Annotated in this window: 50 protein-coding genes and 1 pseudogene (1 of these 51 cut by a window edge); 20 read left to right on the forward strand and 31 right to left on the reverse strand. The window is 64.2% G+C overall.

Annotated elements, in window-relative coordinates:
* Positions 1 to 76: 76 nt before the first annotated feature.
* Positions 77 to 1330, reverse strand: a pseudogene (locus QYH69_RS27480) (aldehyde dehydrogenase family protein); the annotation flags it as partial.
* A 28-nt stretch (positions 1331 to 1358) separates the two neighbouring features.
* Positions 1359 to 2369, reverse strand: coding sequence for a deoxyribose-phosphate aldolase (gene deoC / locus QYH69_RS27485; protein ID WP_308834872.1), 1011 nt, complete (start codon positions 2367 to 2369; stop codon positions 1359 to 1361).
* Positions 2370 to 2809: 440 nt separating this feature from the next.
* On the opposite strand from deoC, the gene QYH69_RS27490 reads away from it, so the two are divergent.
* Positions 2810 to 3706 carry a fructose bisphosphate aldolase gene (locus tag QYH69_RS27490; protein WP_308834873.1) on the forward strand — a complete coding sequence of 299 codons (897 nt, stop codon included), beginning with the start codon at positions 2810 to 2812 and terminating at the stop codon, positions 3704 to 3706.
* A 42-nt stretch (positions 3707 to 3748) separates the two neighbouring features.
* Here the strand turns inward: QYH69_RS27490 and QYH69_RS27495 are convergent, their stop codons facing one another.
* The 3 genes from QYH69_RS27495 to QYH69_RS27505 form a co-directional block, all read right to left on the reverse strand.
* On the reverse strand, positions 3749 to 4453 hold the full coding sequence (locus QYH69_RS27495; RefSeq protein WP_308834874.1) for a response regulator: 705 nt from the start codon (positions 4451 to 4453) through the stop codon (positions 3749 to 3751).
* 245 nt (positions 4454 to 4698) lie between these two features.
* A complete protein-coding gene (locus QYH69_RS27500; protein ID WP_308834875.1) occupies positions 4699 to 5055 on the reverse strand; it encodes a hypothetical protein in 357 nt (118 codons plus the stop codon).
* 35 nt (positions 5056 to 5090) lie between these two features.
* The gene (locus QYH69_RS27505; RefSeq protein ID WP_308834876.1) at positions 5091 to 5459 is read right to left on the reverse strand and encodes a nuclear transport factor 2 family protein; all 369 of its coding nucleotides are present in this window, start codon (positions 5457 to 5459) and stop codon (positions 5091 to 5093) included.
* 278 nt (positions 5460 to 5737) lie between these two features.
* Between QYH69_RS27505 and QYH69_RS27510 the strand changes: the two genes are divergently transcribed.
* From QYH69_RS27510 to flhC, 3 genes are all read left to right on the forward strand, one after another.
* Positions 5738 to 6643: a helix-turn-helix transcriptional regulator gene (locus QYH69_RS27510; RefSeq protein ID WP_308834877.1), complete on the forward strand. Its 906-nt coding sequence runs from the start codon at positions 5738 to 5740 to the stop codon at positions 6641 to 6643.
* 617 nt (positions 6644 to 7260) lie between these two features.
* The gene (gene flhD, locus QYH69_RS27515) at positions 7261 to 7581 is read left to right on the forward strand and encodes a flagellar transcriptional regulator FlhD (protein WP_308834878.1); all 321 of its coding nucleotides are present in this window, start codon (positions 7261 to 7263) and stop codon (positions 7579 to 7581) included.
* A 13-nt stretch (positions 7582 to 7594) separates the two neighbouring features.
* Positions 7595 to 8275: a flagellar transcriptional regulator FlhC gene (gene flhC / locus QYH69_RS27520; protein ID WP_308834879.1), complete on the forward strand. Its 681-nt coding sequence runs from the start codon at positions 7595 to 7597 to the stop codon at positions 8273 to 8275.
* 54 nt (positions 8276 to 8329) lie between these two features.
* On the opposite strand, the gene QYH69_RS27525 is transcribed toward flhC, so the two are convergent.
* Both QYH69_RS27525 and QYH69_RS27530 read right to left on the reverse strand, forming a co-directional pair.
* Entirely contained in the window at positions 8330 to 9658 is a 1329-nt protein-coding gene (locus QYH69_RS27525; RefSeq protein ID WP_308834880.1) for an Nramp family divalent metal transporter, read from the reverse strand.
* Between the two features lie 70 nt (positions 9659 to 9728).
* Positions 9729 to 10943 carry an acyl-CoA dehydrogenase family protein gene (locus tag QYH69_RS27530; RefSeq protein WP_308834881.1) on the reverse strand — a complete coding sequence of 405 codons (1215 nt, stop codon included), beginning with the start codon at positions 10941 to 10943 and terminating at the stop codon, positions 9729 to 9731.
* Positions 10944 to 11188: 245 nt separating this feature from the next.
* Here QYH69_RS27530 and QYH69_RS27535 point away from each other — a divergent pair, with 245 nt between their 5' ends.
* On the forward strand, positions 11189 to 11704 hold the full coding sequence (locus QYH69_RS27535; protein WP_308834882.1) for a hypothetical protein: 516 nt from the start codon (positions 11189 to 11191) through the stop codon (positions 11702 to 11704).
* 104 nt (positions 11705 to 11808) lie between these two features.
* Here QYH69_RS27535 and QYH69_RS27540 read toward each other — a convergent pair whose 3' ends face one another.
* The 4 genes from QYH69_RS27540 to QYH69_RS27555 all read right to left on the reverse strand — a co-directional run bounded on the left by QYH69_RS27540 (position 11809) and on the right by QYH69_RS27555 (position 18818).
* Positions 11809 to 13338, reverse strand: a complete 1530-nt coding sequence (locus QYH69_RS27540; protein WP_308834883.1) for an efflux transporter outer membrane subunit — start codon at positions 13336 to 13338, stop codon at positions 11809 to 11811.
* 23 nt (positions 13339 to 13361) lie between these two features.
* A complete protein-coding gene (locus tag QYH69_RS27545; protein ID WP_308834884.1) occupies positions 13362 to 16547 on the reverse strand; it encodes an efflux RND transporter permease subunit in 3186 nt (1061 codons plus the stop codon).
* A gap of 55 nt (positions 16548 to 16602) precedes the next feature.
* On the reverse strand, positions 16603 to 17832 hold the full coding sequence (locus QYH69_RS27550; RefSeq protein ID WP_308834885.1) for an efflux RND transporter periplasmic adaptor subunit: 1230 nt from the start codon (positions 17830 to 17832) through the stop codon (positions 16603 to 16605).
* 125 nt (positions 17833 to 17957) lie between these two features.
* Positions 17958 to 18818 carry an alpha/beta hydrolase gene (locus QYH69_RS27555; RefSeq protein ID WP_308834886.1) on the reverse strand — a complete coding sequence of 287 codons (861 nt, stop codon included), beginning with the start codon at positions 18816 to 18818 and terminating at the stop codon, positions 17958 to 17960.
* 255 nt (positions 18819 to 19073) lie between these two features.
* Between QYH69_RS27555 and QYH69_RS27560 the strand changes: the two genes are divergently transcribed.
* Both QYH69_RS27560 and QYH69_RS27565 read left to right on the forward strand, forming a co-directional pair.
* On the forward strand, positions 19074 to 20078 hold the full coding sequence (locus QYH69_RS27560; protein ID WP_308834887.1) for a LysR family transcriptional regulator: 1005 nt from the start codon (positions 19074 to 19076) through the stop codon (positions 20076 to 20078).
* Between the two features lie 209 nt (positions 20079 to 20287).
* Positions 20288 to 20548, forward strand: coding sequence for a DUF4148 domain-containing protein (locus QYH69_RS27565; RefSeq protein ID WP_308834888.1), 261 nt, complete (start codon positions 20288 to 20290; stop codon positions 20546 to 20548).
* 251 nt (positions 20549 to 20799) lie between these two features.
* Here QYH69_RS27565 and QYH69_RS27570 read toward each other — a convergent pair whose 3' ends face one another.
* The 7 genes from QYH69_RS27570 to QYH69_RS27600 form a co-directional block, all read right to left on the reverse strand.
* Entirely contained in the window at positions 20800 to 21915 is a 1116-nt protein-coding gene (locus QYH69_RS27570; RefSeq protein WP_308834889.1) for a purine nucleoside permease, read from the reverse strand.
* 128 nt (positions 21916 to 22043) lie between these two features.
* On the reverse strand, positions 22044 to 22949 hold the full coding sequence (locus QYH69_RS27575; RefSeq protein ID WP_308834890.1) for a cation diffusion facilitator family transporter: 906 nt from the start codon (positions 22947 to 22949) through the stop codon (positions 22044 to 22046).
* 83 nt (positions 22950 to 23032) lie between these two features.
* A complete protein-coding gene (gene selD / locus QYH69_RS27580; protein ID WP_308834891.1) occupies positions 23033 to 24097 on the reverse strand; it encodes a selenide, water dikinase SelD in 1065 nt (354 codons plus the stop codon).
* An 85-nt stretch (positions 24098 to 24182) separates the two neighbouring features.
* A complete protein-coding gene (locus QYH69_RS27585; protein WP_308834892.1) occupies positions 24183 to 29033 on the reverse strand; it encodes an NAD-glutamate dehydrogenase in 4851 nt (1616 codons plus the stop codon).
* 167 nt (positions 29034 to 29200) lie between these two features.
* Positions 29201 to 30280 (reverse strand): hypothetical protein, encoded by a 1080-nt coding sequence (locus QYH69_RS27590; RefSeq protein WP_308834893.1) that lies wholly within the window; start codon positions 30278 to 30280, stop codon positions 29201 to 29203.
* A gap of 257 nt (positions 30281 to 30537) precedes the next feature.
* Positions 30538 to 31284 carry an alpha/beta hydrolase gene (locus QYH69_RS27595; protein WP_308834894.1) on the reverse strand — a complete coding sequence of 249 codons (747 nt, stop codon included), beginning with the start codon at positions 31282 to 31284 and terminating at the stop codon, positions 30538 to 30540.
* A complete protein-coding gene (locus tag QYH69_RS27600; protein ID WP_308834895.1) occupies positions 31281 to 32318 on the reverse strand; it encodes a M14 family zinc carboxypeptidase in 1038 nt (345 codons plus the stop codon). The genes QYH69_RS27595 and QYH69_RS27600 overlap by 4 nt, the downstream gene beginning before the upstream one ends.
* Before the next feature lie 302 nt (positions 32319 to 32620).
* Between QYH69_RS27600 and phnC the strand changes: the two genes are divergently transcribed.
* The 3 genes from phnC to phnE all read left to right on the forward strand — a co-directional run bounded on the left by phnC (position 32621) and on the right by phnE (position 35349).
* Positions 32621 to 33466, forward strand: a complete 846-nt coding sequence (gene phnC, locus QYH69_RS27605; RefSeq protein WP_308834896.1) for a phosphonate ABC transporter ATP-binding protein — start codon at positions 32621 to 32623, stop codon at positions 33464 to 33466.
* A gap of 72 nt (positions 33467 to 33538) precedes the next feature.
* A complete protein-coding gene (gene phnD, locus QYH69_RS27610; RefSeq protein ID WP_308834897.1) occupies positions 33539 to 34516 on the forward strand; it encodes a phosphonate ABC transporter substrate-binding protein in 978 nt (325 codons plus the stop codon).
* A complete protein-coding gene (phnE, locus tag QYH69_RS27615) occupies positions 34516 to 35349 on the forward strand; it encodes a phosphonate ABC transporter, permease protein PhnE (RefSeq protein WP_308834898.1) in 834 nt (277 codons plus the stop codon). Before phnD ends, phnE begins: the two co-directional genes overlap by 1 nt.
* 67 nt (positions 35350 to 35416) lie before the next feature.
* Here phnE and lipA read toward each other — a convergent pair whose 3' ends face one another.
* Genes lipA through QYH69_RS27640 form a run of 5 tightly spaced genes read right to left on the reverse strand, consistent with a single transcriptional unit; the run spans position 35417 to position 40693 of the window.
* Entirely contained in the window at positions 35417 to 36421 is a 1005-nt protein-coding gene (gene lipA, locus QYH69_RS27620; protein ID WP_374992511.1) for a lipoyl synthase, read from the reverse strand.
* Between the two features lie 2 nt (positions 36422 to 36423).
* On the reverse strand, positions 36424 to 37542 hold the full coding sequence (locus tag QYH69_RS27625; protein WP_308834900.1) for an acetoin dehydrogenase dihydrolipoyllysine-residue acetyltransferase subunit: 1119 nt from the start codon (positions 37540 to 37542) through the stop codon (positions 36424 to 36426).
* Between the two features lie 15 nt (positions 37543 to 37557).
* Positions 37558 to 38562, reverse strand: coding sequence for an alpha-ketoacid dehydrogenase subunit beta (locus tag QYH69_RS27630; protein WP_308834901.1), 1005 nt, complete (start codon positions 38560 to 38562; stop codon positions 37558 to 37560).
* Between the two features lie 57 nt (positions 38563 to 38619).
* The gene (locus QYH69_RS27635; RefSeq protein ID WP_308834902.1) at positions 38620 to 39603 is read right to left on the reverse strand and encodes a thiamine pyrophosphate-dependent dehydrogenase E1 component subunit alpha; all 984 of its coding nucleotides are present in this window, start codon (positions 39601 to 39603) and stop codon (positions 38620 to 38622) included.
* Between the two features lie 22 nt (positions 39604 to 39625).
* Positions 39626 to 40693, reverse strand: a complete 1068-nt coding sequence (locus QYH69_RS27640) for an NAD(+)/NADH kinase (protein ID WP_308834903.1) — start codon at positions 40691 to 40693, stop codon at positions 39626 to 39628.
* Between the two features lie 466 nt (positions 40694 to 41159).
* Between QYH69_RS27640 and QYH69_RS27645 the strand changes: the two genes are divergently transcribed.
* Entirely contained in the window at positions 41160 to 43172 is a 2013-nt protein-coding gene (locus QYH69_RS27645; RefSeq protein WP_308834904.1) for a sigma-54-dependent Fis family transcriptional regulator, read from the forward strand.
* A 29-nt stretch (positions 43173 to 43201) separates the two neighbouring features.
* Here the strand turns inward: QYH69_RS27645 and QYH69_RS27650 are convergent, their stop codons facing one another.
* Positions 43202 to 43414, reverse strand: coding sequence for a hypothetical protein (locus QYH69_RS27650; protein WP_308834905.1), 213 nt, complete (start codon positions 43412 to 43414; stop codon positions 43202 to 43204).
* A 141-nt stretch (positions 43415 to 43555) separates the two neighbouring features.
* Positions 43556 to 44548: a YafY family protein gene (locus QYH69_RS27655; protein WP_308834906.1), complete on the reverse strand. Its 993-nt coding sequence runs from the start codon at positions 44546 to 44548 to the stop codon at positions 43556 to 43558.
* An 87-nt stretch (positions 44549 to 44635) separates the two neighbouring features.
* Here QYH69_RS27655 and QYH69_RS27660 point away from each other — a divergent pair, with 87 nt between their 5' ends.
* From QYH69_RS27660 to QYH69_RS27670, 3 genes are all read left to right on the forward strand, one after another.
* Positions 44636 to 44974 (forward strand): putative quinol monooxygenase, encoded by a 339-nt coding sequence (locus tag QYH69_RS27660; RefSeq protein WP_308834907.1) that lies wholly within the window; start codon positions 44636 to 44638, stop codon positions 44972 to 44974.
* A 38-nt stretch (positions 44975 to 45012) separates the two neighbouring features.
* Positions 45013 to 46329: an amino acid permease gene (locus tag QYH69_RS27665; protein WP_308834908.1), complete on the forward strand. Its 1317-nt coding sequence runs from the start codon at positions 45013 to 45015 to the stop codon at positions 46327 to 46329.
* Positions 46330 to 46598: 269 nt separating this feature from the next.
* The gene (locus QYH69_RS27670; protein WP_308834909.1) at positions 46599 to 46997 is read left to right on the forward strand and encodes a DUF2917 domain-containing protein; all 399 of its coding nucleotides are present in this window, start codon (positions 46599 to 46601) and stop codon (positions 46995 to 46997) included.
* Positions 46998 to 47143: 146 nt separating this feature from the next.
* On the opposite strand, the gene QYH69_RS27675 is transcribed toward QYH69_RS27670, so the two are convergent.
* Together QYH69_RS27675 and pcaF are read right to left on the reverse strand one after the other, a co-directional pair.
* Positions 47144 to 47734 (reverse strand): hypothetical protein, encoded by a 591-nt coding sequence (locus QYH69_RS27675; protein ID WP_308834910.1) that lies wholly within the window; start codon positions 47732 to 47734, stop codon positions 47144 to 47146.
* A 260-nt stretch (positions 47735 to 47994) separates the two neighbouring features.
* A complete protein-coding gene (gene pcaF / locus QYH69_RS27680) occupies positions 47995 to 49197 on the reverse strand; it encodes a 3-oxoadipyl-CoA thiolase (protein WP_308834911.1) in 1203 nt (400 codons plus the stop codon).
* Between the two features lie 176 nt (positions 49198 to 49373).
* Between pcaF and QYH69_RS27685 the strand changes: the two genes are divergently transcribed.
* The gene (locus QYH69_RS27685) at positions 49374 to 50204 is read left to right on the forward strand and encodes an IclR family transcriptional regulator (RefSeq protein ID WP_308834912.1); all 831 of its coding nucleotides are present in this window, start codon (positions 49374 to 49376) and stop codon (positions 50202 to 50204) included.
* Between the two features lie 34 nt (positions 50205 to 50238).
* On the opposite strand, the gene QYH69_RS27690 is transcribed toward QYH69_RS27685, so the two are convergent.
* From QYH69_RS27690 to phnF, 4 genes are all read right to left on the reverse strand, one after another.
* Positions 50239 to 51429, reverse strand: coding sequence for a M20 aminoacylase family protein (locus tag QYH69_RS27690; protein WP_308834913.1), 1191 nt, complete (start codon positions 51427 to 51429; stop codon positions 50239 to 50241).
* A 100-nt stretch (positions 51430 to 51529) separates the two neighbouring features.
* Positions 51530 to 52075, reverse strand: coding sequence for a phosphonate metabolism protein/1,5-bisphosphokinase (PRPP-forming) PhnN (gene phnN, locus QYH69_RS27695; RefSeq protein ID WP_308834914.1), 546 nt, complete (start codon positions 52073 to 52075; stop codon positions 51530 to 51532).
* 3 nt (positions 52076 to 52078) lie between these two features.
* Complete coding sequence (locus QYH69_RS27700) at positions 52079 to 52882, reverse strand: DUF1045 domain-containing protein (RefSeq protein ID WP_308834915.1); 804 nt, start codon at positions 52880 to 52882, stop codon at positions 52079 to 52081.
* On the reverse strand, positions 52879 to 53631 hold the full coding sequence (gene phnF / locus QYH69_RS27705; protein WP_308834916.1) for a phosphonate metabolism transcriptional regulator PhnF: 753 nt from the start codon (positions 53629 to 53631) through the stop codon (positions 52879 to 52881). The genes QYH69_RS27700 and phnF overlap by 4 nt, the downstream gene beginning before the upstream one ends.
* Before the next feature lie 174 nt (positions 53632 to 53805).
* Here phnF and phnG point away from each other — a divergent pair, with 174 nt between their 5' ends.
* The 5 genes from phnG to phnK form a co-directional block, all read left to right on the forward strand.
* Positions 53806 to 54348: a phosphonate C-P lyase system protein PhnG gene (phnG, locus tag QYH69_RS27710; RefSeq protein WP_308834917.1), complete on the forward strand. Its 543-nt coding sequence runs from the start codon at positions 53806 to 53808 to the stop codon at positions 54346 to 54348.
* A gap of 104 nt (positions 54349 to 54452) precedes the next feature.
* Positions 54453 to 55064 carry a phosphonate C-P lyase system protein PhnH gene (gene phnH, locus QYH69_RS27715; RefSeq protein ID WP_308834918.1) on the forward strand — a complete coding sequence of 204 codons (612 nt, stop codon included), beginning with the start codon at positions 54453 to 54455 and terminating at the stop codon, positions 55062 to 55064.
* On the forward strand, positions 55064 to 56299 hold the full coding sequence (locus QYH69_RS27720; RefSeq protein ID WP_308834919.1) for a carbon-phosphorus lyase complex subunit PhnI: 1236 nt from the start codon (positions 55064 to 55066) through the stop codon (positions 56297 to 56299). The genes phnH and QYH69_RS27720 overlap by 1 nt, the downstream gene beginning before the upstream one ends.
* The gene (locus QYH69_RS27725) at positions 56296 to 57255 is read left to right on the forward strand and encodes an alpha-D-ribose 1-methylphosphonate 5-phosphate C-P-lyase PhnJ (protein WP_308834920.1); all 960 of its coding nucleotides are present in this window, start codon (positions 56296 to 56298) and stop codon (positions 57253 to 57255) included. Before QYH69_RS27720 ends, QYH69_RS27725 begins: the two co-directional genes overlap by 4 nt.
* A protein-coding gene (gene phnK, locus QYH69_RS27730) for a phosphonate C-P lyase system protein PhnK (RefSeq protein WP_308834921.1) crosses the window boundary here: on the forward strand, positions 57252 to 57505 show its 5' end (the start). 529 nt of this gene lie beyond the right edge of the window; the window shows 254 of its 783 coding nt (coding positions 1-254); its start codon is at positions 57252 to 57254; its stop codon lies beyond the right edge, outside the window. Before QYH69_RS27725 ends, phnK begins: the two co-directional genes overlap by 4 nt.

Raw genomic sequence — 57505 nt, forward strand, 5'->3', positions numbered from 1 at the left:
GACAAGCGGTCTTAGGAAGACAAAACATTCTACCAACTCCTTGGCTCACAGAACGACATGGCTACGATCCGACTTCCAGTGCAACCGCTTCGTCGGGCGTGCGAAAGCTCATCGTCACCAGCACGGGCCCGAAGATTTCTTCCTGCGCAAGCGTCGACGCGGGGGCGACGCCGGTCACGAGCGTCGGCGGATAGAAACAGCCGCGGCTCGGCACGCCGGTTTCGGGTGATTGCCAGATCTGGCAGCCTTCGCGGCGCCCTGCTTCGACGAGCGACTCGATCCGCTCGAGTTGCACCGGATCGACGATCGCGCCGATATCGATGCCCTTGTCGAGCGACGGCCCGACACGCAGCGTCGCCATGCGGCGCTTCAGCTTTTCGATGAAGCGCGCTTCGACGCCTTCCTGCACGAGCAGACGCGAGCCTGCACAACACACCTGGCCCTGATTGAACCAGATCGCGTCGACCACGCCTTCGACGGCGCCGTCGAGATCGGCATCGTCGAACACGATGAACGGCGACTTGCCGCCGAGTTCGAGCGTCAGCGATTTGCCGGATCCCGCGGTAGCCTCGCGAATCAGGCGGCCGACCTCGGTCGAACCGGTGAACGCGATCTTGTCGAGGTCCGGATGATCGACGAGCGCCGCACCGGTGCGGCCATCGCCCGTCACGACGTTGAGCACGCCGGCCGGCAAGCCGGCGCGCTGCGCGAGTTCGGCGAACAGCAAGGCGGTGAGCGGCGTGTATTCGGCCGGCTTCAGCACGACGCAATTGCCGGTTGCGAGCGCGGGTGCAATCTTCCACGCAAGCATCAGCAGCGGGAAATTCCACGGCACGATCTGACCGATCACGCCAAGCGGCGAATAGTCGGCGAATTCGCTGTCCTGCAGTTGCGCCCAGCCCGCGTGATGCAGAAAGTGCCGGGCGACAAGCGGGATATCGAGGTCGCGCGTTTCGCGAATCGGCTTGCCGTTGTCGAGCGCCTCGAGCACCGCGAACAGACGGCTATGCCGCTGCACCATGCGCGCGAGCGCATACAGATGCCGCGCGCGCCCCGCGCCGCCGAGCGCACGCCATGCGGGCTGCGCGGCACGCGCGGCGGCGACCGCCGCATCGACATCGGCTGCGTCGCCCTGCGCGATCTGCGCGAGTTCGTCGCCCGTTGCCGGCTCGTGCGTCGCGAAACGCTCGCCTGAAGACGGCGCGCGCCACGCGCCGCCGATGAAATGACCGAAGACGCCGTGATGCTGCGCGAGCCACGCGCGCGCGGGCTTGTCGTCCTCCGGTGCGGGACCGTAATCCATCGATGAAAAATACTCGGCTACGCTCATGAGAATCGGAGTGCTTGCGGATGCAATGTTATGCAACGGGATGGCGATTGAAGGACGAGTAACGGCCGCTCGCGTGGTGCTCGAGCTGACGCTCGATATCGGCCAGCAGACTCGACGCGCCGATACGGAACAGCTCGGGTTCGAGCCACGCGCGGCCCAGCTCTTCCTTCATCAGGATCTGGTAAAGCAACGCGGTTTTCGCATCGGATACGCCGCCGGCCGGCTTGAAGCCGATCAGCACGCCCGTGCGCGCGTGATATTCGCGAATCATGCGCACCATCACGAGCGACACGTCGAGCGTTGCGTTGACGCCTTCCTTGCCCGTCGACGTCTTGATGAAATCGGCGCCGGCCATCATGCACACCATCGATGCGCGGGCGACGTTCGACAGCGTGCGGATATCGCCGGTCGCGAGAATCGCCTTCAGATGCGCATGGCCGCACGCGGCGCGAAAGTCCCGCACCTCTTCATATAGTGCGCGCCAGTTGCCGGTCAGCACGTGCTCGCGCGTGACGACGATGTCGATTTCCCCGGCGCCATCGGCAACCGACGCTTCGATCTCCTTCAGTTTCAGCTCGTGCGGATTGAGACCGGCGGGGAAACCGGTCGACACGGCCGCGACCGGAATACCGCTGCCGCGCAGCGCATCGACCGCCGTCGCGACGAAACGGTGGTACACGCACACGGCACCGGTCGTGATGCCATGCGGCGCGATGCCGAGTTCGGCGAGGATATCGGCGCGCACCGGCTGGCGCGCTTTCGCGCACAGGCGCCGCACGCGGCCTTCGGTATCGTCGCCGTTCAGCGTCGTCAGATCGATACACGTGATCGCTTTCAGAAGCCAGGCGGCCTGCGCATCTTTCTTGACGGTGCGGCGCGTGCCGAGCGTGGCGGTGCGACGCTCGACGGCCGACTGATTGACCCGCATGTCGTCGAACCACGAAGGGTCGAACGGCGCGCCCGGATTGCGCGCGGGATGAACGATGGCGCCACGCGACAGCGCGACCACGGAGGAGGACAAGGTAGAAGCTTCTGGCATGAGACGTTCGCGGTTTTGTGCAATGCACAGCAACGGCTGATGGTTTGTTCGCAATGAATCGTATGTCAATGAGAGAATCTTAACAAGTGGCGTTACGTTGATTTCACGCCACTGTTTGTCGACGACGGGACGCGCATGCGCTGGCGTCCCGTCGCACAAGGCTTCCGCGCCGATGCACACGCTTCTCGGGGTTTTCACCTAATCCGGCTATAGCGTGGCGAAGCGGACGGAATGTGCGGCACATACGTTGCTAAATGCCAAGGCTCAACCGAAGTGTGGCTCGCGTGAGCGCGGCGGCGTACGGCCCGCCAAGCGCGGCGTCGCGTCGATTTCACGAGATCGCGCGCTATTGCCAGTACACTTTGATATCGACGGATTCAACGGACCCGTACCGGGTGCGCTTTGCAGCGATTTTTGTTTTAGCTCACGGAGAAATGCTCATGGCAAACGACAAAATGCTTGCGCAGATGACAGACAAGCCGGGATTCATCGCCGCTCTCGATCAGAGCGGCGGCTCGACGCCCGGCGCATTGCGGCAATACGGGATTCCGGACGACGCTTACAGCGGCGACGCCGAGATGTTCAAGCTCATGCACGAGATGCGCGCGCGCATCATTACCGACCCGTCGTTTAGCGGCGACAAGGTGATCGGCGCGATCCTGTTCGAAATGACGATGGACGGTCAGGTGCAAGGCAAACCCGCGCCGTCGTTCCTGTGGGAAGACCGCGGCGTCGTGCCGTTCCTCAAGGTCGACAAGGGCCTGCTCGACGAAGCCGACGGCGTGCGTCTGATGAAACCGATTCCCGGCCTCGACGCGCTGCTCGAGCGCGCGGTGAAACTCGGCATCTTCGGCACCAAAATGCGTTCGCTGGTCAACCAGAATTCCGCTGCGGGCATTGCCGCGATCGTCAGGCAGCAATTCGAATTCGGCGCGCAGATCAGCAAGCACGGGCTCGTGCCGATTCTCGAACCGGAAGTATCGATCAAGACGCCCGACAAGGCGGGCGCGGAAAAGGTACTGCTCGCCGAACTGCACAAGGGCCTCAATGCGCTGCCGGAAACGAGCCAGGTCATGCTGAAGCTCACGCTGCCGGAAGTGCCCGACTTCTATCGGCCGCTCGTCGATCATCCGCGCGTCGTGCGCGTCGTCGCACTATCGGGCGGTTATACGCTCGACGATGCGTGCGAGCGCCTCGCGTCGAACCATGGCGTGATCGCGAGCTTCTCGCGTGCGCTCATCAACGACCTGAAGAAATCGATGAGCGACAGCGAGTTCAATAAGACGCTCTCGAAGGCCATCGATCAGATTTACCAGGCGTCGGTCGTCAAGAACTGAGCCGCGCGCACCGGTCGCGGTGCGCAACGAGGCGGGGCCGGCTCATATGCCGGCCCCGAGGTCAGCCCCGACACCAGCCCCGCCCTTCTGGTACGGCGCTTCCCGCAAACCAAGCACGCCGCCCATCAGCACGAAATCCACCAGCGACTTCGCCTCCATCTTTTTCATCGCCTGATTGCGATGGAATTTCGTCGTGTTTTCGCTGAGGTTCATTTCCGCGGCGATCTGCCGATTGCGCAAGCCGTTGACGACGCGCGCCATCACCTGCCGTTCGCGTGGCGTCAGCAACGCATAGCGGCGCCGCAATTCCGCAATGGATCGGTCCGCTTCGCGGCGTTCCTCGTCGCCGGCAAGAGCGAGCGTCACTGCATCGAGCAGATCCTGGTCGCGAAACGGTTTGGCCAGGAAATCGGCGGCCCCGGCCTTCATCGCCTTGACCGACATCTCGATATCGCCGTGCGCAGTCATGAAGACAATCGGAATCCTCATATGTTGTGCGGCGATCTGTTCCTGCACGACGAGTCCGCTTTGCCCGCGCAATCGCACGTCGAGTATCAGACAGGTGGGCACATCCGGCCTCTCGTAAGCGAAGAATTCCTGCGCGGTCGAAAAGACTTCGACGCGCATGCCAACCGACGTCAACAATGCGCGTACCGCTTCGCGCACCGAATCGTCGTCGTCGATTACGTAGACCATTGCGCCTTCCGCAATCGTCGCGGCAGGCGTTGCGAGCTCACTTTTGATCATGCTTGCGCTTCATCACCCGAATGAGCGCAATTCAATAATCAATGCGCCCGCATTAATGCACTAACCACGCGCTTGAAAACGCGATAGAACGGTTAATCAAGTGCTTTAGCGGATCTTGTCACGTTTTTTAAATGAATGTCGCATCCGAATATCAGTCATTACTGTATGGAATGGGATGCGTTAATCGCTGCTCTGGATGTCTGAAGAATCGCGCACGGAGCGGACCCGGCTGCGCTGCTTCGGGTCTATGCAAGCGATGAGGAATCCGACGCAGTCGCGTAGTCCTGCGTCATGACCGCGGGAGCGGACGCGTCGGCAGATTGCTGCTCGTCGTGCGTGTCGCGTGGCGCGGCCGGACGCCCGGCGGCCGGTCGTCCGACGACGACGTGCCGGCAAAACCACCTGACCCATCCGACCATCGCAAGCAGCACGAGCCCTGCGCCGCCGAGTACCGGTTCGCGAAGCGCGACAATCGCGAGAAACGCGAACGCACGCGCGCCTGCAAATAGTGCAAAGCCCGCGATAGCGGCAGACAACGCATCGACAACGCCAAGCGCACGCGCGAATTTTGCGGCGGATGGCGCGGCAGCGGGCCCATGCATTTAACGTTCTCCTTGTCGCTAACGAGGGGTGGCAATCAGACCGCGGACGGCGCTTCGTCGAGAAAGCCGGTCACAGCCTGCAGTCTTCCGTTCGCATCGACCTGACCGAAATCGGAGCCTTTGATAATCGGAACACCTTCAGGCGTCGACAATTCCCACGAGAATCTGAGGCGGTCCGCGAAACTGTCGACCGCGGTCGTACGGCGAAACCTATGTTGCGGGAAGCGCTCATGCACGGCGCGCATCATCGCGTCGATGCCCTCGTGGCTTTGAGCGGACAGCAGCGGGTCGGCATACGTCGCGTCGTTTGCCCACGTCGCGACGATCAGCTCCATGCGGCGCGACGCATCGGTTTCATTCCAGGTGTCGAAATAGCGGTCGATCAAAGCGGTATGCGCACTCATTGCAAACTCCTTCAGAGAGGTTGATCGGTTGATCCAGAGCCCGGCTTGCGAAGTCGAACGTTCGCGGCAAGCTCTGACTGAAGGTTCTGCGATGCGCAGCCGCAAGTCGATTACGTGCGAGGTAAAGGGTTCGCAAGGCATCTTTCCGAACCCCACGCACTGCGTAAGACAGCAGCAGATCAAAACGGCCTACGAAAGACAAAACACGCGCGGGCCCGGATGTATTCCGCGGAAAGCACGCTGCGGCGACGGCTTCGCATTCCGTTACCTCGGAGGTAATGGATTTCGTGCGTGCATTGGCTATCATCGCCGCCATGGACACGCACATCGTTTCCCCGAGCGAGCGCGCGACACCGCCGCCAGGCAGGACAGTCGGCGACCTGTTGCGCGAATGGCGCCAGCGGCGCCGCATGAGCCAGCTGCTGCTGGCGTCGGAGGCGGACGTCTCGACGCGTCATTTGAGCTTTGTCGAATCGGGGCGGGCCACGCCGAGCCGGGAAATGATCATGCATCTCGCCGAACGGCTCGACGTGCCGCTGCGCGCGCGCAATGCGCTGCTCGTCGCGGCAGGCTATGCGCCGCTCTTTCGCGAGCGGCCGCTATCCGATCCGCAACTGGGCGCCGCACGCGAAGCGGTCGAGCGGGTATTGAAGGGACACGAGCCCTATCCGGCCGTCGCTGTCGACCGGCACTGGACCATCGTCGCCGCAAACCGCGCGCTGGGGCCGCTCGTCGCGGCCGCTTCGCCCGCGCTGCTCGCTCCTCCGGTCAACGCGTTGCGCCTCTCGCTCCATCCGGACGGCATCGCGTCTTCGATCGTCAACTGGCACGCGTGGCGCGCGCACCTGCTCGCACGGTTGCAGCGCCAGGTCGAAGTGAGCGGCGACGCAACGCTCGCCGCCTTGCACGACGAACTGGCCGGCTATGCGACCCCGTACGGCACACGGGATGCAAGGCCCGAAGAGGCAACGCCGCTCGACCCGATCGCGGTGCCGTTGCGGCTCGACACCCCGCACGGCGTGCTGTCGCTTTTCAGCACGACGACCGTGTTCGGCACGCCAGTCGACGTCACCTTGTCGGAACTCGCCATCGAAGCGTTCTTCCCGGCCGACCAGCAGACGGCCGACACGTTGCGCGCACTAGCCGCCGCGCAGTCAGCCGGCACGGACGACGAGGCCGCTTGAAAGCCTGCGGGGGGCCGCACGGCCCCCCACACAAGGCGGAATTTTCAATACCGCTGAGAGAAATCCGCCTTTCGCCAGGCACCGCCGCTTTAGAGCGCGGTTCAAGTTACAAATGACGCGAGCGCCGGCATCTGCTGTTACATCCAATTCGCATAGACGTTACAAATTCACGCTTCGCATCCGGCGCGGGAATGCCAGCAGTTTTTACCGCGAAGACCAATCCCTTGCTTTTCCCTTTCTCAAAAGAATTCACCACTCCAGCGGCCCCGGACACCCTCCGGGCGGTTTCGGCACTTTTTCCCAGACGCTTACCTGGTAAGGCTTCTGGCGTGTTCGTCCAGGATGGTTGCTGATCCGTCCATGAGTATTACGCCTTTGTGAAAAACTTACCGGAATTGCGTCGAGTTTTCGCGACATTTTTTTGAGAAAAGGATTGCTTTCTGCAAAACGTGTTCATACAATTCGGTCCGTGCTGTTACTAAATGTAACGACCTGTATCAAAGAGTCGCCAGTTGTTTCAGAGCGACCTCGAGCACCGGAGCAAACGTTTCCGGCGACTCAAAGACCATAACGGCATGGCAATGCCGACGAACAATCGGGGCTTCGGGAACGAAAAAATGGACCGTAGCAGCGAGACGCTGGAATCTATCCGCGAAATTAACCTGTCGTACATCATGCTCGCGCAACGTATGTTGCGCGAGGACAAGCCCGTCGGGATGTTCCGGCTGGGTCTGTCGTCGGAATTGGCCGATTTGCTGGCCGGTCTGTCGCTCGCGCAGATCGTCAAGCTGGCCTCTTCCGACCAGCTTTTATGCTTTTTCCGCTTCAACGATCACACGATGCTGTCGGCATTGACGCAAACGTCGAAGCACGCGGAAGTCGCATCGACGCATGCGGCGATTCTGCTTGCCGGCCAGCCCGCAGAGCAGTTTGCCTGAACGAGAGGCCGCCATGCTCAAGCGAAGCTTGACCGAAGACGCACAAGAAGTGTTTCGCGCCATCGCGCTGATCGAACTCGGCGCGCGCATGCAGGTGCTGGAAAGCGAACTGACGCTTTCCCGCGACCGCATGATCCGTCTGTACCGCGAAGTGAAAGGTGCATCGCCGCCGAAAGGCATGTTGCCGTTCTCAGCCGACTGGTACATGACCTGGCTCGCGAACATCCATGCGTCGCTGTTCTATAACACGTACCTGTTTCTGAAGAACGAGGCGCGCTGCTCGCACCTCGACGCGCTGACGAAGGGTTACCGCCTCTATCTCGAGCATTGCAAGCACGCGAATTCGGAACCTGTACTCGATCTGACGCGTGCCTGGACGCTCGTGCGCTTCTTCGACGCGGACATCCTGCAGCTCACGCGCTGCTGCCGCTGCACGGGCAAGTTTGTCGCGCACAAGCACGACCTGCAGAACAACGTGGTGTGCGGCGCATGCCAGCCGCCGTCGCGCGCGGGCAAGACGAAAAAAGCCGCTGCCGCAAAACTCGAGACGCAAGCGCAGGTTGGATCGCTGCCGCGCGTGGTGCCTCAGGTCGCCGAACCCGTCTTCGAAGTCGGGCAGGTTGCCGAAGTCTGCGAAGCCGCGGCAGCCGGGATCGAAGAATTCGAATCCGCTACGGCACTCGCCGCAGCCTGATCCGCCCGCCCGCTTTCCTGCCGTGACCGGTGCGCCATGTCGGCGCGCCGGTTTTCAGGCCAGCCATCCGACCGTCTGCACGACGAGCCACGCATTCGCGGCACTGATCACCGCGAAGAGCGCCCACGCAAGCATGCGCGTCGGCAGCCGGTTCGCGAACTCGCCCATCAGCGCGCGGTCGTCCGTCATGCGGATCAGCGGATACAGCGCAAACGGCAATTGCAGGCTCAGCACGACCTGGCTTGCGACGAGCAGTTGGCCGACCGCGCCGTTACCCAGCAGCTGGATGCCGATCAGCGCGGGAATCAGCGCGAGCGCGCGCGTGATCAGCCGGCGCTGCCAGCACGGGATATTGAGGTCGAGAAAGCCTTCCATGATGACCTGGCCCGCAACCGTACCCGTGAAGGTCGAGCTTTGGCCGGACGCGAATAGCGTCACCGCGAACAGAACGGCCGCGAGACTCGTGCCGACGATCGGCGCGAGCAGCTTGTAGGCGTCTTCGATTTCGGTTACCTGATTGTGCCCGGTCGAATGAAACGCCGCGGCGGCGAGAATCAGGATCGCTGCGTTGATCAGCAGCGCGAGCAGCAGCGCGACGATCGTATCGACGCGCGACATGGCGATCGCCGAGCCGATGCCCTTCGAATTGCGCTTCACCGCACGCGTCTGCACGACCGACGAATGCAGATACAGGTTGTGCGGCATGACCGTCGCGCCGAGGATGCCGATTGCGAGGTAGAGCGGTTCGCGGCTGTCGAGCGCCTGCCACGACGGCACGATGCCATGCGCGACGGCCGACCAGTCCGGCTTTACGAGCGCGAGTTCGATCACATAGCCGACGCCTATCGTCGCGATCAGGCCCAGCATGATCGCCTCGAGATCGCGGAAATTCTTGCCCTGCAAACCGAGCACGATCAGCGTATCGAGCGCGGTGAGCAGCACGCCGCCCGTCAATGAAATCTTGAACAGCAGATGAAATGCAAGCGCGCCGCCTAGCACTTCGGCGAGGTCGCACGCGATGATCGAGATTTCGGCGAGCAGCCACTGGATGCGCACGACGCCCGGCGAATAACGGGCGCGCGACAGTTGGGCGAGGTCCTTGCCTGTCGCGATGCCCAGGCGCATGCTCAGGCACTGCAGCACCATCGCCGCGAGGCTCGACAGTACGACGACGAAGAGCAGGTTATACCCGTAGCGCGAACCGGCCTCGATATCTGTCGCCCAGTTGCCGGGGTCCATATAGCCGATCGACACGAGCAGACCGGGACCCGCGAACTGCAGAATGCGCTTCCAGAACGGTGCGTTTGGATTGACCGCGACGGAACCCTGTACTTCCGCCGGGCAAAACGGCGCTGTCGCCGTAGTCGGTAGTTTGAACTGCAAGCCGGTGACCCTCGAGTTGATTGAAGCCGAGCTGCACCACGAGGCCGTGTGCCGTGCGCCGCCGACTCCCTCAAGTGTACAAAGAAACGTCCGGCAATGTCCCATCGAGCGCGTAGCGTCCGATATCGCGGACGCGGTAGTCGAGCGGGTCGTGCAGCGTGTGCACACGCGCATTGCGCCAAAAACGGTCGAGCGCAAGCGGAGCGCCGGTCGCGCGTGCGCCGCACGCGTCGAACAGCGCCTCGCTCACGTCGAGTGCGGCGCGATGCGCGAAGACCTTCGCTTCCGAGGTGGCCAGCGCGACATGTGCACGCTGCTGCGCATCGAGCGCAAGACCCTTGTTCCAGGCGTCGTCGAGCGCGCGGGCCGCGCGGTCCGCCATCGCCTCGGCGCCGATCGTCTTCAGGCGCATTTCGCCGAAGCGTTGCAATTGATACGGATCGTCGGCGGCACGCGCGACACCCGAGGTGATCCAGGGACGCGTGTACTGCGCGAAATAGCGGCGCGCTTCGTCGAGCGCCCCTTGCGCGATGCCGACGAACAGATTGGTCAGCACCAGTTGCGAAACCAGCGTGCGCAGCGTTGCGCGCGGCACGTCCGAACGTTGCATCACTTCATGGGGCTCGAGCCGGACATGGTCGAACGAGACCGTGCCGCTGTCGGTTTGCCGCTGGCCGATCGGGTCCCAGTCGTCGTGGACCGTGATGCCCTCGCGCGTGGTCGGCACGACACCGTAGACCGACTTGCCGGCCACGGCGTCGTGGGCGGAGACGGTCATCATCTGCGAGCCGCGCGTGCCGGAGCAGAAACCCTTCGCGCCGTGCAGGAGATAGCCGCCGCCGGCCGTTGCAGTCGCAACGAGTCGCGTATCGAGCGGGTTCACTGCATTGCCCCACCACCAGCGCTCCCGGACCGTGTCGCCGAGGTAACGCGCGCGCTGCTCGTCGTTGCCCCAGACGTCGACGCTCACGATCTGCAGACACTGAAACCCGAGCAGATGTGCAAGCGCGCTGTCGACGGTCGCGATCGCGCGAATCGTCTGGTAGACGTCAAACCAGTTCGCGCCCCCGCCACCGCCGAATTTGCCGCCGAATTCGTGCGGCACCGCAAGCGTCAGCAGACCGGCATCGGCGATCCATTGCTTTTCGCGCGCCGCATGGCCGCCGGCGCGGTCGCGTTCGGCAGCCGTTTCATGCAATGCGGCAAGCAGGGAGGTCAGGTCTTGCGCCGGCGCGTGAGCGTGCGGTTGCGCTTCGCGTTCGGCCGGCTGGCGCGCGTCGTTCATGCGTTCTCCGTCGACAACCGTGCCGGGGAGCGACACGGGTGCCGACAGTCTACGGGATCGCATCGGACCGCGCATACGCCGTGGCCCGACGGCCGCTGCCATATCCGTACACCGCCTCGCAACGATGAGCGACCGGTAGCATCGGATTGCATGCAGCCCATCGACCGGCCTCGAACGCGCCCAACGCCCCAGGTGGTTCCGGAGCCGAATCGCCCAACGCAGTCCCAATCGAAAGGAAATGCGACATGATCCGATTTCAGTTCTTTGGCCGCGCGTGGTCCGAGCCTTCGATACCCCATGAAACAGCGGGCCCATATTCGACGTCGTCGGTCCTGTCGCGGGCCGGATCCGCACCGAGCGTGCTGCAAAATTCGACGCCGTGGCACGTCGGCGCCGGATCGCCGCGGCTCTCTCACGAAGACCTCTTCGCGCAGCGCCTGGGCAGCCGTGTCGACGCACCGGGCACCGGGCATGCGGGCGCCGAAAAACGCGGTGACAGTCCCGCGCCTCGTGCATCGGTCGAATACGGACACGCAGGCGAACGACGTTCGTGGCTGACGCAGCAAATAGCGAACTGGCAGGCCGATATCGATCGAGCCTCGACGCCTGACTTCGCGCGGCAGAACCCGCACCTCGATCCATCGTTCTTGCAGGAGTGGCGCCGATCCCAGATCCGTCAGGCCAGTCGAACTCTCGAGGATCTCGCAAACGCGCCGGGCGGCAGCGGGAGTTCGTCGCAACCGTATGCACCGGGCCGGTGATCGGAACACCGCGGCCCCGCGCGCACATCGCATGAGAAGCGGGCCGTGGCAGGAAAAAGGCAATCGGCGTTATCCGTACAGCCGAGCGGATAACGCCGATCGTGCTACTGCTTCGCGAGTTGTTGCCCGTCGTTCCGCGAGCCGACGGTCGTGCCGTCCTGCGCTTTCATGTCGCCCCATCCGCCGCCGAGCGCGCGAATCAGGTTGACCGTCGCGACCGCCTGCACACCGGTGAGCTGGCTCGCCTGCAACTGCGTCTGCAGCACCTGACGTTCCGCGTCGATCACGTCGAGGTAGGCGGTCTGCCCTTCCCGATACTGCGTTGCCGACAGATGCGCCGAACGCTGCGACGCACTGACCGCGTCGTTCTCCTGCTGGATCTGATCGTCGAGCAGACGCAGGTCGGACAGGTTGTCTTCGACTTCGCGGAACGCCTGCAGCACCTGCTGACGATACTGCGCGACGTCTTCGTCGTATTTCGCCCGCGCCTGATCGACACCGGCGCGGCGCCGGCCGCCGTCGAAGAGCGGCAGGGTCAGCGCGGTACCGGCGAACGGCCCGAGAATGAACGCGCGGCTCGACCAGTGGAACAGGTCGGCCAGCGTGCCCGCCTCGAACCCTCCGGCCGCCGTGATGTCGAGCCTCGGGAAATACGCGGACTTCGCAAGGCCGACGCGTGCATTCGCCGCGGCCATCGCACGCTCCGCCGCCGCGATGTCCGGACGGCGCTCGAGCAACGCGGACGGCAAGCCCGCCGGCACGCGCGCGGTGACCGGCACGAGCGGCGACGCGGGGAACGAGAAGTCGGCCGGCGCCTTGCCGAGCAGAATCGCAAGGCTGTGCTCGGACGCCGCGCGCTGCCGCGCCACGCCGACCGCATCGGCACGCGCGGTAGCAAGCTCGTTTTTCGCACGCGCGAGGTCGAGTTCGCTGATCTCGCCTTCGTCGAAGCGCTGCTGCACGAGCTTCAGGGAATCCTCGCGCAACTTCACCGTCTGCCGGAACAGGTCGACCTGCGTATCGAACTCGCGCAACTGGAAGTAGTTCTGCGCGACGTCGGCCTGCAACGCGAGTTGCACGGAACGGAACAGCGCTTCGCTCTGCTGCGCGTCGGCCTGCGTTGCATGGACGTTCGAACTGATGCGGCCGAACAGGTCCACTTCGTACGAAGCGGTCGCCTGGGCGCGCCACAGCGTCTGCGTCGGCACGTTCGCATTCGGCGGCAGGAACTGCGACGCCGGCGACAGACGCTGACGCGTCGGGCCGAAGCCCGCATCGATGGTCGGGAACCAGTCGGAACGCGCGTTCTGCACGAGCGCACGCGATTGCTGCACGCGCGCGGCCGCGGCCTTCAGGTCCTGGTTTGCCGCGGCTGCCTGCTGCTCGAGGTCGTCGAGCACCGGGTCGCCGAAGATCGTCCACCATTCGCCGCGGTGCGCGGCGTCGGCCGGTTCCGCGGTTTTCCACGTACCCATGTCCTTCGCGTCGGTGGCCGGCGCTTCCTTGAACGCGGCCGGCGTCGCCGCGTCGGGCCGCCTGTAGGTCGGCTCGACCGAGCACGCCGCCAGCAACACCAGCAGCAATGCGCTCGCTGCCGCGCGGCCGAAGCCGCGCATCGTTTGGTCTTTTTTCATGTTTCCGTCCTCAGTGCGCACCTTTACGCATCGGTTGTTTGCGCAACCATATGCGGCGCATCTTTCTGTGCAACGTGAATCTTGCCGCCCGCCATCAGGCGCAGCACGACGTAGAACACCGGCGTCAGCATCAGGCCGAACAGCGTCACGCCGAGCATCCCGAAGAACACGGCGATACCCATCGCATGCCGCATCTCCGAACCCGCGCCCGACGACAGAACGAGCGGCACGACACCCATGATGAACGCGATCGACGTCATCAGAATCGGGCGCAGACGCAGACGGCTTGCTTCGATGGCCGCGGCGATCGGCGAGCGTCCGTCGTGTTCGAGTTCGCGCGCGAACTCGACGATCAGGATCGCGTTCTTCGACGCGAGGCCCACGAGCACCATCAGGCCGATCTGCGTGAAGATATTGTTGTCGCCGTCGGTGAGCCACACGCCCGTCAATGCGGACAACATGCTCATCGGCACGATCAGGATCACCGCGAGCGGCAGCGTCAGGCTCTCGTACAGTGCAGCCAGCACGAGGAACACGAGCAGCACGCTGATCGGGAACACCCAGAGACCCGCATTGCCCGCGAGAATCTGCTGATATGTGAGGTCGGTCCATTCGAGCTTCACGCCGCGCGGCAACACCTCGGCCGCAACGCGTTCGGCCGCCGCCTGCGCCTCACCCGACGAATAGCCGGGCGCCGGCCCGCCGTTGATATCCGCTGCCGTGTAACCGTTGTAGCGGACCACCATCTCCGGACCGAAGGTCGGCGTCACCTTCACGAGCGACGACAGCGGCACCATGTCGCCGTTCGCATTGCGAGTCTTCAGCTGACCGATGTCTTCCGCCGTCGCGCGGAACGGCGCGTCGGCCTGCACACGTACCTGATAAACGCGGCCGAAACGGTTGAAGTCGTTCACATACAGCGAGCCCAGATAAATCTGCATGGTGTTGAACACGTCCGTCACCGCCACACCTAGCTGCTTCGCCTTCACGCGGTCAAGATCGACGTTCAGCTGAGGCACGTTGATCTGGTAGCTCGAGAACGTCGGGCCTAGTTCCGGCGTCTGCTGGGCTTTCTTGACGAAGGCCTCGGCCGCATCGTTCAGTGCCGCGTAGCCGACCGAACCGTGATCTTCGAGCTGCATCTTGAAGCCGCCGAGCGTGCCGAGACCGAGCACCGGCGGCGGCGGAAACACCGCGACGAACGAGCCTTTGATGCTGCTGTATTGCGCGTTCAGCGCGCCGGCGATCGCACCGGCGGACAGCGCCTTGCCCTTGCGTTCGTCGAACGGCTTGAGCGTGACGAATACGATGCCCGCACTCGAGCTGTTCGTGAAGCCGTTCACCGAGAGACCCGGGAATGCCACGGCGCTTTCGACGCCTGGCTGCTTCAGCGCGATCGCGCTCATATCGCGGATCACGTTTTCGGTGCGGTCGAGCGACGCACCGTTCGGCAGCTGCGCGAACGCAATCAGATACTCCTTGTCCTGCGCAGGCACGAAACCGCCCGGCACCGCGCGATAGACGACGGCCGTCAACGCGAGCAGCACCGCGTACACGACAAGCATGAGGCCCTTGTGCCGCAGCACGCCCGTCACGCCCTTGCCGTATGCTTCCGAGCCGCGATGGAACACCTTGTTGAAGCGCCGGAAGAAGCCGCCGAGCACGCGATTCATGCCGCGCGTAAGCCAGTCTTCCTTCTCGCCGTGGCCGCGCAGCAGCATGGCCGACAGCGCCGGCGACAGCGTCAGCGAGTTGAACGCCGAAATCACGGTCGAGATCGCGATGGTCATCGCGAACTGCTTGTAGAACTGGCCGGTCAGGCCCGTCATGAATGCGAGCGGCACGAACACGGCAACGAGCGTGAGCGCGATGGCGATAATCGGCCCGCTCACTTCCTGCATTGCCTTATACGTCGCCTCGCGCGCAGTCAGCCCCCTTTCGATGTTCCGCTCGACGTTCTCCACCACCACGATCGCATCGTCGACGACGATACCGATCGAGAGCACCATTCCGAACAGCGACAGCGCATTGATCGAGAAGCCGAATGCGAGCAGCAGCGAGAACGTACCGACGATCGACACCGGTACGGCGATCAACGGAATGATCGACGCGCGCCACGTCTGCAGGAACACGATCACGACGATCACGACGAGCGCGATCGCTTCGAGCAGCGTATGAATCACTGCTTCGATACTCGAGCGCACGAACTGCGTCGGGTCGTAGACGATCTTGTACCGCACGCCAGCCGGCATATCGGCGGCGAGTTCCTTCATCGTCTTGCGCACTTCATCGGAAATCTGCAGCGAGTTCGCGCCCGGCGACTGATTAATGGCGAGCGCCACGGCCGGCTTGTTGTCGAGCAACGAACGCAGGCCATATTCGGATGCGGCGAGTTCGATGCGCCCGATATCGTGCAGGTACGTGACCGCGCCGTCGGGCGCCGTCTTCACGACGATATCGCCGAATTCCTCCTCGGTTTTCAGGCGTCCGCGCGCATTCACGAGCAGTTGCAATTGCGTGCCCGGCATCGAGGGCGACGCGCCGATCACGCCGGCCGCGACCTGGATGTTCTGCTCGCGAATCGCGTTGACCACTTCGGTCGCCGTCAGATTGCGCTCGGCCACCTTGGTCGGATCGAGCCACACGCGCATCGCATAGTCGCCCGCGCCCCACAGCTGCACTTCGCCGACGCCGCGAATCCGTTGCAGCCGGTCGCGCACGTTGAGCAACGCGTAGTTGCGCAGATACGTCATGTCATAGCGGTCGTTCGGCGAGATCAGGTGCACGACCATCGTCAGCGTCGGCGAGCTCTTGATCGTCGTCACGCCGAGGCGTTGCACGTCCTCCGGCAGACGCGGCAACGCCTGGTTCACGCGGTTCTGCACGAGCTGCGTCGCGAGATCGGGGTTCGTGCCGAGCGCGAACGTCACGGTGAGCGTGAGATTGCCGTCGCTATTCGCCTGCGACTGCATGTAAAGCATGTTCTCGACGCCGTTGATCTGCTCCTCGAGCGGCGAAGCCACCGCTTCGGCGATCACCTTCGGGTTCGCGCCCGGATACTGCGCCTTCACGACCACCGACGGCGGCACGACTTCCGGGTACTCCGAGATCGGCAACTGAAACAGCGCGATCACGCCGGCCAGCAGAATGAGGACCGATAGCACGCCCGCGAAAATGGGCCGGTCGATAAAAAATTTGGATATGTTCATATGAGGCTCTGTACGTTGAGGCACGCGCGCATCGACGCGATGCGCGGCGCGAGCATCACGAATTCTTCTGTGCGTTCGTGCGTGCGGGCTTGCCTTCTGCAACCGACGAATCGTTCTTCGGCTCGCCGTCGCCGCCTTTCATCGGCACCATATGCGCCTTGATCTGCTCGCCGGGGCGCACGCGCTGCGTGCCGCTCACGACGATCCGCTCGCCGTTCAGCAAACCCCCGGTAATCACGCGCAAGTTGCCTTGCAGGTGGCCGATCTGCACTTCGCGATAGGCAACCTTGTCGCTCTTGTCGACGACGAGCACGAACTTCTTGTCCTGGTCGGTGCCGATCGCAGCATCGTCGATCAGCAATGCCGCGTGCGGCGCGCTGCCGCTCACCTTCACGCGTGCATAGAGGCCCGGGACGAGCGTGCCATCCGCGTTATCGAAGCGTGCGCGCACGCGGATCGTGCCCGACGACGTATCGAGCCGGTTATCGACCGAATCGATGACGCCCGAACGCGAGTAGCCTGTTTCGTTCGCGAGACCGAGTTCGACCGGCACCTTGCCGCTGTTTTTCACGCGGCTGATGTACTGCAGATACGTCTGCTCGTCCGCATCGAAAGAAGCGTAGATGGGCGAGACGGACACGAGCGTGGTCAGCGCCGGCGCCCCCGCACCCGCGCTCACCACGTTGCCGAGCGTGATTTCGGCGCGCGACACGCGACCCGATACGGGCGCCGTGACTTTCGTATAGCCGAGGTTGATCTGCGCGGCTTCGAGCGCGGCCTGCGCGCCCTTCACGTTAGCGTCGGCCGAACGCGCGGCATTCTGCTTCTCGTCGTAGTCGCGCTTTGCGATCGCGTTGTCGCCGATCAGGCGCTGCGCGCGTTCCCAATCCGTCTGCGCATATTGGCGCTGCGCCTGCGCGGCGGCCAGTTGCGCGGCCGCGCGATCGACTTCGGCCTGATACGGACGCGGATCGATAACGAACAGCGTGTCGCCCTTCTTCACGAGCGCGCCGTCCTTGAAGTTCACGGCGACGATCGTCCCCGGCACCTGTGGACGGATCTCGACCTTGTCGATCGCCTCGAGACGCCCCGAATACGATTGCCAGTCGGTTATCGTCTTCTGCACGACTGCGGCGACGTCGACCTCGGTCAGCGGCGCGGCCTGCGCCGGCGACTCGGAGCGCGCATCGACACGCATCGCACCAAGCGTGCCGATCCCGGCAATGACGGCAACGGCCACGGCGGCAATGGCGAGCCGGGTGCGGGAAAGAGGAAGCAATGACATGACGGACTCCGTTTAAATGGCTTGAAGTTGGTTTGTTTGTTTATCGGAGGGCGCGCAAACAGACGCGCGCGACCGGCGCACTACGGCGGTGCGCCGGCTTGTTTCAGATGCGGCTCACACGCAGGTCACGCGCTGCCGCGCGTTTTGCGAGCAGCAAAACGACAGCGAAAAAAGCTCACTGCTTCCTGCAGCGCGGCCGGATGATCGGCGAGCGCCGCGTGCGACAGATTCGGAAAGCGAATCACCTGCGTCAGCACGCCGGCGGCGATCAGATTGCCCGCGTACTTCTCCGCTTCGAGATGCAATACGTCGTTGCCGGCGGTCGCGATCAGCGTGTCGGGCAGATTCGCGAGCCGCATCGCTTCGAGCGGCGCCGCATAGGGATGCATGCGCTGCGCCGCTTTCGGCAGATACGCGCGGTAGCACGCCGCGCATTCGCTTGCGGTGATGTCCGAGCCGAGACGCGCTTCGTCGCCGAGACGCGTGAGGCTCGGGTCCAGCATCGGCCCGAACAGCGCCTGCGCTTCGATACGCACATCGCCGCGATCGCGCGTCATGAACGCGAGACAGTTGGCGAGCTGACCGCCTGCGTCGTACCCCGCGACGCCGATCCGTTTCGTGTCTGCACCAAAAGCGCGCGCACGCGTCTTGACCCACAGCGCCGCGCGATGCGCGTCCTCCGGTGCGGCCGGAAACGGGAACTGCGGCGCCAGCGAATAGCCAACCGATACGACGAGCGCCGGCAGTTTCTCGGCGAAATAACGCGACGCGAAATCCGCATCGTCGACCGATCCGCGCACGAAGCCGCCGCCATGGAAATACAGCAGGATCGGCAAGCTGGCCTTGCCCGTTTGCCGGTAAAGCCGCAGCGTGATGTCCTGTGCGTACCCCTCGATGCGCACGTCGCTGACATCGAGCGACGTGTGACCGCCTGCCGGGCCGCTACCCGGAGGAATCAGCGAGTGACGCGAGTTAAATGCATCCATATCGAACGGCGACAATGCGCGAAATTAAGCGAACGGAGCGAATTGTGCGTTCTGCAAACTTCCAAATAAATGCCTATAATCCGGCAACACAATTCGGTGCGCCTGAACAATAGGTCTGTGTTGTTCAACGCGAGGCAGGCGAGCGTGGCAACTGCGCGGCACCTGCGCGACATCATTCCAGCAGGTAGCATTCGCCTCGCGGCTTCATCTGCTCCGCCACGCGCACCGCTTGCACTCAATCTTCCGGAGGTTGCAATGGACCGGCTCCAGGCCATGCAAGTGTTCACCCGGGTCGTCGATACGAACAGCTTCACGCGAGCGGCGGAAACGCTCGACCTGCCGCGCGCGTCGGTGACGACCATCATCCAGAACCTCGAAGCGTTTCTCGGCACGCGTCTGTTGCATCGGACCACGCGGCGCCTGTCGCTGACCCCCGATGGCGCCGCGTACTACGAACGGTGCGTGCGCATCCTCGCCGATGTCGAGGAAACCGAAGCGAGTTTCCAGACCGGCAACAAGAAGCCGCACGGCAAGCTGCGCATCGATATGCCGGGCTCGCTCGGCAGGCTGCTCGTCATACCGAAGCTCTGCGAATTCCATCAGCTTTATCCGGATATCGACTTGCAGCTCGGCTTGACTGACCGGCCGGTCGACCTTTTGCAGGAAGGCGTCGATTGCGTGGTGCGTGTCGGCGCGCTGCAGGATTCCTCACTGGTCGCGCGACGCATCGGTCTGTTCGAAGGCGTCTCGTGCGCGGCGCCGTCGTATCTCGAGCGCGCGGGGACGCCGCGCACGCTCGAAGACCTCGAGCAGCACAAGGCCGTCAATTATTTCTCGAGCCGCACGGGCCGCACATTCGATTGGGAGTTTCTCGTCGGCGGCAAGGAAGTCCCTGTAAAGATGAAGGGCATTGTGTCGGTCAACGATGCGGATGCCTACGTAACGTGCGGCCTCGAAGGCTTCGGGCTGATCCAGCCGCCGCTTTTCATGGTGCTGCCGCATCTGCGCTCGGGTCAGCTCGTCGAAGTGCTGCCCGATTTCAAGCCGCTGCCGATGCCGATCTCGGTCGTCTATCCGCACAGCAAGCATCTGTCGTCGAAAGTGCGCGTATTCGTCGACTGGGTGGCCGAGCTGTTCGACAGCTGTCCGCTCCTGAGCGGACGCGGCAGCCTCGACAAGCCGTGTACCGCACGAACGATCGAACAGCGCGAAGAGGAGCCGATACTCGACACGCCTGTTGTTACGGAATGGGTTGCATAGGGTTCATGCAAAACCCGCCATCGGCGCTTAACGCCCATGTCATTCTGTTCTGATTAAAGCGCGGCACTTGCCGCGCTTTTTTGATTGTTCCGCATTCGCGACAATTCATTTCGCAAAAGGCGGATTTATCGCACGCGCCTGTGCGCCTAATCTTCACCCTGTCGCAGCGCTATACATCGGCGCCGCAAACGAATCAACAGGAGTGAATCATGAAGCGCAGCCTTTTGGCAGTTCTCGCTCTCACGGTATTGGCCAGTACGTCGGCCTTCGCTCAAGGCGGCGGCGGAATCGGCCGCGCCGGCACGTATCAGCAGCAATGGTGGTCGGACGGCAGCACCGTGACGCGCGCGCAAGTGAAGGCGGAAATTGCCGCGTCGCACGGCTATGCGATTCAGAATGCCGACGCGGGCAACGGCGCTCGCGTCGCCGACCAGAACGGCAACGGCGCGAATCGCATGAGCGATCAGTAATCAGCCAATCCCTTGCGCCGCGTAGGGTGAAGCGAGCTTCGGTCTCGCGAAGTTACACGGCGGCAAAGCGGATCTGTCGATAAGTGAATTGTTGAAAAGGAGCCAAATATGAGCCCGTCCGAACTCGACGATTGGTCGACGAACATTCCGGTGTGGACGCCGTATCGTTCCAATTAAAGCAACACAGTGTTCCGGCACCGGTGTTTTGACAGGCTAACCGGCGCGAACATGACAGAGGGCGTGTCGATGCATTACTGCTTCGGCACGCCCTGGCGCCATTCGCTCCATCGAGTGACGATCGATTGCACAAGAGGATTGCCCGCGCGATAGAGGTTAGCGAGCGCGATATCTCCCCCGCCCTGCCCGTTCGTGTTCAGCAGATTATCGAGGCTCGAGACGCCGTTTGGCGGTCGATCGAAATCCGCACCGGTGCGCAACACGGCAACGCGCTGCAATTCGACGCGCCCCGCGCTCGCCGCGCGCTTGAGCGCTTCATAGGTCGCGTTATCTTCCTGCTGCGTCGTGCAGTAATTGCCCTTGCCGTCGGTGAGGATTCGGGTCCATTGGCGGGCGCGTTCGCCCAGCGCATTGCCGGACCACCACGTATCGCCGGACAGCGTATCGCACTGAATGACACCCGGCGGCTGGTTCGCGGGCGCATAGTCGTACTTCGCGCGCGTGGCCTGCGCCTGCGAGGCATCCGCGAGTTCGACGCCGCGCGATAGCGCAAGCGCGGCGTCGGTCAACCGATGGTTCAGTTCAAATACTTCGGTCCGATATTCGAGCGGCGGCTTGTCGGTCTGATTTTTTGCGAAAATGCCGAGATATCCGGTGGTCCAGTTCGGCGGCGCTTCGCGGCTATCGACTTCCCATTGAATATCGAAGTCGACGAGATAATTCGCCCACGCTGCGGAGCCGAGCGTGCCGCGCGCCGGGTCGATACCGGCCACGCCGGCAACCAGGAAGTACGTATGGTGCAAGTCGAAGCGCGGCGAAAACGTCAGCGCCATCATCGATGCAGCAGCATTCGCGTGGCCCATGCCCGTCGTCATCACGCAGACGTCCGTTTCATTGCAGCGGACGACCGGATAGTCGGCCGATAGGCCCGGCACGCGAATCTCCTGCCACGGGCCCAGTTTGTCGAGCCAGACCTTTCCTTCAGGGCCGAACATCGACACGATCATCACCTTCGGTGCGCGAACCTGAGCGGCCGCGCGCCGATGCGCCGCCGCATGCGGCCGGGTTTGCGCGTGACCCGGGGTTTGCGTGTCTGCGCCAGCCGGCAGCGAGGCGGCGCATGCCACTGCGGCAAATGCAATTGAAGCGACGCGGCATGCAGTATCGATCGGGCGGCGGCGGATTTTCATCGAGCATCGTTCCTTTTATTCTTTGCAACCGGATGTGTAAGCGCAAACAAGTATAGTGGCGCGTTCAACAAGCGCTCATTAAACCTGCCGCGCCTGTCGCCGCATTGCGAAGCGTCACATCCGGCGCATCAGGTGCGCGGCACATCCGGCTCGAAGAATACCCAGCGCACCTGCGGAAACTTATCCTGCAACTCCGCTTCGATCACATTGATCGCGTCGACCATCGCGCGTCCGCTGTCATAGTCGATCATTTCCGCCTGAACCGCCACCACCACGTGCCGTCCCCATTGCAGCGTGATCAGATTGATGATGCTGCGAATCTCGCCGCGCGCGCGCAAATGCGCCTCGATCGCACGACGCACTTCCGGGCTCGCCGATTCGCCGATGATCATCGACTTCACTTCGCGCGCCACGAGCCACGCGATCACCATCAGCAGCAAGCCGACGCCGATCGAACCGAGCGCATCGAAGATCGGATTGCCGGTCAGCATCGTCAGCAGCACCGCAACGAAGGCGATCGCGAGACCGGCGAGTGCCGCGATGTCTTCGCCGGCGACCACGAGCAGTTCGGACTCGCGCGTTTCGCGGAACCAGCGCCACAGCGATTTATCCGGATTGGTCTTGCGAATCTCGCGCATTGCGCCTGTCAGCGACAGCGCCTCGAGCACGACCGACACACCCAATACCGTCAGCGCGACGTACGCATACGAGAGCGGTTCGTGCACAAGCACGCGGCGCACGCCCTCATAAACCGAAAACGCGCCTCCGACGAAGAACAGCAGCAGCGCGACGATCAGCGAATAGAAGTAAATCGCGCGGCCTGCTCCGAGCGGATGCAGCGGGCTCGCGGGCCGGCGCGCCTGGCGCAGGCCGAACAGCAGCAATACCTGGTTGCCGCAGTCGGCGCTCGAGTGAATCGCTTCGGCGAACATCGCGCCTGAGCCCGTGAAGGCCGCGGCCGCGAATTTGCAAATGGCGATGCCGATATTCGCGGCAAGCGCGTAAAAGATGGCTTTCGGCGATTCTTCCGTCATCGTCGGTATAAGAGATGTTATTGGACGTGAGTGTCAAACGATATCGAGCAACTTCAAACGACTTCAAACGACTTCAAGCGACCTCAAACGACCTCGACACGCGCCGCGCCGCCCGTCATCTCGCCGATTACCGCGACGCGCGCGAAGCCGTCGTCGCGGAAAATCGCGAGCACGTCGTCGACCGTATCGGGAGCGCATGCAACGAGAAGGCCGCCCGACGTCTGCGGGTCGGTCAGCAGCGTGCGCGCCGTGTCGGGCAAACTGCCGGCCAGTTGCACCTGCTCGCCGTACGACGCCCAGTTGCGGCCCGACGCGCCCGTGAACACACCGGCGGCGGCGAACGCGTCGACGCCGTCGAGCCATGGCAGGTCCGCGTAATGCACACGTGCACCGAGCCCAGCGCCGCGCGCCATTTCGAGTGCGTGGCCGAGCAGGCCGAATCCCGTGACGTCCGTCAGCGCATGCACGCCCGGCAGCGCCGCAAGCGCGGTGCCCGGCCGGTTCAGCTTCGTGGTCGACTCGATCATCTGCGCGTAACCGGCCTCGCCGAGCCGGTTCTTCTTCAATGCCGCCGACAGCACGCCGACGCCGAGCGGTTTGCCGAGCACGAGCACGTCGCCGGCCTGCGCGGCCGCATTGCGTTTGACGCGCTGCGGGTGCACGACGCCGAGCGCAGCGAGTCCGTAGATCGGCTCGACCGAATCGATCGAATGGCCGCCCGCGACCGGAATACCCGCTTGCGCGCATATGTCTTCGCCACCGCGCAACACAGCGGCGATCACGTCGTGCGGCAGCACGTTGATCGGCATGCCGACGAGCGCGAGCGCAAGAATCGGCTTGCCGCCCATCGCGTAGACGTCGGACAGCGCGTTGGTCGCCGCGATACGGCCGAAGTCGTACGGATCGTCGACGATCGGCATAAAGAAATCGGTGGTCGCAATAATCGCCTGCTCGTCGTTGAGGCGATAAACGGCGGCATCGTCGGCAGTCTCGGTGCCGACGAGCAGATCGGGAAATGTCGGCAGCGGCATGCTGCGCCTGAGCAGATTCGACAGGACGGCCGGCGCGATCTTGCAGCCGCAGCCGCCGCCGTGCGACAGGCTCGTCAGACGAGGGACAGTAAGGTTGGGCGTAGCGGTTTCGGTCATGACAGGACGGAATGCGATAGAGAAAACAACCGATATTATCGGCTGTCTGGCGGAAATTCGCGTTGACGACGACGCTCGACGGCATTCAGTGCCGCTCGAGCGCCGCCATCTCGCGGACCACGACGAGCAGCATCGACAGGCTTGCACCGCCCGCCGCGCGCAGATCGTTGAGCAACTGCGCGTAGCGCGCAAGCGCGGTTTCGCGCCGTGTGCGCCACGCGTCGACAAGCGTGCCGGGATCGGTCATCTCCGATGCGTCCGTTGCCTGCGCGAGCGCACTCGTCGCCAGCTGGCGCTTCAACCGCGCCAGTTCGGCGAGCGCCGCGGCGCGCGCCATCACGTCCCAATGCGTTGGCGTCGGCAGCGCGGCGGCACGCTCGCCGATCCAGCGATAGTTCAGTTGCGTACCGAGCGCGAAATACACGCCCGCGACCTGCTCGAGACTGCGGCCGCTCGTCGCTGCGACTTCGGCGATATCGAGCAGCGCCGCCGGAATTTCGCCGCTCGCCACGCGCACGGCGAGATCGCTGTCCACGCCCGCATCGACGAGCACGCGCTGCCGCTCCGAAATGGCTTCGATATCGGCGGCCGGCAGCAGCGCCGGCAATTGCGGCGCGAGCCGTTGCGCCGCGTCGCGGCAGCGCGCGATCAGCGCCGCCGCGCCGCCATCGCGGAGTTCGCCCGTTTGCAGATGACGCAGGAACCACAGCGACGCGCTTTCGAGCAGTCGCGTGATTTCGACGAACATGCGCGCCTGCACGTCGTCGGGCACGCGATTGTCGAGCGCGTCGATTCTGCGCCACACGTCGTCGAGATCGAAAACGCTGCGCGCCATCAGGCAGGCACGCACGATATCGCCCGGTTGCGCGTCGGTTTCTTCCATCATCCGGTGCACGAACGCACAGCCGACGCGATTGACCAGTCCGTTCGTCAGATACGTCGCGAGAATCTCGCGACGCAGCGGGTGGCGATGCATCGGCTCGTCGAAGCGCTCGCGCAGCGGCTGCGGAAAGTACTCGGCGAGCATGCCGGCCACGAGCGCGTCTTCGGGCACGTCGGATTCGAGCAGCGCATCGTAGAGCCACATCTTGCTGTACGCGAGCAGCACGGCGCGCTCCGGCGACGTGAGGCCCTGCTTCGCCGTATGCCGTTCGTTGATCTGGTCGTCGGTCGGCAGGAATTCGATCGCGCGGTTCAAACGGCCGATGCGTTCGAGATAGCGCATCAAACGCGTCTCCACCTCGAGCATGTCCGCCGCGTAGCGGCCCGCGATCGACAGCGCCTGCGTCTGATAGTAATTGTCCTGCAGCACGAGCAATCCGACTTCCTCGGTCATTTCCGCAAGCAATGCATTGCGCTGCTTGCCGGTCATCTCGCCGTCCGCCACCACGAGACCTAGCAGGATCTTGATGTTCACTTCGTGATCCGAACAGTCGACACCCGCGGAATTGTCGATCGCATCGGTATTCACGCGTCCGCCGCGTTGCGCGAACTCGATGCGGCCGTACTGCGTGAGCCCGAGATTGCCGCCTTCGGCCACCACCTTGCAGCGCAACTCGTTGCCATTCACGCGCACCGCGTCGTTCGTGCGGTCGCCGACCTGCGCATGCGTTTCGTGGCTCGCTTTCACATAGGTGCCGATGCCGCCGTTGTAGAGCAGGTCGACCGGCGCCTGCAGAATCGCACGGATCAGTTCGTTCGGCGTCAGCGCGGTTGCGCTAATGCCGAGCACGCTTTGCATCGCAGCCGATACCGGCACCGTTTTGGCCGCGCGTGGAAACACGCCGCCGCCCGCCGAGATCAGCGAGGGATCGTAGTCGGCCCAACTCGAACGCTCGAGGCCGAACAGACGCTGCCGTTCGGCGAGGCTCGCCGCCGTATCGGGGTTCGGATCGAGAAACACATGACGATGATCGAACGCCGCGACGAGTTTGATATGCGGCGATAGCAGCATGCCGTTGCCGAACACGTCGCCCGACATATCGCCGATGCCGATCACGGTGAAATCGGTCGCCTGCGTATCGACGCCCATCTCGCGAAAGTGCCGCTTGACCGACTCCCACGCGCCGCGCGCGGTGATGGCCATTTTCTTGTGGTCGTAGCCGACCGAGCCGCCCGATGCGAACGCATCGTCGAGCCAGAAACCGTATTGCTGCGAGATCGCATTCGCGTAGTCGGAAAATGTCGCGGTACCCTTGTCCGCGGCCACGACGAGATACGGATCGTCTGGATCGTGCCGCACGACGTCGGGCGGCGGCACGATCTCCGTGCCCGAACGGTTATCGGTCAGATCGAGCAGTCCGCGCAAAAACGTCTGGTAGCACGCGACGCCTTCGCGCAGCCACGCTTCCCGATCGCTCAACGGCGGCGGGTTCTTGACGACGAAGCCGCCCTTCGAGCCGACCGGCACGATGACGACGTTCTTCACCATCTGCGCTTTCATGAGCCCGAGCACTTCGGTGCGGAAATCCTCGCGCCGATCGGACCAGCGCAATCCGCCGCGTGCGACGCGCCCCCCGCGCAGATGCACGCCTTCCACACGCGGCGAGTAAACCCAGATTTCGAACATCGGTTTCGGTTCGGGCAAACCTGGCACCTTGGCCGGATCGAATTTGAACGACAGGTACGGCATCGGCTTGCCATGCGTGTCGCGATGGAAATAATTCGTGCGCACCGACGCATTGATCACACCGAGGAACTGCCGCAGGATGCGGTCTTCGTCGAGATTGGGCACCTGGTCGAGCGCGCCTTCGATCACTTTCAGCAGCCGCTCGATGCGCGCCTCGCGGCCCGTGCCCGGCGACGGATCGAAGCGCGCGATAAACAGCTCCACGAGCACCCGCGCGATTGCCGGGTTGCCCGTCAATGCGCGCACGATATAGGCGTCGCTGAAGGTCGAACCGACCTGCCGCAAATACTTCGCATACGCACGCAGGATCGTTACCTCGCGCGCGGCCAGATGCGCGCTCAGCACGAGTCTGTTCAGATCGTCGCTTTCGATCGTGCCGCACCAGACCTGTTCGAATGCATCTTCGAACAGGTCTTTGACGCGCTCGATATCGAATTCGGTTTCGTCGGCGAGCTCGAGGCCGAAGTCGTGAATCCACGCGGGCTGCGCGTGCGGCGCTTCGATCCGATACGGGCGCTCTTCGTCGACGCGCACGCCCAGATGCTCGAGCATCGGCAGGCTGCGCGATAGCGCGATCGGCTCGCCCACGCGATACACCTTGAAGCGGAAAGCACGCGGCGCCGATTCGATCGGCCGGTACAGGTTCATCGCAAGGTGGCCGGTGGCCTGCACGCGTTCGATCAGTTCGATATCGCGCACCGCCGTGCGCGCGGCGTAGTCGTCGCGATAGCCGGCCGGAAACGATTCGGCATAGTGCTGCAGCAGACGATTGCCCTGCTCCTCGCCGAACGTATCGAGCAGCGCATCGGCAAGATCGTCCTGCCAGCGGCGCGAGACCTGCACGAGCCGCGTTTCGAGCTCGCGCGTGTCGACATCGTGCATTGCGCCCGGCTCCGCGCGCACGACGAAATGAATCCTCGCAAGCGTCGACTCCGACAACAGCGGCGTGAACTCGACCGCTTTACCGTTGAACACCTCGAGCAGCAGCTTCGCAATGCGCCGGCGCAGATCGGTCGTGTACTTTTCGCGCGGCACGAACACGAGGCACGACACGAAGCGGTCGAAGCGATCGCGCCGCACGAAAATGCGCGTGCGCTGATGTTCCTGCAAACGCAGGACCCCCATCGCAATGTCGTACAGATCCTTTTCGTCCGCCTGGAACAGTTCGTCGCGCGGATAGGTTTCGAGCACCGTCACGAGCGATTTGCCGAGGTGGCCCTTCGGCAGAAAGCCCGCACGCCGCACGATATTCGCTATTTTGCGGCGCACGATCGGGATGTCGGTGGCCGAACCGATGTAAGCGGTCGACGTGTAAAGCCCGATAAAACGCCGCTCGCCGGCGATCTTCCCGTCGGGCCCGACGAGCTTCACGCCGACATAGTCGAGATAACCGGGCCGGTGGACTGTCGCGCGCGAATTGGCCTTCGTCAGAAAGATCGGCCACGCGCCGCTGATGATTTCCGCGGCCGCGGGCGGCAACGGCGTGACGTCGGGCGTGTGTTCGTCGCGCAAGGCATCGCGCAGAATGCCGAGGCCGGTGCCGGGCACCGCACGCAGTCCGAAGCCGCCGCCGTGGGAGACGAGTTCGTAGTCGCGCTGACCGAGAAACGTGAAGTGATCGGCGACCATCCATTCGAGAAATGCGCGCGCTTCCACGCCGTCCACGCTGCTTTCGCGTGTGGCGAGATCCTTGATCGTGCCGCGTGCGATGTCGGCGATCTTCTGCCAGTCTTCGACTGCCGCGCGCACGTCGCCGAGCACGCGCGCAATCGAGGCGCGCAATGCTTCGAGTTTCGCCGCGTCGCCGCAACGGTCCACTTCGAAATGAATAAACGACGCGAGTTGCGACTTCCCGTCGTCGGGTACCGAGCCGCCGACGGCGACGCGCTCGATATTGCCGTCCTTGCCGCGCCAGATCCGGAACACCGGGTGCACGACCGAGTGCAGCGAAAGCCCGAGGCCGTTGACAGCCATCGATACCGAATCGACGAGAAACGGCATGTCGTCATTGACGATCTCGAGCACCGTATGATCGGAGTGCCAGCCGTGCTGTTCGAGAATCGGGTTGTACACGCGTAACCGTTCGCTGCCGGGCACGAAGCGCTGCGCGGTTTGCCAGTGCGCCATCGCGGCGCCATACAGGTCGGGAATATTGCGGCTTTGCAGTTCGTCGGCGTCGACGAAATCGTAGTAGTGCCGCAGGAAAGGTTCGACTATCGCAAAGGCCGGTTCGGGCAACCGGCCCCGCGCGAATTCGACGACATCGTTGAGCAGGTGCGCGATGGCTTCTTCGTTTTTCGCTTGCATGACGTCCTCCACGGCGGGTGGCGATCCACTGCATTGGCGATACACCGGCATTATGCACCCTGCCCGCGCCACCTCCGTGCGCGGCGCTGTGCCGCTAACAGCACGACGTAATCAGGCGAATTTGGGGCAATCGAGCCGTGCGCCCGAGCTTCGAACCAACCGGCAAATCAGGAGTGAGCGTCAGGTCGCGCGGGGCGGCTTGCCGAAGCCGTCGACGCACCGCGCGACGGCACCGCGATGGGCGCCGCGTAAGAAACGGGTTTTGCTTCGGACGCATTCAGTTGCGGCGACGCGGCTCGCGGAGATTCCGTTTGCCGAGGCGTCGCTGGTGCGGGCTCCGCTCGCGATGTCGATGCTTGCGGCAGCGCTTCGGGCGATGCCTCCGATGCGCGCGCGTTTCGCAAATCAATCGCAATTGCCATAGGCGGTCGTGCATCCGCTCGACGTACTGCCGGCGGCAAAATCAATTGCACCGGCAACGCCGGCGTCACCGCCGCCGTCGCGTCCGCTGCATTCACATGCATCGACATGAACGGCTGCGCATGCACGACAGGCTCGACCGTCTTGTGGACTTCGCAGGAAGGAAGCGATGGCGTGCGCCGCTCGCGATGCACGGGCACTGCCACGGGCGCTGCATATGAAACATGCCGGACTTGCGCCGCAGGCATGACCGGTTCGACATCCGCTTGCGCCTTACGAGCCGGCACCGCAACCGGCGCCGCGTAAGACACGGGCGGCTTGCGTACCGGCGGCGGAACATCGGGCAGCGACGCCTGCCCCGCAGCGCGCTGCAACGCCGAGTCGCACGACGGCGCTTGCGGCAAGGTCGCGTCGACCTCCTCGCGCACGACGTCGCGCTCATTGCGCGCGTCATCGACCCGCGCCGCGTTTTCGAGCGGGGCCGGCCGCGCCGGCGTCGCGACATCGGCATCCGCGAGCGACAGGGCGTTGCCGCGCGGCTTGCCCCACTCCAGTTCGTTCGCCTGCGCGTGGGCAAGGAACGTCGCTGCTGACGGTGTACTCATGGTCGCGACCGTGTCGGTATGCACTGGAACGGCAGTCGGCGCGGCGTACGAAACCGCTACGCTTTGCGCACTCGCCGCGTCGGTCATGCATTGTGCATCCGATTCTGTCGCATCGACAATCGGCAAATTTGCGAACCCGCTCATGCTTTCTTCCGGCGGCGGCGCGAGCGGCGCGTCGGCTTTGGCTGCGGATTCCGCGGCCGTCTGTTCGACCGCTTCCATGTGTTGCGCGTACGCGACCGCGAACGGCGGAACGCTCGTGCAGACGACCGTTACAATTCGTGCAAGCTTGCAGGTCTGCGTCTCCAGGATCGTCCCGGAAAGCGCGCCTGGTCGGGTGTGGGCGCCACGACGAAATAAGGCCCGTCGCGATGGATGCAGGTATAAAGCGGCGCGCCGGGCGTCCCGGCTATGCGCTGATATTTTCAGGCCCGCCTATCCGTTGCCACACGAGCCCTTTCGCCCGCAACACGACTGCGCTAGCGCAGAACGTCATGTATTTGCTCGACGATCCATGCCGGGTCATCGTGCGGAATGTCGTGGCCCGCCGATGCGTGTTGACGATGTGGCGCACGCCATGCTGCCGCGACGCTCGCGGAGCAAATTGCGCTGACGAGACTATCCGCGGCCGAGGAAAGAAGCAGCGTTCGGCACGCGGGCGGCTGCGCCGCTGCGCGAAATGTCGCCGCCGCCACGAGCTGGCGCAATGCGTTGATGCGGCTCACCGGCGCGCTGCTTCGAATCGCTGCCCACGCCTCGATATCGGCGGCGAGCGTGAGCCGGTTATTGCATGTCATCGCATGAATCGCGCTTTCCGCAGCGCGCGCGTCGCGCCAATGCGTGGCGACGCGCATCAGCGCCGGCCACGCTCGCGGGCGCAGCCGCTCGTGCGGCCGGTTGAACGGCCGCATGCTCGTGTTGACCAGCACGAGCGCTTCGATTTCATGCGGATGCCGCTGCGCCCAGTGCGTTGCGACCATTCCGCCGAGCGACATGGCGAGCACGCGATACGGGCCCGGCACGCCACGCTCGAATGCCACGTTCCGCACGAAGCCCACCATATCCGCGACGCTGCGATACGAGCGCAAGCGCGCGAATTCGCCGTTGCCGGGAAGATCGATCGGCAGCACGCGCGCAACGTCGGCCACGTCGGCAAGGCGCTGCGGCAAGGTGCCCCAGTGCCGCGTTTCGCGCGTGAGCCCACGCAGCAGAATCCATGCGCTCATATGCGCCGCGGCCTGTACCAGAGGTCGAACGCATGCTGCAGCAGTTGCTGGCGCGCGGCGCCCTGCGGCAGCCAACGCTGCGACGAATAGGCGGCGCGCGTCAGGAAATCGAGCAGATTCGCGTGACGCCGCAACACCCGCTCCGTGCGATGCGCCTTGACCGGGTTGAACATGCCCTGCCTTGAAAAGATCTGCCGGGGATTCTTCTTGATCCATAGCCACGAGCCGAGTTCGAGCGTCATCGGCAAAAAGATGCTCGACGGCGGGCGACGATCGTAGGCGTAGTCCCACAGGTCGCCGTGCAACAGATATTGATGGCTTTGCGGTTCGAACATATAGCCGTGGTGAGGATGCGCGCGCTCGAACATTGTCTTCAACGCATACATCTCGGCAAGATGCGGCATCGCGCGACGCGTGCGCGCATACGGAAACCAGATGCTGTCGCGCCACCCATAGCCCGAATGGCAATCGAGCGCAAAGCTCAGCGGCCGCGGCGCGAGTTCATGCTCCACCACTTGCAGCAAGGCGACTGCTTCGGCTTCCATCGGCGCGCCGCGCCGGCCGCGATACCAGGGCAGCCAGGCGCCGAGACGCTGTCCGCCGGCGAGCCACGGCACATGCTCGTCGGCATCCTGCGGGCCGTTGCGCATCAGGTCGACGCCGTTCGGATTCGCGCGCGTCGCGGCCCACATGCCGCCGGGGTTCACGATCGGTACGAAGATCAGCCGCACCGATTGCAACTGGCGCACGAGCAGTTCGTCCCATTCGAGCCGGCCGATCAGCGAACGCATGTAATCGAGCACGAGTTGCGAACCGATCCGTTCGAGCCCATGGATGCCGCCGAAAAACCCGATCGCGGGCGCAAGCGGATCCGTCGAGCCGATGCTCGCCGTCAAAACGCAGAATGTTCTGCCCCGCACCCGTGTCTCGCAGACGCTGCGGATCTCGAAGATCGCGCTATTCGCTTCGAGTATGGCCTTCAGTTCTTCGTACTCCGCGAACGAATCGGGCAAAAAGCTGAGAACCTGTTGCATGGCGGCGCCGGTGGAAGGCTACGTTATTGGGGACGGCACATGCATTGACCCCTTCAAATATAGCCTGTCCGACGCGCGATTAAATGACAGTGGCGCGACGCACGCACAGCGAACAAACAACAGTCACATAACTGACACATTACATACGTGCGCCCGCACCCCGGCCCCACGCACGCGACGAATTTACGCGCTGATACATATAGTCGTCTAGACGTTGGGACACCTTCACTGAACCGTCATAGTCGCTTCCTAGAATGTGCCCGAACGTTCCGGCAAACACCGGCGTCTTCGACAGGATATCTATGCAAGCCATCCGCATCGAACGTTTGAGCAAGACGTTCAAAAACGGCCGCAAAGCGCTCGACGAAATCGATCTGCGTGTCGAGCCAGGTGAAATGGTGGCGCTGATCGGCGCATCCGGTTCGGGCAAATCGACGTTGCTGCGGCATATTGCCGGCTTCACGGCCTCCGATGAGCAACCGTCGGCGATTCAGATTCTCGGCCGGCCGATTCAGCGCAACGGCCGCATCGTGCGCGAAGTGCGGCGCATCCGTCGCGACATCGGCTTCGTGTTCCAGCAGTTCAATCTCGTCAATCGCATTTCGGTCGAAACGAATGTGCTGGTCGGTGCGCTCGCGCGTCTGCCGTTGTGGCGGCGTTTGACGGGCGCCTTTCCGCGCCACGAACGCGAGCTTTCGCTTGCGGCATTGCGCGAAGTCGGCATCGGCGATCATCTGCACGAACGCGCGGGCAATCTGTCCGGGGGCCAGCAGCAGCGCGCGGCCATCGCGCGCGCACTCGTGCAGCAGGCACGCATCATCCTCGCCGACGAACCGATCGCATCGCTCGACCCCGAATCGTCGCGCCGCGTGATGGACATCCTGCGCAAGCTCAATTCCGAACGCCAGCTGACCGTGCTCGTATCGCTGCATCAGGTGGACATCGCGATGCAGTATTGCCCGCGCACGGTCGCGCTGCGACGCGGCAAGATCGTCTACGACGGCCCGTCGGCCAGTCTCACGCCGGCGCTGTTGCAACAGCTGTATGGCGACGACGCGCGCGAACTGCTCGATCAACATGCCGGCGACGACGCATCGCATGCGTCGCTGTCGTACCCGTTTGCGCTGGATCCGGCGCATTCCACGTGATGCCGCGAAATGCGCATCGCACGATTATTCCAGGCTGTCTTGAATCGACCAACCAACCGGGATTCCGAACCCATGAAATTCTTGCGCTCACTGATCGTCGGCGTAGCTGCATTCGCGTGCGTCGCCGCTCACGCCGAGGACCCGAAAGACCTCAGTTTCGGCATCATCTCGACCGATGCGTCGAGCACGCTGCGTCAACGCTGGCAGCCGCTCATCGACGATCTGAACAAGCAGACGGGTCTGCACGTGAAAGCGTTCTTCGCGACCGATTACGCGGGCATCATCGAAGGGATGCGCTTCAACAAGGTTCAGATTGGCTACTTCGGTAACGCGTCGGCCATGGAAGCGGTCGACCGCGCGAACGGCGAAGTCTTTGCGAAGACCGTCATGGCCGATGGATCGAGCGGCTACAAATCGCTGCTGATCACGAACGTCAACAGCCGCTTCAAGTCGATCGACGACGTGTTCAAGAATACGAAGGACGTGAACCTCGGCTGGGGCGATCCGAATTCGACGTCGGGCACGCTGATTCCGGGCTACGACCTGTTTGCGAAGCGCGGCGTGACGGTAAACAGCGCGTCGTTCAAGACCGTGCTGCCGTCGAGCCACGAAGCGAATCTGCTGGCCGTGGTCAACGACAAGATCGACGTCGCGACGAACAACACGATGGAGCTCGACCGGCTGAAGACGCAGCATCCGGACAAGTTCGCGCAGGTGCGCGTGCTGTGGACCTCGCCGCTGATTCCGAGCGATCCGCTCGTGTGGCGCAAGGATCTGCCGCAAGATACGAAGGACAAGCTGCGCAAGTTCTTCGTCAACTACGCGAAGACCGATCCGCACGAGAAAGAAGTCATGAAGAACCTGACGATCTTCAGCGGCTTCGTTGCGTCGTCCGATGCGCAGCTGCTGCCGATCCGTCAGGTTGCGCTGTTCCAGCAGAAGCAGAAGCTGGAGGGCGACAGGAACCTTTCCGATGCGGACCGCAAGACTCAGGTGGCCGCAATCGACGCGAAGCTGGCCGCACTCAATAGCGAGGCACCGAAGCAATAATGAACACCGCCGACCTGACCTCCGGTCGCGGCGCGCAGCAGAAAGCGGCGGCCGCGGCAACCCACGCCGCGGCCGCCGGCAAGCGCAGCTGGGGCTCGACACTGAGCTGGATTGCGCTGATCGCGGTGCTCGGCGCGTCGTGGCACGCCGCGGACATGCGCCCGCTCGATCTGTTCGCCGATGCGGGCAACATGGGGCAGTTCGCCAAGGACTTCTTCCCGCCCAACTTCGACGACTGGCACATCTACGTGCACGAGATGTTGGTCACGCTCGCGGTTGCCGTGTGGGGCACCGCGCTGTCGATCGTCTGCGCGATCCCGTGCGGGCTCATGTCGGCGCACAACATGGCGCCGATATGGGTCGTGCAGCCGATGCGGCGCATGATGGACGCGTGCCGCGCGATCAACGAGATGGTGTTCGCGATGCTGTTCATCGTCGCGGTCGGTCTCGGTCCGTTCGCGGGTGTGCTCGCATTGTGGGTGCATACGACCGGCGTGCTCGCGAAGCTCTTTGCGGAGGCCGTCGAAGCGATCGACCCGCGTCCGGCCGAAGGCGTGCGTGCGACGGGCGCGACGGGTCTCGACGAAATCATCTATGGCGTGCTGCCGCAGGTGTTGCCGCTGTGGATCTCGTACGCGCTGTACCGGTTCGAGTCGAATGTGCGCTCCGCGATGGTGGTCGGGATGGTCGGTGCAGGCGGGATCGGCGTCGTGCTGTACGAGTCGATCCGCTCGTTCGATTATGCGCAGACGTCGGCGGTGCTGATTATGGTCGTGGTCGTGGTGACGGCGATCGATCTGATTTCCGCGAAGTTGCGGGAGCGGGTGATTTAAACGCGTCGCGCGGAAGTCGCGCCACGCATTTGCGCCGCGTAGCATCGTCGTGCCCGACACTCGCGCTTCACTGGCCCGTGCGCCGGCCGACCTCGTCGGCATGATACGAAGACCTCACGAGCGGGCCGGCCACCACTTCCCTGAACCCGAGCCGCAGGCCTTCGTCGCGCCACGCGTCGAATGTTTGCGGCGGCACGTACCGCCGCACGGGCATATGAAACTTCGAAGGCGCGAGATACTGGCCGATCGTCAGTACGTCGACACGATGCGCGCGAATATCGCGCATCGTCTCGAGTAACGCCGCTTCGGTTTCACCGAGGCCCGCCATCAGTCCGGACTTCGTCAGCATGTCCGGCTGCGCCTCTTTCACGCGCGCAAGCAGTTCGAGCGACCCTTCATAACTTGCGCCCGCGCGCGCGGCCCGATACAACGACGGCACCGTCTCCACATTGTGATTGAAGACGTCGGGCCACGCGGCCGATAGCGCGTCGAGCGCGCGCTCGACACGGCCGCGAAAATCGGGCGTCAGCAGTTCGATGCGAATGTCCGGCACGCGCGCGCGCAGCAACGCCACGCAGCGCGCAAAATGCGCGGCGCCGCCGTCGCGCAGATCGTCGCGGTCGACCGAGGTAATCACGACATAACGCAAGCCCAGTGCGGCCACCGCATCGGCGAGCCGGGCCGGTTCTGCTTCGTCGAGCGCAGCGGGGCGGCCATGCGCGACGTCGCAGAACGCGCAGCGGCGGGTGCACACGCCGCCCATGATCATAAATGTCGCGGTCCGTTGTGCGAAGCATTCGCCGATGTTCGGGCACATGGCCTCCTCGCAGACCGAATGCAGGCGATGCGCACGCAGAATCGCCGCCATGCCGGCCACGGTTTCGCTCATCATCGGCCTTGCATGCAGCCACGGCGGCTTCGGCAGCACGTCCGTGCGCACAGGCGGCACGACCTTCACCGGAATACGCGCGAGCTTGTCGCGGCTGCGCAAGCCGTGCTGCCCGAGCGCCGTCGCGCCCGAACCCGAGGCCGGCGCCGGATGCGCGCCTTCTTGTCGCGGCACGGCCTGCATCGTCACGCTCCTCCGAAGAAGTCGTTCAGCAGCCGATTCACTTCGGACGCCGCTTCCATATGCACCATATGGCCCTTGCCTTCGATCACATGCACGCGGATCTCGCCCGGCAACCCTTGCGCGTGCCGCGCGGGGATGATCTGGTCCTGCGCGCCCCAGATCACCATCGCGCGCGGCGCGAGCGCACCGATGCGATCGCGGTAGATCTTCTGCTGCACGCCATCGACGAACGCGAGCGCGGCGATTTTCCGCAAGGCCTCGTTGACGCCTTCGAGCCGCTTGTACTTGACGATGTCTTCGATCATTTGCCGCGTGACGAGCGCCGGGTCCGCAAACAGCTGCAGCATATGCGGCTTCAACGCATTGCGGCTGCTGCCCGCCACGAAGCCTTCGATATACGCGCGGTTGATCTCCTCGCCGAGCCCCGCGCCGCTGATCAGCGTCAACGACGCGACACGCGCGGGCGCATTTGCGGCGATCGTCATCGCCACGAGACTGCCCATCGAATGCCCAACCAGATGAGCGCGCTCGATGCCGCGGTCGTCGAGAAAGGCGAGCACCGCATCGGCCAGTTCCTCGACGCTGCCGGTGTCGACGGCCTTGCCCGATTCGCCATGCCCCGGCAGGTCGAGTGCCCACACCTCACGGTGAGCGGCGAGGTCCGCATGGTTGAACATCCATGCGTTGAGGTCGCCGCCGAACCCATGGATCAGCACCGCCGGCGTGCCGCCGCCGTTGCCGACCTTCAGAAAGCGCACCGTGCGGCCGCCGATCTGCGCTTTTTCCGGCTGCGGCCCCGAATCGGCTTGCGCCGCGGCCGCCGGCACGAAATCGCGCTGAAACGTGGCGACCGCTTCGTCGATTTCAGCATCGGGCGCTTCGACATCGGCGACGACGCCGAGCAGCGCACCGACCGGCAAGGTATCGCCCTGCTGCGCAATCTGCCGGCGCAGCGTGCCGTCGAATGCACACTCGACGCCCGACGATATCTTGTCGGTCTCGACGTCGAGCAGCTCGTCGCCGCGGCTCACCTTGTCGCCCACCGATTTCAGCCAGCCGTTGACCTGGCCCTGCTCCATCGACAAGCCCCACTTGGGCATCGTTACCATATGAATCGGCATTGCTCGTCACCTCTCTCAGTGCGTCGTCTTCGTCACCGCCGCGGCGATCTGATCGGGCGACGGAATGTACAGGTCTTCCAGCACGCTTGCGAACGGCGCCGGCGTGTGCGGCGCGGTGACCAGCCCGATCGGCGCCTTCAGCGAATGAAACGCCTTCTGCGCGACGAGCGCGGCGATGTCGGTCGCCATCGAGCAGCGCGGATTCGCCTCATCCACCACGACCACGCGGCCGGTTCGCTCCACGCTTTCGAGGATCGTCTCTTCGTCGAGCGGCGACGTCGTGCGCAGATCGATGATGTCGACGTGGATGCCGTCTTTCGCAAGTCGGTCCGCTGCTTCGGTCGCGAAGTGCACCATGCGGCCATACGTGACGATCGTCGCGTCGTCGCCTTCGCGCACGACGTTCGCCTCCCCGAACGGGATCGTGTACAGCTCTTCGGGCACGTCGCCCTCGCGGCCGTACAGCAGCTTATGCTCGCAGAAAATGACCGGGTCGTTATCGCGGATCGCCTGGATCATCAGCCCCTTCGCATCGTACGGCGTCGACGGGCACACGACTTTCAGGCCGGGCACATGCGTAAACAGCGACGTGAGCATCTGCGAGTGTTGCGCCGCCGCGCGCAGGCCCGCGCCCTGCATCGTGCGGATCACCACGGGCGTCACCGCTTTGCCGCCGAACATATAGCGGAATTTTGCGGCCTGATTGAAGATCTGATCGAAGCAGACGCCCATGAAGTCGATAAACATCAGCTCCGCGACCGGCCGCATGCCGCACGCAGCCGCGCCGACCGCCGCGCCGATAAAGCCCCCTTCCGACAGCGGCGTATCGAGTACGCGCCCCGGATACTTGTGATAAAGCCCCTTCGTGACACCGAGCACGCCACCCCATGCGTCGTGCTCGCCGGGCGCGCCTTCGCCGCCCGCATTGTCTTCCCCCATCACGATGACGCTTTCGTCGCGCGCCATCTCCTGACTCAACGCTTCGTTGATTGCCTGTGAGTAGCTGATCTTGCGTGCCATGTCCGTCTCCTTGAATAGGTCTAAGCGTATGCGCGGTCGCTGCGGCCACCGGGTCAGTCAGCGGTACGACACGTAGACATCGGTCAGCAGGTCTTCGGCGCCGGGCAGCGGTGCCGCCTTCGCTTCCGTCACCGCCGCGTCGATCAGCTGTTTCACGTTCGCATCGACGTCGCGCAGTTCGGCGGCGCTCAGCATCTCGGCACGCACGACGCGTTCTTCGAAACGCTTCAGGCAGTCCTTTTCGTCGCGCAGCTTCTGCACTTCACCGGGCGCGCGATACGTTTGCGCATCGCCCTCGAAGTGGCCGAAGTAGCGCGACAGCTTCATTTCGACGAGTGTCGGTCCGCCGCCGCCGCGCGCCCGTTCGATCGCTTCGCCGACCGCTTCGTGCACCGCGAAAAAATCGAAGCCGTCGACAATCACGCCTGGCATGCCGAATCCGCTCGCGCGGTCCGCGATGTTGTCCGACGCAACGGCCCACGACGACGACGTCGATTCCGCGTAGCCGTTGTTCTCCGCGATAAAGATCGCGGGCAGCCGCCAGATCGACGCGAGGTTCATCGATTCGAAAATCACACCCTGATTCGATGCGCCGTCGCCGAAGAAACAGACGCCGACCCCGCCGGTCTTCCTGTACCTGGCCGCGAGCGCGGCGCCGCAGACGAGCGGCCCGCCCGCGCCGACGATGCCGTTTGCGCCGAGCATGCCCCGGGACAGATCGGCGATATGCATCGAACCGCCCTTGCCGCGGCATACGCCTGTCGTGCGACCGTAGATTTCCGCCATCATGCCGCGCACGTCGACGCCCTTTGCGATGCAGTGGCCGTGGCCGCGGTGCGTGGTGGCGACATAGTCGGCGTCGTTCAGATGCAGCATCGTGCCGACCGCGGACGCCTCCTCGCCCGCATACAAATGCACGAAGCCCGGGATCTCCCCGGTGGCGAACTCGACATGCAGCCGCTCCTCGAATTCGCGAATCGTGCGCATCATCCGATACGCATCCAGCAGCTTTTGCTTGCTCAACTGACTCGAAACAGACATGGCGTGTCTCCTTTCCGTCTGATCATCCAGCGATGTAATGGCGCTGCGCGGCCATCTCGCGCATCAATTGCCGCGACGCCGAATAGCGCAGCGTGCGGCCTACGTCGACCGTCAACGGCCCGGCCCAATCCAGCGCGATCTCATAGCGGTCGTCGCGCTCCAGTTCGATTTCGCGTTCGCCGTCGAATGCGAGCGTGCCGCGACCCGCGTCGACCGGCAGCCATTCGCCGACTTCGAGCCGGTCGCAGGTGCGCATCGTCACCTGCCCGACGCGCCCCGGCGCGAGCGGCGCGAAGACCGGCACGCCCGCTCCGCCGTCGTGCGCGAACGTCAGATGCAGGCCGTGCGAGGCGCTGCGTTCGACCGGCGCCCAAGCGCCGCCGATCGACGACAGGCCGATGCCGTCGGGCGGTGCGAACGTCAGGTAGAGCGCGTCGATATCGGCCGGGTCCGACACTGCGCGTGCGCCGATGAAACGCTGCCGGCTCACGCACACATCGACGAGCGCGATCTCTTCGCGGCCGCGGTTCGGCCCGGCGACACAGCGCACGACGAGCCGCTTGTTGCGCGTCAGCGCAACCTCGGGCGGCACGATGCCCGCTGCGACGAGCGCGCCCGCGAGGCCTGCGACGGTCGCTTCGCGCATCTCGGGAAATGCGTTGTTAGTGCCCGTGGAAAGCGTCAGCAAAGGGACGCTGCCGCAATGCGCGGCGACCGCGCGATGCGTGCCGTCGCCGCCTAACACCGCGATCAGACCGACGCCGGCGCGCACCATGTAGTCGACGCCCGCATGCGTATCCGCGACGCTGTCGGTAATCGGCAGATCGAGGAATTCGACGTCGGGCCAATGCTCGGGATAGCCGAGTGCCGCATGCGTATCGAGTGCGCGGCACAGCAGCGCCGCCACGCCGGTCTTGTCGCGCAGCGTCAGCACCCGGCTGTCGCCGAGCATGCCGAGACCCGCGAGCAGGCGCACGACCATGTTGGCCTTCTCCGCCGTCGGGAACACCGATGCATGCGTCGTCAGCCGGCGGATGTCGCGCCCCGACGCGGGGTTTGCGATGAGGCCGACGGTGATGGGCGATGCCAAGGTCTGTCTCCGTTGTTTCGTTGCATCTGCTTCGATGCTTCTATCCGCGTGCGACGCTCGAGGGAGCGTCGTGCGTTTTGACCGAGCGCATTACTGCAATGCCCATGCCAAGAAATTACCGCTATGGCCGAAGCGCGATGAAGCCGCGCGCATCAAGGCTCGCGACGCGCGGGCGGGCCTTGATGGCCAGTCTGGAAACGCGATATGACGCCATGCAGGAGGCGCGACGTGTCTCACATCTTTGTGCGTACCAGGTATTCCGAAGAAATCGGTGAAGACGGCAACCCTTCGGGCGACCCGATTTTTCAGGCCTTTTCTGTGCAGACGCCGGTGTCTCACGCTGCCTGAGACAAACGTCTCAACCGTCTCGCGTGCTGCATTGCAGTGTGATTGCGCGTGCCGGATGTGCTACAAGAAGGTCCCACCCTCCGTGCGCCGTTCGAGCGCCGTCCGACGGGAGCCGACCATGCCCTACGTCTCTCAAACGCAGCACATCGATCGTGTCCGCGGCGCCATCGAAGGACGCCTGCCCGTGCCGGCCGCGCCCGATGCGCAGCGGCTCGTATCGTCGTGGCAGCGTTCGTATGAACAGTACCGGCTCGATCCGGGCTCGGTTGTCGGACCGCGCGTGCTTACGTCTGCGGAATTGCGCGAGGTGCAAGGCAAGGAAGAGGCGTTTTTGCGCGCGTCGGGGCAATGCCTGACACGTCTGCATGAAATGATTCGCGTCGCCGACTATTGCGTGCTGCTGACCGATGCGCACGGCGTGACGATCGACTACCGGCTCGAGCGCGACCGGCGCAGCGACTTCAGGCACGCGGGGCTCTATATCGGTTCGTGCTGGTCCGAACGCGAAGAAGGCACGTGCGCCGTCGCCAATGTACTGACGGACCTCGCGCCGATCACGGTGCATAAGATCGATCACTTCCGCGCAGCGTTCACGACGCTGACCTGCAGCGCATCGCCGATTTTCGCGCCTACGGGCGAGCTGATCGGCGTGCTCGATGCGTCGGCCGTGCAGTCGCCCGATAACCGCGACAGCCAGCGACTCGTGTTTCAGCTCGTGCGGCAAAGCGCGACGTTGATCGAAGACGGCTACTTCCTCAATCAGACCACGCAGCATTGGGTGCTGTTCGGCCATCAGAGCCGCAACTTCGTCGAGGCGCAGCCCGAGGTGCTGATCGCGTTCGACGAATGCGGCAATATCGTTGCGTCGAACCGCAAGGCACAGGAATGCATCGCGGGCCTCAGCGGTCCGCGTCATATCGACGAAATCTTCGATACGTCGGCGATACACCTGCACGATGTCGCACGCGGCGATACGATCGTGCCGCTGCGTTTGCGTGCGAGCGGCGCACTGCTGCACGCGCGGATTCGCGAGCCGCTCAAGCGTGTATCGCGCGCCACGCGCACGATAGCGGGATTCACTGCGGCTGCGGGCACGTCCTTGTCGAGCGGCTCGCGCGATGCCTGCCGCGGCGTCGCCGCCGATGCGCGGCGCGATGTCGGTGCACTTGGCCGCTTTCTGCGCAGCCGCGACGTGCGTATTGCGCGCAATGCCGAGGTCGCATTGCGCATCGCCGGCAAACGGCTGCCCATCCTCATACTCGGCGAAACCGGTGTCGGCAAGGAAGTGTTCGCGCATGCGCTGCACGATTCGGGCGCGCGGCGCGCGCGACCCTTCGTCGCCGTCAATTGCGGCGCGATTCCCGAATCGCTGATCGAGAGCGAACTGTTCGGTTACGCGCCGGGCGCGTTCACCGGCGCGCGCAGCCGCGGCGCACGCGGCAAGATTGCGCACGCGCATACGGGCACGCTGTTTCTCGACGAAATCGGCGATATGCCGCTCAGTCTGCAAACGCGTCTTCTGCGCGTGCTGGCCGAAGGCGAAGTGATGCCGCTGGGCGGCGATACGCCGGTGCGTGTCGATATCGACGTGATTTGCGCAACGCACCGCGATTTACAGCAGATGGTCGCCGTTGGCGCGTTCCGCGAAGATCTCTATTACCGGCTAAGCGGCGCGACGCTGCACATGCCGCCGTTGCGGGAGCGCGAGGACATCCTCGACATCGTGCATGAAGTGTTCGATGAAGAAGCACAAGGCGCCGGCCACGCGCTCATGCTCGATGCGCAGCTCGCCGAGCGGCTCTGCGGATTCGGCTGGCCCGGCAATATCCGGCAGCTGCGCAACGTGTTGCGCTATGCGTGCGCCGTGTGCGATGCGACACGCGTCGATTTTCGGCATCTGTCGCCGGACATTGCGGCACTGCTTGCGCCCCGCCATGCCGAGGCCGGCGGTCCCGCGTTTGCAGCGCAGCCGTCGCTCGCCCATGCCGGCGACGAACGGGCTCGCATTGTCGACGCGCTGACGCGGCATCAGTGGCACCCGAACGCGGCGGCGCAAGCGCTCGGCATCTCGCGCGCAACGCTATATCGCCGCATTGCAAAGCTGGGCATAGTCGGGCCTCATCGGGGTTAGCCTGCGGCTCGCGGGCGGTTCGCCCGCGGTTATTGCTCGGCCAGTTTGCCGCGGCTTCGGTTGCGGCCGAAGCGACGGCCTCCCACATGCCGCGCATCGGCCGTTTCGCCGCTCGCGAGGTCCGCGTATCGCCCATGGCGGGCCGAGCGCGACATCAGCTTTTCGGGAATGCTCGTCGCGAGAAGATAAGTCGTCCATGCGCCGAACGCGACGACCGCAAGCGCTAAAAGAAGGATCTGCATAACGTCTCCACAATGCTGCCGCGCGATTGCGCGGATCTTCAGCCTCGACATTACACAAGCTGCATCGCCGCGGGATGCACACTTTGCGGCATTGGCTCGAATTACAGTTCTGTTGGCACAAAACGCACGTAAACGGCGGCGCTAGCCGGCGCTGAGCGTCGCGATACGTTGTGCGAGACGCCTCAGCCGCACGCGCAATTCAGGCGGTTCGAGCACTTCGACGTGCCCCGCGAAGCCGAGCAGTTGCTCGGCCGCGAAGTCGAGCTGTTCGATGGGCAGCGTGACTTCCTGCCAGCCGTCATGGTCGGGCGGCCCGCTTTGCGCCTGTTCGACGGCCGCCGCGCCGAGCCGGTCGAGCCGCAGCATCCCCTCCTGTGTAAGACGCAGGCGCGCGACGTTTTTCAGCAGACTCTTTTCGAATGCCGCGACCGAGCCGGCCCACTCGCTGCGCAGATCGAACGCTTCGGGCCGCTCGAAGGTCTCGTCGAGCACGCTCAGATGCGTGATGTTCGCGACCTTGTAGATACGCAGTTGCGTGCGCGCCCGCGCGACCAGATACCAGTCGCCGGCCTTGTGCACGAGGCCCAGCGGATCGCGAATCCGCTCCCGCTCGTGCTCCGCTGCAGGCTCGCTCTTACCGGGGCGCGGCGACGCCCAGCTCAGGTAACGCATTGCGACGCGCTTCTGCTCCCAGACAGCGCCCGCGAGCAGCGTCAGATGCGGCACCTGCGCGGGCCGCCGATGCCAGCCGACCGGGTCGATATGGAGCCGCGAGCCGATGCGCGATGCGTCGGGCGCCGCATCGGGCAGCGCCGTGACGAGTTTCAACTGCGCGGCACGCAATTGTTCGGACAGGCCAAGATCGGTTGCCGCGCCGGCAAGGCCGGCAATCGACAGCGTCTCGGCCTCCGCCTTCGTGATGCCGGTCAGCCGCGCGCGATAGCCGTCGAGCAGCGCGAAACCGCCGCCGGGACCGCGGTCCGCATAAACAGGCACGCCCGCTGCGCTCAGTTGATCGATGTCGCGGTAGATCGTGCGCACCGATACGTCGAATTCCTCAGCGAGTGCTTGCGCGGTCACGCGTCCTTTGACCTGCAGCAACAGCAGCATCGACACGAGCCGGCTTGGGCGCAATTGCGTTCTCCGAAAAATTCATGACATCGGTTGTCAGCTATTGGCGAGTATAACTGCCGGTATGCGCGATTGATCGGGAGTGGCGATATGTCGGTGACTTACGTGATTCGTTTTCAGGTCGTTCCGGAAAAGCTCGATCGTTTTATGAGCCTGCTCGACGGCGTGCTCGATGCCATGCGCGCCGAGCCCAATTTTCATCAGGCGATCCTGCATCGCGATCCCGATTGCCCTCATCGGCTCATGCTCTACGAGACGTGGGAAAGCCACGAAGACGTGCTGGAAGAACAATTGAATCGTCCATACCGGCAGGCGTATCACGAGGCACTGCCCGAACTGCTTGCGAGGCCGCGCGAAGTGACGATCTGGGAAGCGCTGCGCGTCGATCGCAATCGGCCGCGCAGCGAATCCGGGGTCTTGCAGGCATGAGTGCGGCGCCAGTCCGGCAGGCCGGATCAGATCAAGGCATGGGCGCTTCGGGCGCTTCCGCTTCGGGGCGCCTCAGCGTCATGCAAGGCGCTGCCCTCTATGTCGGCGCGGTGCTAGGCACAGGCGTCATTGCGCTGCCGGCGCTCGCCGCAGACGTCGCCGGCCCCGCATCGCTCATCGCGTGGGCGGCGCTCGTGTTGCTGTCGGTGCCGCTTGCCGCGACATTCGCCGCGCTGGGCGCGCGCTATCCTGACGCAGGCGGCGTATCGACCTACGTGCGCAACGCGTTCGGGCCGCGCGCGGCGGCGATCATCGGCTGGTGCTTCTACTTCGCGGTGCCGGCCGGCTCGCCCGCGGCGGCGATGTTCGGCGGCGCCTATGTCACCGCGGCGCTCGGCGGCGGGCACGTTGCGACGATCGGCACCGCGGCGGCGCTGATGCTGATCGTCACCGTCGCCAATGCGTTCGGCGTCACCGTGTCCGGACGTTTGCAACTGGCGCTCGCGGTCGTGCTCGTCGCGCTGCTGCTGGCGGCGATCGCCGCTTCGGCGCCGCATGCGCGCGCCGCGAACCTGCAGCCATTCGCGCCGCACGGCTGGCTCGCGATTGGCCCCGCGGCGGCGCTGCTCGTCTGGAGCTTCGCGGGCTGGGAAGCGATCACCCACCTCGCGGCCGAGTTTCGCCACCCCGCGCGCGATCTTCCGCTCGCGACCGGCATCGCGGTATGTGTCGTCGGCGTGCTGTACATGGGTGTCGCGACCGCAAGCGTGCTCGTGCTCGGGCCCGCCGCCGGCAAGTCGAGTGCGCCGCTTGCCGAACTGCTCGCGACGGGCCTGGGCGGCAAGGTGCAGGTGCTCGCGGCGGCTGCCGCGCTGCTGCTCACGCTCGGCACGATGAACGCGTATTTCGCCGGCGCCGCCAAGCTCGGCGCCGCGCTCGGGCGCGACGGCGCGCTGCCGGCGTGGTTCGCCGCGGGCAGTCGCGCGGGCGACGTGCCGCGCCGCAGCCTGCTTGTGATTGCCGTGCTCGCCTTGATTGCGCTGTGCGCGTCCGTGATAGCCGGCGTCGGGCCACGGCCGCTCGTCCTGCTGACGACCGGTTCGTTCGTCACGGTCTATGCGCTCGGCACAGCCGCTGCGTTGCGCCTGCTGCCGAAGCGCAGCGGGGCGCGCCGCTGCGCGTGCGTCGCGCTCGTTGCCGTCGCGGCATTGTTTGCGGCGACTGGCTGGTACCTGTTATGGCCGCTCGCGATTACCGGCTGTGCGCTGCTTTATCTGCACGTACGCGAACGCGTCGACGCCAATGTCGCACGAGTCTCACGAAGCGACATATCGCAGTCCGTGAAAATTCGATGACTGTTGACTTAACGCTTCAGCAACAAATTTTATTGACAAGCCGCGCCTCGCCAGACACACTCCCTGACATGCTTACGCTGATCTCCACCGCCATTGTCAATTGGAACCCGATTCGAGCCGCCATTCACGGCGGGCCATCGGGAGCGTTTGCCTATTAGCAGTCTGGAATAACAAAACATCCCAAGGCCCCGCCGGCAACGGAAGGGGCCTTTTGTTTTGTGCGCGGCTTTCCGTTCTGTTCTCCGGCTCAATCGTCGATGGAGCACAACATGAACCAGGCAAGCCCGCAGTTCACCGATCCCGTATCGGATGTCTCACCGCCCGAAGTGGCCTCCGCATGCGAGGAGAGGCTGCCAAGGGTCGTCATGCACTTCGAAGTGCAGCCAGGCGCAACGCTATCCTGGCGAGTCGAGGCGCACTGCGAACTGAATGTGAACAGTGAGCGCGTGTGGTTGACGCGCGCTTCGTCGCCGTACGACTACTGGCTGCAACCCGGCTATTCAATTCAATTGCGGCGCGGCGAACGCGTATGGGTCAGCACCGACGGCAAGCTTGCCGCGCGCCTTTCGCTGATCACGTATCCGCGCAAACGTCGTGGCGTGCTTTACCGTTGGCTCGAGCGCCTGTCTTTGTTGGAGCCGGATGTCTATGCGCCGAATTCGCGGTGACCTCGATCGCGCCGCATTGACGATGCCGAAGATAGCGAGGAAAAAAACGAGTGTCATGCGGCTGCCGCGCGATATTGCACGGCAGCTCTTAGCGCGTGATGGATCGCCGATCGCGCGTGTGGCGAATCGCGCGTTACGGCCGGGAATTACTGCACCGTGGGCGATGTGCCGCTCGGCGTAATCTTCACCGCGGCTGCCGAAACAAACACGGCGTGCACGGTGTCGCCCACCTTCAGAGTTTTCAAATCGACGTCGGGACCGACGTCGAGCGTTTGAGTCTGATACGCGCCACGCAACGTGACCATGCGCTTCTTGCGATCGATCTTCTGCACGGTGGCGAGCACCTCGATCTGCTTCGCTGTTTGATAGCCGCCCGAAGCCGGCTGATAGACCTGTGTGTCGACGCGTTCGCGAATACCCTTGTCGGCGCCCTTCACTTTTTCCGCGGTCACGAGCAGCGCGTTCTTGTATTCGGCGTCCACGTTATCGCCAACTTTGAGCTTGTCGAAACCGGGCACCTCGTCGCTGACAAGAATGATCGCGGTGCGCCCATTCGGGCCTTGCAGCGTGACCGTGCGCGACGCTGCGTCGATGCCGACGATCTTCGCCTGGATATGCACCGGCTGCACCGCACTGACGACACTTTGTGCGGAATTCGCGAGCGTGTCCTCTGCGTAAGCCGGCTGCACCATATAGGCGAGTGCGAGCAAGGCGGCTGCTCCGATTGCTTTCTTCATTCGGGTTCTCCTTCAAGAGCGTTTTCAGTCACTGGCCAATACGGGCTTCTTACAACCCTATGCCGTATTAAAAACAGTTCGTCATCCAGACGAAAACGCATCATAACCCAGCCGAAAGCCAATAGATCCCGCGATTTTTCACATTGTGTAAAAGTTTGAATGCCTTTTGAATCGTGCAGCGTAGACTTCGCGCAACCCGCATTCAGGCAGCGGATAAAGCATTGCAAACCATAATGCTTTTCCCGCTGCGCGATGATGTGTCACACACGTTCAAGCGCAATGGCGATGCCTTGCCCAACGCCGATGCACATCGTGCACAGCGCAAAACGCCCCTGCATCCGTTGCAACTGGTACATCGCCGTGGTCACGAGACGGGCGCCGCTCATGCCAAGCGGATGCCCGAGCGCAATCGCACCACCGTTCGGATTGACGCGCGGATCGTTATCGGCCACGCCGAGCATGCGCAGCACGGCGAGACCTTGCGATGCGAACGCTTCATTGAGTTCGATGACATCGAACTGATCGAGCGTCATGCCAAGGCGCGCAAGCAGTTTCTGCGTAGCGGGCGCAGGCCCGATGCCCATCACGCGCGGCGCGACGCCGGAGGTCGCCACGCCGAGCACGCGCGCGCGCGGCGTCAAACCGGAACGTTTCGCCATCGCTTCGTTTGCCAGCAACAGCGCGGCAGCGCCGTCGTTGACGCCCGATGCATTGCCAGCCGTTACCGTGCCGTCGGCGCGTACTATGGCCTTGAGCTTCGCCAGCGCCTCGAGACTCGTTTCGCGCGGATGTTCGTCGTGCGAAACGATGACCGGATCGCCCTTTTTCTGCGGAACCGTCACCGCGACGATTTCCTGCGCGAGCGTGCCGTCGCGCTGCGCACGCGACGCATTCTGCTGGCTGCGCAACGCGAACGCATCCTGATCGGCCCGGCTCACGTTGAATTCCTGCGCGACGTTCTCGCCCGTTTCGGGCATCGAGTCGACGCCATACATCTGCTTCATCAGCGGGTTGATAAAGCGCCAGCCGATCGTCGTATCGAAGATGTCGGCCTGGCGCGCGAATGCGGCGGTCGCCTTGCCCATCACGAACGGCGCGCGGCTCATGCTTTCGACGCCGCCCGCGATCATCAGCCCCGCTTCGCCCGCCTTGATGGCGCGCGCGGCAATGCCGAGCGCATCCATGCCCGAGCCGCACAGCCGGTTGATCGTCGCGCCCGGTACGCCTTGCGGCAGGCCCGCAAGCAACAGCGACATGCGCGCGACGTTACGGTTGTCTTCGCCGGCCTGATTCGCACAGCCGTAGATCACGTCGTCGACGGCGTTCCAGTCGACGTCCTTGTTGCGCTCGATCAGCGCCTTCAATGGCACGGCGCCGAGGTCGTCCGCGCGAACCGACGACAGGGAACCCGCGTAGCGGCCGATCGGCGTGCGGATCGCGTCGCAGAGGAAAGCTTCGGTCATCTTCATGTCTCCAACGTTGCTTCGGCGGTACATACCGGGAAAGACCGTTTGTTCTATATGCGAACTTATGGTCTAATATCGAACAATTTTACACGATGATAGGCGTGCGCGGAAAAGCCTGTCAACGGCTGTGCATGCCGCGTGGTCCGCCGCTTCGCCACCCGCCGCCCGCAAATATGGCTATCGATAAAGACACTCGAGCGTCGCAACCTGCCCCCGCCCTGCACGCTGATGCGCCCGACAAGCCCGGCGATTCCTACGTGCAATCGTTCGCGCGCGGCCTTGCGGTGATTCGCGCCTTCAACGCCGAGCGCCCTGCGCAAACACTGACCGATGTCGCTGCCGCAACGGGTCTCACGCGCGCCGGCGCGCGCCGCATTCTGCTCACGCTGCAAACGCTCGGTTACGTCGAAGCCGATGGGCGCCTGTTCCGGCTCACGCCGCGCATCCTCGATCTCGGCTTCGCCTATCTAACGTCGATGCCGTTCTGGAACGTCGCCGAACCTGTCATGGAACAGTTGTCGGCCGAGGTGCACGAAAGCTGCTCGGCGGCCGTGCTCGACCGCACGGAAATCGTCTATGTGCTGCGCGTGCCGACGCACAAGATCATGACCATCAATCTGTCGATCGGCAGCCGTCTGCCCGCGTGGTGCACCTCGATGGGACGCGTGCTGCTCTCGTCGCTCGACGATGCGGCGCTCGACGCGATACTCGACGCATCGAATCTGCACGCGCATACGCCGCGCACAGTCACGGACAAAAACGAACTGAAGCAGATCATCGCGCAGGTACGTCGCCAGGGGTGGGCGATCAACGATCAGGAACTCGAGGAAGGGCTGATTTCGATTTCGGCGCCGATCCGCAACCGGCAAGGCCGCATCATCGCGGCGATGAACATCAGCGGCAACGCGCAGCGCAATTCCGCGAAACAGATGATGAAGACGTTTCTCGAGCCGCTGCAGAAAGCCGCGCAGAGCGTCTCCGATATGGTCGCGCTGCGCGGGTAGATAGCGAGCGTTCCGTCGTACGGGTCAGGTAGCGTTACCGGCTCAGATATCGTTCGACGAGCCGCGCCCAGTACGCCGCGCCGATCGGCAAGTTGCGGTCATTGAAGTCGTAATGCGGGTTGTGCACCATGCAGCCGTCTTCGCCGACGCCATTGCCGAGCCGCAAGAACGTGCCCGGCCGGTGCTGCAGCATGAACGAGAAGTCTTCGCTGCCCATCAGCATGTCCGTATGCGCGACGACGTTGTCGTGGCCGACCAGTTCGCGCGCGACTTCGATCGCGAACTCCGTTTCCGCATCCGAATTGACGACGACCGGATAGCCTTCGATGTACTCGACGTTGGCCTTGCCGCCATAACTCGCGGCCTGGCCTTCGGCCAGTTCCGTAATGCGCTTTTTCAGCAGCGCGCGCACCTCGGCGCTGAACGAGCGCACGCTCAGTTCGAGCTTCGCGGTGGCCGGAATCACGTTGTTGACGGTGCCCGCATGCATCGAGCCGATCGTCACCACCGCGGGCTGCGTGGGGTCGACATTGCGCGCGACGACGGTCTGCAAGGCCATCACGATGCTCGCGGCAATCACGATCGGATCGACTGTGAGGTGCGGCCGCGCCGCATGGCCGCCCACGCCTTCGACGGTGATCACCGCCTTGTCGCCCGCGGACATGAACGGCCCTTTGCGGAACAGGAACTTACCTGGCTCGGCGCCCGGATGGTTGTGCATGCCGAACACCGCGTCGCACGGGAAGCGGTCGAACAGGCCGTCCTCGATCATCTTTTTCGCGCCGCTGTCGATACCGCTTTCCTCGGCCGGCTGAAAGTACAGATGCACGGTACCCGAGAAACGGCGCGTCGCCGCGAGATGTTGCGCGGCGCCGAGCAGCATGGTCGTGTGGCCGTCGTGGCCGCATGCGTGCATCTTGCCGTGCGTGCCGCTCGCGTAAGGCAGGCCTGTCTGCTCGATGATCGGCAGCGCATCCATGTCGGCTCGAATGCCGACGCTGCGCGTACCCGCGCCTGCTTTCAGCGTGCCGACCACGCCCGTGCGGCCGACCCCGCGCGTAACCTGCCAGCCCCACGCTTCGAGCTTGCTTGCGACCAGCGCGGCGGTCTCGACTTCTTCGTAGGCCAGTTCGGGATGGTGGTGAATCTGATGGCGGATGTCGCGCAACGCGGCAGCAGCGGGTTCGAGATCGGCTATTTCGGCAAAACGTTCTGCGTCGCTCATCGGCGGTCCCCATGCATTCGGCACCGCGTCGCACGCGGCGAATAGCCCCGCACTATAGCAGCACGGTTGTGCCCACCGCCGAAGACCGCGCGCTCCAGATTCAGATGACGCCGCGCAGAACCCGCACGAATGCGTGCCCCGCCACATCGAGCGCACCGGAATTATCGATGCGTGTCACGCGCGCGCCGTCGGGCAACGAAAACGGCGCAAGGCGCGCGAGGCGTGCCGCGATCTGCTCGGCCGTTTCCCTCGCGCGCGCGCCGAGCCGCGCCGCGAGAATATGCGGCTCGGCCTCGACGTGCACGATTTCCGTATGCGGGTAGCGTTCGAGTGCACGCGCGAGATGTTGCCGCGAGCCGTTGACGACGACCGTGCATCCGCGCGCAAGCCATGCATCGAGCTCGATACCGATGCCATAGCGCAGCGCATGGCTCGACCATTCGAGTGCGAAGAGACCAAGTGCGGAACGCGCTTCGAATTCTTCCGGCGTAAGCGCGACATGATTTTCGTTGCTGCCCGCGCTGCGCGTGATGTAACGGTGTGCGAACACAACCGGCGCGCCGGCGACATGATCGCGCGCGAAATGCAGCAGCGAATCCTTGCCGGCGCCCGACGGGCCCATCACATAGATCAAACGGCCTTCCATGCCTTACTTCACCTCCGCGTTACCCGATGCGCCCGTCGCATCGAATGCGAGTCGCTGCCAGAGCACGAACGGCTCGCCCGGCGCGGGCTCCACAAAAAGCGCGATGCCGTCGACCGGCAACGCGCCAAGCCGCTGTACCTGCGCATGCCACCATTGAACGATCGCCGCACGGTCGCGCGCGTCTTCGAGCGAATTCGACAACGTCATATGAAAGCGGAATTCGTCGAACACATATGGGTATCCCCATTCGACGAGCAGCGCTCGTTGCCGTTCAGTGAGCGGCGCGGCAAGACGCCGTTCGAGGTCCGCCGCCGACGGCGCGGCACGTAGCGTCGCAAACGCGCGCAGCGCGTCCGACGCCAGTTCGCGCATGCGTGCATCGGCCTCCTCGCCGGCGGGCCTCAATGCGACGAAGCGGCCGAGCGTCCCGGCTTCGACGGGCAAGGCGAAGCGCGTTTGCGTGCGCGCCCAGCGCCGCGCCGCATCGGCGACATCGTGCGGATGCACGCCGTCGGCTAGCCGGAACGGTGCAACGAGCGTGCCGTGCCAGCCGTAGCGGCGCGGATCATTCGTCAGACACGCAAGCGTTTGCGACAGCACAGGAAAATCGTCGCGCGGTTCGTGCACGGCGCCGCTTTCCGCGTCGCGTCCGAGCCATTCGGCACCCACGCTCCACCAGCCGGACCCACGCGGCGGCGCATAGTACACCGCACAGCGCGTGGCCGCGCTCCAGTGCAAGGTTGCGTCGCCGGCCGGCGCTGCCGCCGCCACTTGTTCGCCGTGTCGATCGGCTCGCGCCGCGCTCATACGTCGTTCTCCACGAGCAGTTGCACGCGGTCCGCCGCGAAGTGCGTGAAGCCGTATTTGATCGGCGTGCCTTCGATATCGACGTCGACGTTCTCGACCCACAGCACCGGCTGCTGGCGATTGATATTAAGGCGGCGCGCCACGTCCGCGTCGGGCAGCACGCTGCCGATGCGGCTCCATTTACGCAGATAGTCGTTCACGCCATATTCGGCGAGCGCCTTGGTCATGCCGCCCGTGCGCTCGAGCGCGTCGGGCAGATCCGTGAAACGCGCGGCCGGATACCAGCTGCGCGCGAAAGTGAGCGGCACGCCGTTCGCTTCGTGCAGCATTTCCATCCGGTAGACCGTGACGCCCGCGCGCAGCCCCAATGCCTTCGCGACGTTCGGCTCGGCCTTCACACGCGATGCAGACAGCAGCACGCCGAGCGACTGCTGCTGCCGCAGGTTTTCGGTGAACCGCGTGCGCCGGCCGATCGTGTAATCGATCGCGCCCGGTTGAACGAACGTGCCACGCCCCTGTTCGACACTGACGAGACCGAGCGCGGCAAGCCCCAGCATCGCGCGGCGGATCGTGTGACGGTTGACGTCGAAGCGTCTCGCGAGCTCGGCTTCGCTCGGCAAACGCCCTTCTTCGCCGAAGCCGCTCGCGGCGATTTCCGCGGCGAGAATCTGCTCGATCTGCCGCCATACGGCGACACCGCCGCCGCGTTCGAGCAGCGTTCCGGGAGTCGCATCGTCGTTCGATGTCATGGTGGTGTCATTCCCCTCGGTTCAAATATAACGCTCGATTGTAGTGCGCAACCCGTGATGAAAATATGAATCTGCGCACCGCACCGTGTCACTGCGGGATTTTACCTACAAACGTCTAGACGTTTAGATGAATAGATGCTCAAATATCCGGACATCGAAACCACGGAACTCCCGATGAGCGATCCTTCCGCCCCCGTTTCTTCCGCCCCGCCTTCGTCGTCCGCGCGTCGCGCATGGATGGCGGTGCTGGCGCGCACGCCGCGCGCGGAGCTCGAAGCGGCGCTGCAGCGCGCCATGAACGGCGCACCGCTACCCGCTTATGACTGGCTGCGCCCGCCCGAAACTGGCCTTGCGATGGTGCGCGGCCGTGTCGGCGGCAGCGGCGACGCTTTCAATCTCGGCGAAGCGACGGTCACACGCGCCACGCTGCGTTTACGGGAACCGGCGGCCGGCGAACCGGCGGCCGGCGAACCGGGGGCCGGCCATCGGGAGGCCGACACGCCGGTCGGCGTCGCGTGCCATCTGGGCCGTGACCGCCGGCGCGCCGAACTCGCGGCGCTTGCCGATGCATTGCTGCAACTGCCGCAGCAGCACCCGCATCTGCATGCGCAACTGATCGAACCGCTCGCCGCGCGCCTCGAGGCCGCGCGCGAAGCGCGCCGCCAAGACACGGCCGGCACGCGCGTCGAATTCTTCACGATGGTCCGAGGCGACTGATGAACACATCGAATAATCCGGCACAGGTCGCGCTGTCCACGTCGCCGGCCCGTTCATCAGGCACCTCGTTGGCAACCTCATTGGCCACCTCATTGACCACCTCATTGGCCACCCTGACTCCCGGCTTCGCCGATCCCGTGCACGACACGCAGGCAGTGTTTCGCACGCTGCTCGACGTGCTGTCACGCCCGGGCACGATCGGCGCCGTGAGCGACGTGCTGCCCGCGCTGAACGCAAACGCAACGAACCGGCGGCAACCCGCCGCCGACCGTGCCGCGTTCGCCGCGCTGCTCACGCTCTGCGATTTCTCCACGCCCGTGTGGCTCGCGCAAGCCGACGCGCCGCTCGCCTCCGCGCTGCGCTTTCATACCGGCGCACCGCTCGTCGATACCCCGCAGCACGCCGCCTTCGCCTATGTGCACGATGCGGCCGCCATGCCCGCGCTCGAGCGGTTCGCGCCCGGCGATCCCGAATCGCCCGAGACATCGGCCACACTGCTTATTCGCGTTGCGTCGCTGACGAGCGGCACCCCGCTCACGTTGCGCGGCCCGGGCATCGAATCGACACGCAGCATCGCGCCCGGCGGGCTGCCCGAGCGTTTCTGGCTCGAACGCGCGGAACTGGCGCCGCTCTTTCCGTGCGGCATCGACTGCTACTTCGTCTGCGGCGACACGCTGATGGGTCTGCCGCGCACAACCCAAGTGGAGCTCAACTAATGTACGTTGCCGTCAAGGGTGGAGAGCGCGCCATCGAAGCATCGTGGCGCCTGCTCGACAAGGAGCGTCGCGGCGATACGCAGTTCGCCGAACTCAGCGTCGCGCAGATTCGCGAACAGTTGCGGCTCGCCGTCGCACGCGTCATGACCGAAGGTTCGGTGTACGACGAAGAGCTCGCCGCACTCGCGATCAAGCAGGCGGCCGGTGATCTCGTCGAAGCAATCTTCCTGCTGCGCGCATATCGGACCACGCTGCCGCGCTTCGGCTATACGGAACCGCTGCGCACCGAAGCGATTCATGCGGAGCGCCGCATTTCGGCGACGTTCAAGGATGTGCCGGGCGGCCAGTTGCTTGGGCCGACGTACGACTACACGCAGCGCCTGCTCGATTTCGCGCTGCTTGCGCAAAGCGATGCCGATGCCGATGCCGATGCCGATAATGGCGCGAGCGCCGATGCAACAGCGGTTCCCGCACCGCATCACGCAGCGCATGTGGCGAAGGAACCGATGCCGCGCGTCGTCGCGCTGCTCGACAAGGAAGGCCTGATCGAACAGGAAACGCCGACGCCTGACGCGCCCGAACCGGGCGACCTGTCGCGCGAGCCGCTCGCCTTTCCGGCCAGCCGCGCCACGCGCCTGCAAAACCTCGCGCGCGGCGACGAGGGCTTTCTGCTCGCAATGGGCTATGCGACGCAGCGTGGATACGCGCATTCGCATCCGTTCGCCGGCGAAATCCGCTTCGGCACGGTCGCAGTCGAAATGGTGCTGGACGAACTTGGCGAAGCGGTCGAAATCGGCGAGATCGACGTGACCGAATGCCAGATGATCAACCAGTTCGTGGGCAGCGCGGAAGCGCCGCCGTCGTTCACGCAAGGCTATGGCCTCGCGTTCGGCCACTCGGAACGCAAGGCGATGGCGATGGCGCTCGTCGACCGCGCGCTGCGCGCCGAAGAACTCGGCGAAACGCTGCGCTCGCCGACGCAAGACGTCGAATTCATGCTGTCGCATAGCGACAACGTCGAGGCATCGGGTTTTGTGCAACACCTGAAGCTGCCTCACTACGTCGACTTCCAGTCGGAACTCGAACTCGTGCGGCGGTTGCGTGCGCAACATGCAGGCGCGCAACAGCGCGACGCCGACGATGCCAATGGCGATCGGCAGACTACGCAACAGACTCCGGAGCAGACCCCGCAGAAGCTCGCTTCGCAGCGCGCTCAACAGGAAGAAGCCGCATGAATTCGTCCGATACCTCCATCGCATCACGCGACCCCGATAGCGCGGCCGAGGGCTACAACTTCGCGTATCTCGACGAACAGACGAAGCGCATGATCCGCCGCGCGCTGCTGAAAGCGGTCGCGGTGCCAGGCTACCAGGTGCCGTTCGCGGCGCGCGAGATGCCGTTGCCGTTCGGTTGGGGCACAGGCGGGATTCAGGTTACCGCGTCGATCATCGGCCGCGACGATACGCTCAAGGTCATCGATCAGGGCTCCGATGAAACGACCAATGCGGTCAACATCCGGCGCTTTTTCGCGCGCACGGCGGGTGTCAAAACGACCCGCCGCACGACCGAAGCGACGATCGTGCAGACGCGTCACCGCATTCCCGAAACGCCGCTTACCGATAAACAGATCCTCGTCTACCAGGTGCCGAACCCCGAGCCGCTGTTCCGGCTCGAGCCGCGCGTCGCCGAAAGCAGAAAGCTCCACGCGCTGGCGGACTACGGCCTGATCAGCGTGAAGCTATACGAGGACATCGTGCATCACGGCAGCATCGCGACGACTTACGACTACCCGGTCATCGTCAACCATCGCTATCTGACGTCGCCCTCGCCGATCCCGAAGTACGACAATCCGAAGATGCACATGAACGCCGCATTGCAGCTGTTCGGTGCCGGCCGCGAGCGGCGCATCCATGCGATCCCGCCGTATACGCACGTGCGCAGCCTCGACTTCGACGATCATCCGTTCGAGGTCCAGCGCTGGGATCATGCGTGCGCGCTGTGCGGCTCGACGGAAAGCTTCCTCGACGAAATGATCGTCGACGATACGGGCAAGCGGATGTTCGTCTGCTCCGATAGCGATTACTGCCACGAGCGGCGCGAGACGCAAGCAACGCAAGCAACGCAACAAACGCAGCAGACGCAGCAAACGCAGCAGCGGGCGCACACCGAAGGCGCAGGAGAACATGCATGACGCGCACGCCGACCCCGCTCCTTAGCGCACGCGCGCTCACCAAACAGTATGGCGGCCGCAACGGCTGCAGAAACGTCAGCTTCGATCTGTATCCTGGCGAGGTGCTGTGCATCGTCGGCGAGTCCGGCTCGGGCAAGACGACGCTCCTGAACGCGCTCGCGCTGCGTACCGAAGCCGACAGCGGCACGCTGCACTACGCGGCCGCGCATGGCGCGACCGTCGATCTGCGCGCGCTGTCCGAACCGCGCCG

The sequence above is a fragment of the Paraburkholderia sp. SARCC-3016 genome, assembly GCF_031119615.1.
Lineage (GTDB): Bacteria > Pseudomonadota > Gammaproteobacteria > Burkholderiales > Burkholderiaceae > Paraburkholderia.

Bases quoted from the DNA above. Each gene is read 5' to 3' on its own strand.
- deoC (WP_308834872.1), bottom strand. From the start codon at position 2,369: ATGCCAGAAGCTTCTACCTTGTCCTCCTCCGTGGTCGCGCTGTCGCGT.
- QYH69_RS27490 (WP_308834873.1), top strand. From the start codon at position 2,810: ATGGCAAACGACAAAATGCTTGCGCAGATGACAGACAAGCCGGGATTC.
- QYH69_RS27495 (WP_308834874.1), bottom strand. From the start codon at position 4,453: ATGATCAAAAGTGAGCTCGCAACGCCTGCCGCGACGATTGCGGAAGGC.
- QYH69_RS27500 (WP_308834875.1), bottom strand. From the start codon at position 5,055: ATGCATGGGCCCGCTGCCGCGCCATCCGCCGCAAAATTCGCGCGTGCG.
- QYH69_RS27505 (WP_308834876.1), bottom strand. From the start codon at position 5,459: ATGAGTGCGCATACCGCTTTGATCGACCGCTATTTCGACACCTGGAAT.
- QYH69_RS27510 (WP_308834877.1), top strand. From the start codon at position 5,738: ATGGATTTCGTGCGTGCATTGGCTATCATCGCCGCCATGGACACGCAC.
- flhD (WP_308834878.1), top strand. From the start codon at position 7,261: ATGGACCGTAGCAGCGAGACGCTGGAATCTATCCGCGAAATTAACCTG.
- flhC (WP_308834879.1), top strand. From the start codon at position 7,595: ATGCTCAAGCGAAGCTTGACCGAAGACGCACAAGAAGTGTTTCGCGCC.
- QYH69_RS27530 (WP_308834881.1), bottom strand. From the start codon at position 10,943: ATGAACGACGCGCGCCAGCCGGCCGAACGCGAAGCGCAACCGCACGCT.
- QYH69_RS27535 (WP_308834882.1), top strand. From the start codon at position 11,189: ATGATCCGATTTCAGTTCTTTGGCCGCGCGTGGTCCGAGCCTTCGATA.
- QYH69_RS27540 (WP_308834883.1), bottom strand. From the start codon at position 13,338: ATGAAAAAAGACCAAACGATGCGCGGCTTCGGCCGCGCGGCAGCGAGC.
- QYH69_RS27545 (WP_308834884.1), bottom strand. From the start codon at position 16,547: ATGAACATATCCAAATTTTTTATCGACCGGCCCATTTTCGCGGGCGTG.
- QYH69_RS27550 (WP_308834885.1), bottom strand. From the start codon at position 17,832: ATGTCATTGCTTCCTCTTTCCCGCACCCGGCTCGCCATTGCCGCCGTG.
- QYH69_RS27555 (WP_308834886.1), bottom strand. From the start codon at position 18,818: ATGGATGCATTTAACTCGCGTCACTCGCTGATTCCTCCGGGTAGCGGC.
- QYH69_RS27560 (WP_308834887.1), top strand. From the start codon at position 19,074: ATGGACCGGCTCCAGGCCATGCAAGTGTTCACCCGGGTCGTCGATACG.
- QYH69_RS27565 (WP_308834888.1), top strand. From the start codon at position 20,288: ATGAAGCGCAGCCTTTTGGCAGTTCTCGCTCTCACGGTATTGGCCAGT.
- QYH69_RS27570 (WP_308834889.1), bottom strand. From the start codon at position 21,915: ATGAAAATCCGCCGCCGCCCGATCGATACTGCATGCCGCGTCGCTTCA.
- QYH69_RS27575 (WP_308834890.1), bottom strand. From the start codon at position 22,949: ATGACGGAAGAATCGCCGAAAGCCATCTTTTACGCGCTTGCCGCGAAT.
- selD (WP_308834891.1), bottom strand. From the start codon at position 24,097: ATGACCGAAACCGCTACGCCCAACCTTACTGTCCCTCGTCTGACGAGC.
- QYH69_RS27585 (WP_308834892.1), bottom strand. From the start codon at position 29,033: ATGCAAGCGAAAAACGAAGAAGCCATCGCGCACCTGCTCAACGATGTC.
- QYH69_RS27590 (WP_308834893.1), bottom strand. From the start codon at position 30,280: ATGGAAGCGGTCGAACAGACGGCCGCGGAATCCGCAGCCAAAGCCGAC.
- QYH69_RS27595 (WP_308834894.1), bottom strand. From the start codon at position 31,284: ATGAGCGCATGGATTCTGCTGCGTGGGCTCACGCGCGAAACGCGGCAC.
- QYH69_RS27600 (WP_308834895.1), bottom strand. From the start codon at position 32,318: ATGCAACAGGTTCTCAGCTTTTTGCCCGATTCGTTCGCGGAGTACGAA.
- phnC (WP_308834896.1), top strand. From the start codon at position 32,621: ATGCAAGCCATCCGCATCGAACGTTTGAGCAAGACGTTCAAAAACGGC.
- phnD (WP_308834897.1), top strand. From the start codon at position 33,539: ATGAAATTCTTGCGCTCACTGATCGTCGGCGTAGCTGCATTCGCGTGC.
- phnE (WP_308834898.1), top strand. From the start codon at position 34,516: ATGAACACCGCCGACCTGACCTCCGGTCGCGGCGCGCAGCAGAAAGCG.
- lipA (WP_374992511.1), bottom strand. From the start codon at position 36,421: ATGCAGGCCGTGCCGCGACAAGAAGGCGCGCATCCGGCGCCGGCCTCG.
- QYH69_RS27625 (WP_308834900.1), bottom strand. From the start codon at position 37,542: ATGCCGATTCATATGGTAACGATGCCCAAGTGGGGCTTGTCGATGGAG.
- QYH69_RS27630 (WP_308834901.1), bottom strand. From the start codon at position 38,562: ATGGCACGCAAGATCAGCTACTCACAGGCAATCAACGAAGCGTTGAGT.
- QYH69_RS27635 (WP_308834902.1), bottom strand. From the start codon at position 39,603: ATGTCTGTTTCGAGTCAGTTGAGCAAGCAAAAGCTGCTGGATGCGTAT.
- QYH69_RS27645 (WP_308834904.1), top strand. From the start codon at position 41,160: ATGCCCTACGTCTCTCAAACGCAGCACATCGATCGTGTCCGCGGCGCC.
- QYH69_RS27650 (WP_308834905.1), bottom strand. From the start codon at position 43,414: ATGCAGATCCTTCTTTTAGCGCTTGCGGTCGTCGCGTTCGGCGCATGG.
- QYH69_RS27660 (WP_308834907.1), top strand. From the start codon at position 44,636: ATGTCGGTGACTTACGTGATTCGTTTTCAGGTCGTTCCGGAAAAGCTC.
- QYH69_RS27665 (WP_308834908.1), top strand. From the start codon at position 45,013: ATGGGCGCTTCGGGCGCTTCCGCTTCGGGGCGCCTCAGCGTCATGCAA.
- QYH69_RS27670 (WP_308834909.1), top strand. From the start codon at position 46,599: ATGAACCAGGCAAGCCCGCAGTTCACCGATCCCGTATCGGATGTCTCA.
- QYH69_RS27675 (WP_308834910.1), bottom strand. From the start codon at position 47,734: ATGAAGAAAGCAATCGGAGCAGCCGCCTTGCTCGCACTCGCCTATATG.
- pcaF (WP_308834911.1), bottom strand. From the start codon at position 49,197: ATGACCGAAGCTTTCCTCTGCGACGCGATCCGCACGCCGATCGGCCGC.
- QYH69_RS27685 (WP_308834912.1), top strand. From the start codon at position 49,374: ATGGCTATCGATAAAGACACTCGAGCGTCGCAACCTGCCCCCGCCCTG.
- QYH69_RS27690 (WP_308834913.1), bottom strand. From the start codon at position 51,429: ATGAGCGACGCAGAACGTTTTGCCGAAATAGCCGATCTCGAACCCGCT.
- phnN (WP_308834914.1), bottom strand. From the start codon at position 52,075: ATGGAAGGCCGTTTGATCTATGTGATGGGCCCGTCGGGCGCCGGCAAG.
- QYH69_RS27700 (WP_308834915.1), bottom strand. From the start codon at position 52,882: ATGAGCGCGGCGCGAGCCGATCGACACGGCGAACAAGTGGCGGCGGCA.
- phnF (WP_308834916.1), bottom strand. From the start codon at position 53,631: ATGACATCGAACGACGATGCGACTCCCGGAACGCTGCTCGAACGCGGC.
- phnG (WP_308834917.1), top strand. From the start codon at position 53,806: ATGAGCGATCCTTCCGCCCCCGTTTCTTCCGCCCCGCCTTCGTCGTCC.
- QYH69_RS27720 (WP_308834919.1), top strand. From the start codon at position 55,064: ATGTACGTTGCCGTCAAGGGTGGAGAGCGCGCCATCGAAGCATCGTGG.
- QYH69_RS27725 (WP_308834920.1), top strand. From the start codon at position 56,296: ATGAATTCGTCCGATACCTCCATCGCATCACGCGACCCCGATAGCGCG.